General features: G+C 37.9%; 58 protein-coding genes (2 of these 58 cut by a window edge). 4 read left to right on the top strand and 54 right to left on the bottom strand.

All coding sequences use genetic code 11. The features are described 5' to 3' along the window. The 49 genes from IEV09_RS09310 to flgB form a co-directional block, all read right to left on the bottom strand. Positions 1-33 carry the start of a hypothetical protein gene (locus tag IEV09_RS09310; protein ID WP_188368023.1) on the bottom strand. Its footprint begins 1,503 nt before the window's first position, so only the first 33 of its 1,536 coding nucleotides appear in the window; it begins with the start codon at positions 31-33; its stop codon lies off the left edge, out of view. Positions 34-66: 33 nt separating this feature from the next. After that, complete coding sequence (locus tag IEV09_RS12770; protein ID WP_229731693.1) at positions 67-672, bottom strand: SipW-dependent-type signal peptide-containing protein; 606 nt, start codon at positions 670-672, stop codon at positions 67-69. A gap of 309 nt (positions 673-981) precedes the next feature. Further along, a complete protein-coding gene (locus tag IEV09_RS09300; RefSeq protein WP_188368022.1) occupies positions 982-1,749 on the bottom strand; it encodes a C39 family peptidase in 768 nt (255 codons plus the stop codon). Positions 1,750-1,752: 3 nt separating this feature from the next. Beyond that, positions 1,753-2,535, bottom strand: a complete 783-nt coding sequence (locus IEV09_RS09295) for an OmpA family protein (RefSeq protein ID WP_188368021.1) — start codon at positions 2,533-2,535, stop codon at positions 1,753-1,755. 17 nt (positions 2,536-2,552) lie between these two features. Further along, positions 2,553-3,317: a flagellar motor stator protein MotA gene (gene motA, locus IEV09_RS09290; RefSeq protein ID WP_188368020.1), complete on the bottom strand. Its 765-nt coding sequence runs from the start codon at positions 3,315-3,317 to the stop codon at positions 2,553-2,555. 121 nt (positions 3,318-3,438) lie between these two features. Next, positions 3,439-3,810 (bottom strand): flagellar export chaperone FliS, encoded by a 372-nt coding sequence (gene fliS / locus IEV09_RS09285; RefSeq protein ID WP_229731692.1) that lies wholly within the window; start codon positions 3,808-3,810, stop codon positions 3,439-3,441. A gap of 17 nt (positions 3,811-3,827) precedes the next feature. Then, positions 3,828-4,127 carry a hypothetical protein gene (locus tag IEV09_RS09280; protein ID WP_188368018.1) on the bottom strand — a complete coding sequence of 100 codons (300 nt, stop codon included), beginning with the start codon at positions 4,125-4,127 and terminating at the stop codon, positions 3,828-3,830. Further along, positions 4,127-5,542 (bottom strand): flagellar filament capping protein FliD, encoded by a 1,416-nt coding sequence (fliD, locus tag IEV09_RS09275; protein ID WP_188368017.1) that lies wholly within the window; start codon positions 5,540-5,542, stop codon positions 4,127-4,129. The genes IEV09_RS09280 and fliD overlap by 1 nt, the downstream gene beginning before the upstream one ends. Before the next feature lie 175 nt (positions 5,543-5,717). Then, entirely contained in the window at positions 5,718-6,749 is a 1,032-nt protein-coding gene (locus tag IEV09_RS09270) for a flagellin N-terminal helical domain-containing protein (protein WP_188368016.1), read from the bottom strand. Between the two features lie 157 nt (positions 6,750-6,906). Then, on the bottom strand, positions 6,907-8,286 hold the full coding sequence (locus tag IEV09_RS09265; RefSeq protein WP_188368015.1) for a coiled-coil domain-containing protein: 1,380 nt from the start codon (positions 8,284-8,286) through the stop codon (positions 6,907-6,909). A 404-nt stretch (positions 8,287-8,690) separates the two neighbouring features. Next, on the bottom strand, positions 8,691-9,605 hold the full coding sequence (gene flgL, locus IEV09_RS09260; RefSeq protein WP_188368014.1) for a flagellar hook-associated protein FlgL: 915 nt from the start codon (positions 9,603-9,605) through the stop codon (positions 8,691-8,693). A gap of 5 nt (positions 9,606-9,610) precedes the next feature. Beyond that, positions 9,611-11,065 (bottom strand): flagellar hook-associated protein FlgK, encoded by a 1,455-nt coding sequence (flgK, locus tag IEV09_RS09255; protein ID WP_188368013.1) that lies wholly within the window; start codon positions 11,063-11,065, stop codon positions 9,611-9,613. A 9-nt stretch (positions 11,066-11,074) separates the two neighbouring features. Then, the gene (locus tag IEV09_RS09250) at positions 11,075-11,437 is read right to left on the bottom strand and encodes a hypothetical protein (protein WP_188368012.1); all 363 of its coding nucleotides are present in this window, start codon (positions 11,435-11,437) and stop codon (positions 11,075-11,077) included. Positions 11,438-11,439: 2 nt separating this feature from the next. After that, the gene (flgM, locus tag IEV09_RS09245; RefSeq protein ID WP_188368011.1) at positions 11,440-11,715 is read right to left on the bottom strand and encodes a flagellar biosynthesis anti-sigma factor FlgM; all 276 of its coding nucleotides are present in this window, start codon (positions 11,713-11,715) and stop codon (positions 11,440-11,442) included. Positions 11,716-11,806: 91 nt separating this feature from the next. Next, positions 11,807-12,892: a flagellar motor switch phosphatase FliY gene (gene fliY, locus IEV09_RS09240; RefSeq protein WP_188368010.1), complete on the bottom strand. Its 1,086-nt coding sequence runs from the start codon at positions 12,890-12,892 to the stop codon at positions 11,807-11,809. Continuing rightward, positions 12,889-13,899 (bottom strand): flagellar motor switch protein FliM, encoded by a 1,011-nt coding sequence (fliM, locus tag IEV09_RS09235; protein ID WP_188368009.1) that lies wholly within the window; start codon positions 13,897-13,899, stop codon positions 12,889-12,891. The genes fliY and fliM overlap by 4 nt, the downstream gene beginning before the upstream one ends. A 14-nt stretch (positions 13,900-13,913) precedes the next feature. Beyond that, positions 13,914-14,309 (bottom strand): chemotaxis protein CheW, encoded by a 396-nt coding sequence (locus IEV09_RS09230; RefSeq protein ID WP_188368008.1) that lies wholly within the window; start codon positions 14,307-14,309, stop codon positions 13,914-13,916. Between the two features lie 19 nt (positions 14,310-14,328). Next, positions 14,329-14,691: a response regulator gene (locus tag IEV09_RS09225; protein WP_188368007.1), complete on the bottom strand. Its 363-nt coding sequence runs from the start codon at positions 14,689-14,691 to the stop codon at positions 14,329-14,331. 16 nt (positions 14,692-14,707) lie between these two features. Beyond that, a complete protein-coding gene (locus tag IEV09_RS09220; protein ID WP_188368006.1) occupies positions 14,708-15,295 on the bottom strand; it encodes a chemotaxis protein CheC in 588 nt (195 codons plus the stop codon). Then, complete coding sequence (locus IEV09_RS09215) at positions 15,295-17,316, bottom strand: chemotaxis protein CheA (RefSeq protein WP_188368005.1); 2,022 nt, start codon at positions 17,314-17,316, stop codon at positions 15,295-15,297. The genes IEV09_RS09220 and IEV09_RS09215 overlap by 1 nt, the downstream gene beginning before the upstream one ends. Positions 17,317-17,338: 22 nt before the next feature. Then, entirely contained in the window at positions 17,339-18,109 is a 771-nt protein-coding gene (locus IEV09_RS09210; RefSeq protein WP_188368004.1) for a CheR family methyltransferase, read from the bottom strand. 5 nt (positions 18,110-18,114) lie between these two features. Continuing rightward, entirely contained in the window at positions 18,115-19,122 is a 1,008-nt protein-coding gene (locus IEV09_RS09205) for a protein-glutamate methylesterase/protein-glutamine glutaminase (protein ID WP_188368038.1), read from the bottom strand. A gap of 12 nt (positions 19,123-19,134) precedes the next feature. Beyond that, positions 19,135-19,635 (bottom strand): chemotaxis protein CheD, encoded by a 501-nt coding sequence (locus IEV09_RS09200; protein WP_188368003.1) that lies wholly within the window; start codon positions 19,633-19,635, stop codon positions 19,135-19,137. Positions 19,636-19,637: 2 nt separating this feature from the next. After that, positions 19,638-20,108: a chemotaxis protein CheW gene (locus IEV09_RS09195; RefSeq protein ID WP_188368002.1), complete on the bottom strand. Its 471-nt coding sequence runs from the start codon at positions 20,106-20,108 to the stop codon at positions 19,638-19,640. A gap of 24 nt (positions 20,109-20,132) precedes the next feature. Then, a complete protein-coding gene (locus tag IEV09_RS09190) occupies positions 20,133-21,422 on the bottom strand; it encodes a methyl-accepting chemotaxis protein (RefSeq protein WP_188368001.1) in 1,290 nt (429 codons plus the stop codon). Positions 21,423-21,533: 111 nt separating this feature from the next. Beyond that, the gene (locus IEV09_RS09185; RefSeq protein WP_188368000.1) at positions 21,534-22,244 is read right to left on the bottom strand and encodes a cell division ATP-binding protein FtsE; all 711 of its coding nucleotides are present in this window, start codon (positions 22,242-22,244) and stop codon (positions 21,534-21,536) included. A gap of 13 nt (positions 22,245-22,257) precedes the next feature. Then, complete coding sequence (locus tag IEV09_RS12820) at positions 22,258-23,025, bottom strand: flagellar hook-basal body protein (protein ID WP_188367999.1); 768 nt, start codon at positions 23,023-23,025, stop codon at positions 22,258-22,260. Between the two features lie 11 nt (positions 23,026-23,036). Beyond that, complete coding sequence (locus tag IEV09_RS09175) at positions 23,037-23,744, bottom strand: flagellar hook-basal body protein (RefSeq protein ID WP_188367998.1); 708 nt, start codon at positions 23,742-23,744, stop codon at positions 23,037-23,039. After that, on the bottom strand, positions 23,741-24,451 hold the full coding sequence (locus IEV09_RS09170) for a sigma-70 family RNA polymerase sigma factor (RefSeq protein WP_188367997.1): 711 nt from the start codon (positions 24,449-24,451) through the stop codon (positions 23,741-23,743). The genes IEV09_RS09175 and IEV09_RS09170 overlap by 4 nt, the downstream gene beginning before the upstream one ends. Positions 24,452-24,473: 22 nt before the next feature. After that, positions 24,474-26,552, bottom strand: coding sequence for a flagellar biosynthesis protein FlhA (flhA, locus tag IEV09_RS09165; protein WP_188367996.1), 2,079 nt, complete (start codon positions 26,550-26,552; stop codon positions 24,474-24,476). 25 nt (positions 26,553-26,577) lie between these two features. Then, positions 26,578-27,645, bottom strand: coding sequence for a flagellar biosynthesis protein FlhB (gene flhB / locus IEV09_RS09160; RefSeq protein ID WP_188367995.1), 1,068 nt, complete (start codon positions 27,643-27,645; stop codon positions 26,578-26,580). 13 nt (positions 27,646-27,658) lie between these two features. Beyond that, positions 27,659-28,411, bottom strand: coding sequence for a flagellar biosynthetic protein FliR (gene fliR, locus IEV09_RS09155; protein ID WP_188367994.1), 753 nt, complete (start codon positions 28,409-28,411; stop codon positions 27,659-27,661). A gap of 10 nt (positions 28,412-28,421) precedes the next feature. Further along, complete coding sequence (fliQ, locus tag IEV09_RS09150; protein ID WP_188367993.1) at positions 28,422-28,685, bottom strand: flagellar biosynthesis protein FliQ; 264 nt, start codon at positions 28,683-28,685, stop codon at positions 28,422-28,424. A gap of 18 nt (positions 28,686-28,703) precedes the next feature. Further along, on the bottom strand, positions 28,704-29,477 hold the full coding sequence (gene fliP, locus IEV09_RS09145) for a flagellar type III secretion system pore protein FliP (protein WP_188367992.1): 774 nt from the start codon (positions 29,475-29,477) through the stop codon (positions 28,704-28,706). Beyond that, complete coding sequence (locus tag IEV09_RS09140; protein WP_188367991.1) at positions 29,458-29,841, bottom strand: flagellar biosynthetic protein FliO; 384 nt, start codon at positions 29,839-29,841, stop codon at positions 29,458-29,460. The genes fliP and IEV09_RS09140 overlap by 20 nt, the downstream gene beginning before the upstream one ends. 20 nt (positions 29,842-29,861) lie before the next feature. Beyond that, the gene (locus IEV09_RS09135) at positions 29,862-30,419 is read right to left on the bottom strand and encodes a flagellar basal body-associated FliL family protein (protein ID WP_188367990.1); all 558 of its coding nucleotides are present in this window, start codon (positions 30,417-30,419) and stop codon (positions 29,862-29,864) included. A gap of 16 nt (positions 30,420-30,435) precedes the next feature. Further along, positions 30,436-30,645, bottom strand: a complete 210-nt coding sequence (locus IEV09_RS09130; RefSeq protein ID WP_188367989.1) for a flagellar FlbD family protein — start codon at positions 30,643-30,645, stop codon at positions 30,436-30,438. A 35-nt stretch (positions 30,646-30,680) separates the two neighbouring features. Beyond that, complete coding sequence (locus IEV09_RS09125) at positions 30,681-31,574, bottom strand: flagellar hook-basal body complex protein (RefSeq protein WP_188367988.1); 894 nt, start codon at positions 31,572-31,574, stop codon at positions 30,681-30,683. 81 nt (positions 31,575-31,655) lie between these two features. Then, positions 31,656-32,042 carry a TIGR02530 family flagellar biosynthesis protein gene (locus IEV09_RS09120; protein WP_229731690.1) on the bottom strand — a complete coding sequence of 129 codons (387 nt, stop codon included), beginning with the start codon at positions 32,040-32,042 and terminating at the stop codon, positions 31,656-31,658. Then, entirely contained in the window at positions 32,032-32,583 is a 552-nt protein-coding gene (locus tag IEV09_RS09115; protein WP_188367987.1) for a hypothetical protein, read from the bottom strand. The genes IEV09_RS09120 and IEV09_RS09115 overlap by 11 nt, the downstream gene beginning before the upstream one ends. Positions 32,584-32,596: 13 nt before the next feature. Then, positions 32,597-33,811: a flagellar hook-length control protein FliK gene (locus IEV09_RS09110; protein WP_188367986.1), complete on the bottom strand. Its 1,215-nt coding sequence runs from the start codon at positions 33,809-33,811 to the stop codon at positions 32,597-32,599. A 34-nt stretch (positions 33,812-33,845) separates the two neighbouring features. Continuing rightward, the gene (fliJ, locus tag IEV09_RS09105) at positions 33,846-34,268 is read right to left on the bottom strand and encodes a flagellar export protein FliJ (RefSeq protein WP_188367985.1); all 423 of its coding nucleotides are present in this window, start codon (positions 34,266-34,268) and stop codon (positions 33,846-33,848) included. Between the two features lie 21 nt (positions 34,269-34,289). Further along, on the bottom strand, positions 34,290-35,624 hold the full coding sequence (gene fliI, locus IEV09_RS09100) for a flagellar protein export ATPase FliI (protein ID WP_188367984.1): 1,335 nt from the start codon (positions 35,622-35,624) through the stop codon (positions 34,290-34,292). Next, positions 35,614-36,471, bottom strand: a complete 858-nt coding sequence (locus tag IEV09_RS09095; protein ID WP_188367983.1) for a hypothetical protein — start codon at positions 36,469-36,471, stop codon at positions 35,614-35,616. Before IEV09_RS09095 ends, fliI begins: the two co-directional genes overlap by 11 nt. Further along, positions 36,455-37,462, bottom strand: coding sequence for a flagellar motor switch protein FliG (gene fliG / locus IEV09_RS09090; RefSeq protein WP_188368036.1), 1,008 nt, complete (start codon positions 37,460-37,462; stop codon positions 36,455-36,457). The genes IEV09_RS09095 and fliG overlap by 17 nt, the downstream gene beginning before the upstream one ends. 27 nt (positions 37,463-37,489) lie before the next feature. After that, positions 37,490-39,109, bottom strand: a complete 1,620-nt coding sequence (fliF, locus tag IEV09_RS09085) for a flagellar basal-body MS-ring/collar protein FliF (protein WP_188367982.1) — start codon at positions 39,107-39,109, stop codon at positions 37,490-37,492. Between the two features lie 21 nt (positions 39,110-39,130). After that, positions 39,131-39,454: a flagellar hook-basal body complex protein FliE gene (gene fliE / locus IEV09_RS09080; RefSeq protein ID WP_188367981.1), complete on the bottom strand. Its 324-nt coding sequence runs from the start codon at positions 39,452-39,454 to the stop codon at positions 39,131-39,133. A 22-nt stretch (positions 39,455-39,476) separates the two neighbouring features. Beyond that, a complete protein-coding gene (flgC, locus tag IEV09_RS09075; protein ID WP_188367980.1) occupies positions 39,477-39,911 on the bottom strand; it encodes a flagellar basal body rod protein FlgC in 435 nt (144 codons plus the stop codon). Positions 39,912-39,944: 33 nt separating this feature from the next. After that, positions 39,945-40,322 (bottom strand): flagellar basal body rod protein FlgB, encoded by a 378-nt coding sequence (gene flgB, locus IEV09_RS09070; protein ID WP_188368035.1) that lies wholly within the window; start codon positions 40,320-40,322, stop codon positions 39,945-39,947. Positions 40,323-41,044: 722 nt separating this feature from the next. On the opposite strand from flgB, the gene IEV09_RS09065 reads away from it, so the two are divergent. The 4 genes from IEV09_RS09065 (at position 41,045) to IEV09_RS09050 (ending at position 50,001) form a co-directional block, all read left to right on the top strand. Beyond that, on the top strand, positions 41,045-43,096 hold the full coding sequence (locus IEV09_RS09065; RefSeq protein ID WP_188367979.1) for a methyl-accepting chemotaxis protein: 2,052 nt from the start codon (positions 41,045-41,047) through the stop codon (positions 43,094-43,096). A gap of 136 nt (positions 43,097-43,232) precedes the next feature. Next, complete coding sequence (locus IEV09_RS09060; protein ID WP_188367978.1) at positions 43,233-45,302, top strand: methyl-accepting chemotaxis protein; 2,070 nt, start codon at positions 43,233-43,235, stop codon at positions 45,300-45,302. Positions 45,303-45,509: 207 nt separating this feature from the next. Beyond that, positions 45,510-47,603: a methyl-accepting chemotaxis protein gene (locus IEV09_RS09055; protein ID WP_194395501.1), complete on the top strand. Its 2,094-nt coding sequence runs from the start codon at positions 45,510-45,512 to the stop codon at positions 47,601-47,603. Positions 47,604-47,910: 307 nt separating this feature from the next. Beyond that, positions 47,911-50,001: a methyl-accepting chemotaxis protein gene (locus IEV09_RS09050; protein ID WP_188367977.1), complete on the top strand. Its 2,091-nt coding sequence runs from the start codon at positions 47,911-47,913 to the stop codon at positions 49,999-50,001. 108 nt (positions 50,002-50,109) lie between these two features. On the opposite strand, the gene IEV09_RS09045 is transcribed toward IEV09_RS09050, so the two are convergent. From IEV09_RS09045 to IEV09_RS09025, 5 genes are all read right to left on the bottom strand, one after another. After that, a complete protein-coding gene (locus tag IEV09_RS09045; protein WP_188367976.1) occupies positions 50,110-52,071 on the bottom strand; it encodes a heavy metal translocating P-type ATPase in 1,962 nt (653 codons plus the stop codon). Positions 52,072-52,177: 106 nt separating this feature from the next. Beyond that, complete coding sequence (locus tag IEV09_RS09040) at positions 52,178-54,025, bottom strand: heavy metal translocating P-type ATPase (protein ID WP_188367975.1); 1,848 nt, start codon at positions 54,023-54,025, stop codon at positions 52,178-52,180. Between the two features lie 166 nt (positions 54,026-54,191). Further along, entirely contained in the window at positions 54,192-56,081 is a 1,890-nt protein-coding gene (locus tag IEV09_RS09035; RefSeq protein ID WP_188367974.1) for a DUF4153 domain-containing protein, read from the bottom strand. A gap of 101 nt (positions 56,082-56,182) precedes the next feature. Continuing rightward, entirely contained in the window at positions 56,183-57,244 is a 1,062-nt protein-coding gene (locus IEV09_RS09030; protein ID WP_188367973.1) for an FUSC family protein, read from the bottom strand. Between the two features lie 125 nt (positions 57,245-57,369). After that, positions 57,370-57,671 carry the 3' end of an aldo/keto reductase gene (locus tag IEV09_RS09025; protein ID WP_188367972.1) on the bottom strand. 547 nt of this gene lie beyond the right edge of the window, so only the last 302 of its 849 coding nucleotides appear in the window; the start codon falls outside the window, past its right edge — the gene reads right to left on this strand; it ends in the stop codon at positions 57,370-57,372.

Raw genomic sequence — 57,671 nt, 5'->3', positions numbered from 1 at the left:
AATTAGCGACACATAGCCTCGGTAACCTTTCATTTTAGTGATTCTCCTTGCATGTGTTTTGAATGATTATGGTTGTGCTGCTACACCTTTTTGACTAACTGTGAAAGTTACCGCATTTTCTAGACCCGTTAAATCGATGGTTGTATTTTGTCGACCATCTTTCAACGTATTTTCTTTATCTAGTCTTGGTACTGTCACCATTAATTTCACTGTAAATGTGTCCATGTCCTTAACTTCAATTGCTTTGCTCGGATCAACGACTTTACCATCCACTAATATTTTATAATCAAGGTCTTTTACCAAAGTGTTATCAGTAAACTGATTTACTTTCATGAGACCATCTAAGGTTCCTGTATATTTCACCTCTACTGTTTTTTCAAAAGCATCTCCTGGTTGAACATTTTGAAAATCAAATTCTCCAACGCCAGTAGTGATGATTTTATCATTTCCATTTTGTTTATATACCCATTCACCTTTAGCAATTTCACCAAAACTCACTGTCCCTGTCGTCAATTTAATATTCCCATCAACCGATGTGCTGTCTGTGAAATAAGCGTAAGTTCCGTATGTTGCCATTCCAATAAATAATAGTGCCAGCAATAAGATTGAGTAGCGACGATTCCCTTGGTGTTTCTTTTCATTTTTTTGATTATCAATGTTTTCCAATAACATGTATAATCCTCCCTTGTTTTTCATTCTGTAGAATATTATTTTATAGCATTGTCTTTTATAAAAAAATAACAGAAGAACTTTTATCCATCTGATTAAACAATTCACAAAAATAAAAAATATTTTTACGAAAGCTATTAAATTTACTCCCAGCCAACCGATAATACCATTTTTCACGGTAAAAACAAATGATTTTTTTATTTTTTAAACTTTTTCATCAAATTCACATGTATATTCGATTTTTTTGTATTGTTTGAACAATTGGTACATTACTGAACAAAAAAACGATGCATATGTCCTATGACAGCATCGTTAGTCTAAATATATGAATTGTTTTTTTGTTTGGTCAAACAAGTCATTTAATTTTTCAGTTTTTATTTTTAGTTCTTTATTTTGTAGCGGATCATTATAATAGATGTATTCTTCATCCATCCCAGTTAAGACGACGGCATGATATTTATCTGTCACCATGATGGGTTCTTTCTTTGTCCCCCATTTTTGCCAGTCACTCTCAGAAAGTTGTGTCATATTCTTCGTCACGTTTAACCAAATCGGCTTCGCATCTTGTAATACTGTTAATAATTTGGCAAATGAACGATCCTCACCGGTTACGACTTCAAATTCATCGCCAACAATCGCTTTAGCTAGCGTTGCAATTGGTTCAACGGCCACACCTAATGTTGGCTCTTCTCCGATTATATCTCCGACAAATGCTTGGTGGGGATTGCTCGTTTTAGCGTACGATGCCATCGGTAATTGAACTGCTAATTGATTTTTATCAACTTCAAAACCATAGTACGACAACAACATCGCTAAACTGGTGACACTTGAACCATTGCGCAGACGTGGCTCAGCCAGCTGATTGTAAAGTGGTACGTCTAAACGAATGGTCTTCACAAAATCAGCTGCTCCTTGCTTCGTCGTAACCTCATCCATCCAAAGCGCATCTTCTTCACTTTGACTTTGACTGGTGTCTACGACTTCTTCTGGTTTTGTGGTTGATCTAAAGTACGTCAAGTAAATCGTCAATAAAAAAATGAGTGCGAGCGCTAAATTAATTAACCCCTTTTTTTTCATCATCGTTTACTGGTACACTTTCTTAATAATAATTTCCACGCGACGGTTTTTAGCGCGCCCTTTGACGGTTTGGTTCGTCGTTTGTGGTTTTGTATCACCATACGCTTGAATGGAGATTTTATCGCGTTCGATAACTTTTTCTTCGATTAAATAATCCATGACTGAAATCGCCCTTGCAGCACTCAACTCCCAGTTTGATTTATAAGGTGGATTAATTGCTACCGTATCAGTATGACCGGCAATCACTACTTCTTGACTCATTTTCTTTAAATGCTCGGCTAAGGAATCCAGTGATTTCTTAGCCTCTGCACTCATCTGGGCATCTCCTGGTAAGAATAAAATATTACTGTCCAAGTTAATATGCAGACCATCCGAACGCAATGAAACGTTGGTATCTCCACTTAGTTCTAAACCTTTTAATTCTTCTTTTAACTTTTGTGACACTTCCAACATTTGTTTGTCTTCCATTTTTTGTGCCAATTTGACTTCTTTTTCTTCTTCTTTGGCTTTGGTTGTTGCTTCCGGTGATTCCTCGTCTTCTTCTAGGGCTCCTGCACCACTACCGTGTTGACCAAAATCAATCACTGATCCAACAATCGAATCCCCACCTGGAGCCGAACCTGAAAAGATGATGCCAAATTGATCACGAAACTCACTAAATTTACTTTCATCGACTTTAGCCATGGCGAACATCACGATGAATAAAGCTAAAACGAGGGTTAACATATCGGCATAAGGTAAGAGCCAACCTTCATCAATGTGTTCTTCTTGTCTTTTTTTTCGTTTCATTTTTTACTTGCTCCTTCTTATGATGACTGCTCACGTTGATCCGGTTCAATTAAACTATATAATTTTTGTTCAATTGTTTTTGGTGATTGACCGGCTTGAATTGCCATGATTCCTTCAATCGTAATAGACATCACTAGAATTTCTTGTTGTGATTTGATTTTTAGACGGGTACTAAATGGTAAGAACAAAACGTAACCAAAGAAAATCCCGTATAACGTCGCAACGAATGCTGCTGAAATCATATGTCCCAACGCATCGACGTCGTTTAAGTTACCTAAGGCTCCAATTAAACCAATAACGGCTCCTAATACACCGAGTGTTGGTGAAGTCGTACCAGCTGTTTGTAACATCGCTGCTCCTACGTGGTGACGGTCTTCCGTTCCAGCAATTTCATTTTCTAATGTTTCTTTGATTTGCTCTGGATCCACACCGTCAACAACCATCTCTAAGCCCATTTTTAAATAGGGGTCTTCCAATGATTGAACACTACTTTCTAATGCAAGCAAGCCATCACGGCGCGCTAAGTTTGAAAGTTCAACGATGGTTTTAATGGTTTTTGATGCATCGTATGTCTTATTTTGAAAAACAATCCCAAAGATTTTCGGTAGACGCTTAATGTCTTTTTGTGGGTATGAGTTGATAAGAGCTGCCACCATCCCAACGAAAATAATGATAATCGCAGCCGGGTTAATTAAAACTGCAACGTTTGCTCCTTTTACAATCATTCCAACGACAACGGAAAAGAAGCCTAATACGATTCCGATAATTAAAAATATATCCATAACGACAAATTCCTCCTAAAATTTGAACGATGCGTATCTGCTAAAGATCGCTTCGAAAATGAAGGAGCTTTGACGCAGTCGTCATCGCTCCTTCTTTACCTACCTGTTACTTCTACTATGCTTATTGTTGCTCAGTCAATTCTTTCCATGTTTCTAACAGTTCCGTCAACATTTTTTGAACATCTTGCAAGACTTGAATGTCTTGATCAACGTTGCCAATCACTAACTGGTTATACATGAAATCATACAATTGAATCAATTGATCGGGAATCTCACTCTCAATTTCTGAATTAATTGAATAACGTAATTCAGATACAATATCTTGAGCCTTAATAAAGTATTCTCCTGCTTTAACGACTTGTTTCATTTCTAACGCTAAGACACCTAAGCGAATATTTTTAATGCCCGCTTCCATTAACATCTCGATTAATTTATTCGGTGAGGCACTCATGACTTGGTTCTTTAAGTATTGATCTGGTTTTTTTTGATACATTTTCATTTCCTCACTTCTTAGTAATAAAATTCAAAGCCGGAAGATTGATTAAATCGGACGTAATCGCGCACTTTTTGATTCGTTTGATTCATTCGACTCGCCTCACGTTGCACTTTACTTTTTTCTTGCTTAAAGAACGTTACAAGCTTTTGATATTCTTGAATCACGATACTTGCATCCGCGACTTCTTCAGCGACTAAATCTCTTTTTTGTAATTCCGCTAACAAATCGGCTGTTTCAACTAGCAATACTTCCGCACTTTCAAACTGTCCATCCCAACCAAGCAACATCGTTTTCAACTTCGTAACTAAATTCATTATTGCCCACCGTTAAATGAAGCAACTTGACTAGCTAACCATGACATTTGACTTTCTGCTTCCATCATTGCTTGGTCTAAACGACTAAACATATCCACATAACGGGCTTTCTTTTGTTCTAAGACTTCATCAAAACGCGTAATTTGTTTGTTTAAATCTTTGATAGCTAATTCATAAGAATCAAATTTTGAAGCAATAACGCCTTTTTCACCGGTTTTATCGACTAAATATTTATCGGTAATTTCTTTTAATTGCATCGTGTAGCCAGATTCTTTTGGCTTTGTTTCACCGGCAACTTTTTCGCCTTTATAGAAGAAATCTTTTAATGCGTTTGGATCTTTCTTTAACATCTCATCGAATTTCTTCTCGTCAAAACTTAGCGTCCCTTGACGGTCAGAAATCGACAAGCCTAATTCCGTCGCTTTGACGTCGGAACCTAGCGTATGTGGAGGTGCAATTAAATTACGTAATTCTGTTTGCAGACGAACCAATGAACTATCACCTGATAATGCACCGGTTTTATTGTCTTTAGCTGAGGGATCACCGACACTCGCGCTCTCATTAATAAAGGTCATCAAACTATTGTATTGTGAGACAAATTCTTTGACACTTGATTTAAGTTTATCGGTATCATTTTTCAAACTTAAATGAACTGTTTCTTTGCTCGTTTCTTTTAGTTCTAGCGTAATGCCATCAATGACATCATCAATATTGTTACTTTGACGCTTCATTTCGATGCCATTTAACGTAAATTCGGCATCAACACCGACTGTTTTCGTCGACTCTGCTCCTAAACCAACTGCTTCAGCCATGTCACCGCCAATTTCAAAGTCACGGTTACCCGTTTTGCTATCAGTTAAAACAAGACGGTTATCCATGATCACTGCGTTAATGCCTGACTCTTTAGAAGTTTTATTTATTTTATTTACGACATCTTTTAAGTTATCACCTGAATCAATGTTAATCGTAAAGCTCTTAGGATTGCCATCTGCATCGAGGTCAGCGGTCTTAAGTGTCAACTCCCCTGACGAACCTAGAGATTCTGTTGTGCTATCCATTTTCTTACCGACTTGATTCGTAGCTGTTGCTAAACGTTCGACCGTTAATTGATACTTACCTTCTAAAGCATCGGCCGTTCCTTTAATTGTTGCGATCTTGTCATTTGAACTTGTCACAATTTTTGTTTGGAAAGCTTCTGGTTTTTGTAAGCTTTCAATTTTACTTAAAAAGTTATTTAAACGAGTCTTAACATCACTCCATGCTGTCTTTTGCGCTTTAATCTCTTCGACACGATTTTCGGCACGTGTTTTGGGAATCGCATCCCCTTTTAATAAATCTTCAATTTGCTCGGCACCAATTCCTGAAAATTGTCCTAATAAACCACTAATACCTGATGAACTCGTAATATTTGCCATGCTCTGTCTTCCCCCATCTATTTTATTTATTAAAAAACTCGATTTTCTACACAAGTTTACTATCGGTCAAAAAACAAGTAATTTAAAGAGAAAAAACAAAAAGAAACGAACCCTTCGAAAAGAAAGGTTCGTCTCTGATAGAATGCTTTTTATGAAACTGTGTGTGTTAATTAAATTAACCTTGTAATAAACCTAACACGCTGTTTGGCATAGCGTTTGCTTGAGATAACATTGAAGTAGCAGCTTGAGAAAGGATGTTACTCTTAGTGAATTCCATCATTTCTTCCGCCATGTCAACGTCACGGATACGTGAGTTTGCTTCAGTTAAGTTCTCTTGAGTTGTTGTTAAGTTTTTGATTGTGTGGCCTAAACGGTTTTGAGCCGCACCTAAGTTTGAACGTTGGTCAGAAACTTTAGAAATCGCTGCATCAATATTTTTCAATGCATCAGAAGAAGCTGTACGTCCAGCTGTTTCAATCGTTGTTTGTGCTGTAGAAACTGCTGTTTTACCAGTGTCTAATGCTGTAACTGCACCTTCATACGCTGTTTTTGCCGCTGCATAACCTGCATCAGAACTTCCTAAAGCATCTAAATCATCTTTTGCAGTTTTTACTGCTGTTTCAAGCCCAGGCATTGCAGCCGTTGCAGTTTTTAACGCTGTGAAGTTTGCTTCAGTGTCATCTGCTAATTTAGCAGTGTTAACATCTAAAGTTTTTGAATCCATTTTACCAATTGTTACGTCCATTGTTTGGCCACCATTTGCGCCAATTTGGAAAGTGAATTTTTGATTGTCTTTGTTAAGTAATGTTTTTGTATTGAACTCTGTTGTATCAGCAATACGTGAAATTTCAGTTGATAGTTCACCGAATTCTTTGTTCAACGCTTCACGGTCATCTTGGCTTAATGTTCCGTTTGCTCCTTGAGTTGCTAAGTCACGCATACGGCCTAAGATCGCGTGTGTTTCATTTAAAGCACCTTCTGCTGTTTGGATTAAAGAAATACCATCTTGAGCGTTACGAGTTGCTTGTTTCAAACCACCGATTTGTGATTTCATTTTTTCAGAGATTGATAGTCCAGCAGCGTCATCCCCTGCTTTGTTGATACGCATTCCTGAAGATAATTTTGCTAATGATCCACTTTTAGAAGCGTTTGCGTTTGTTAAACGTCCGTATGTGTTCATTGCTGATACGTTAGTATTGATTCTCATGTTGTGTTGCCTCCTGATATTTTTTTTAAGGTTATCCTTACCCTCTTCTTATCGGCTGAAGTTTTACTTGATTGAATACCAACAGTAATTTTTTTCTTCGATAAAAATTAGCTTCCCTAACCCTCTACTCATTTATATCGTCTGTTCGGACATGATGTTAAGTCTTTTTTTGATCTTTTTTTGATAAAATTTGCTCTACGTGGCTCGCTTGAGCATTTGACTGACTTAAAAAGACCGCTGATTGTGATTGATTAAATTCATTTTGAATCTTTTGAATCCGTTTTTGGTTCTCTGGACTCTGTTTTTTTAAATCAGTTTTTAGCGTGCGTAGTCTTTCTGTCAGATCTTGGCGATATTGGTTCTCGATTGATTGTGCAAGGCTACGTTCGTTTGATAACTGACGTAATTGTTGTTTGAAAAATAGACGTAGATTATCATATGCTGCTTGATAGCGTTTTTGATATTCTTCTGTTAGTGATTCGATTTGTTGTTGCTTTCGTAAAATTTGTTCCTTTGCTACGAACGACGCTGTCAATTGCTCACCTAATCGTTGCTCAATTTCTTCAATCATCTCGCGCGTGACGAGCCGCGTTTCTTCTAAGGCTTGTCGACGCTCTTGGCTGTTTTGTTGCTCAATTTCAATTTGATTTCGTTCTTGTTCCAGTAATTTTTCTCTCAAGAGATACGATTGATACTCATGTTGCTTGCGTTTTAGTGGATGGATACGTTGCATTTGTTCTAAAAACGTTCGAAGCGATTCTTGCTCTTCTTGCTTTTCACGTAAACGATCGGTCCACTTGGTCATTATTTGGACTTCACTCATCTGTTGCTTGATAAGTAGCTCTAATTGTTTTTCAAGATTGCGTAAATGACTTTCACTTGCTTGTCTTTGATGCTCCTGTTGCTGTTGCTGCGTTTTCAGCTTGATTTGTTGCTGTTCTAATTCCTTTACACGCGATTCCTCTGTTTGCGTATCTGGAAAAACTACTGCATCTAACTTAGCAACAATGACAAGTAGTCGTCGTTGAAAGGGGAAAAAGTTTTCTCCCTTCTTAATTTGCCAAGTTTGAGCGGTTTGTTGAATCGCAAAAGGCAAACGTTCAAACAAGGCTTGCTGTTGTTGCTCTAGCTGTTGTAATTCATTATTTAATAAACCTCGTAATTGATTAAATAAAATCGGTAATTCTTGTCGCACACTGGATTTTTTCAACTCATCAATCGTTAATAAATAAATCAACGATTCTGCATTTTCTTCTAACAGCAACAAACCTTTACCCATTAGCTGACAAAAAAGTACCACAATTTGTAGTTCACTTAACTCCTTCGTTTCTCGTCGCTCTTTCAAAGCAACTTGTTGCTGTTCATTGATCGCGACTTGATCTTTTTCTTTCTTTTTGGGTTGTTGCACAACCTCTTTTTCTTGCCGTTTCAAATCGACTTTTTGATCGAGCGGTGTCTGTGGTGTTTGCGTAATATTCGTCGCAATCGTCGTCATCTGTGGCTCAATCGGCGGAATCCTCGGACTCTCAGCTACCATACCCTCACTCCTTCATCACTACTATTCCCTCTTAAAAGTTAACTCCCTTTTATCCAACACTATGAAACAATCGGTTAACAACCCTATCTTTTTAACTGATCTGTTCGCCTACGAAACTCTTTTCTCTAATGAATTCCTCTTTATCAACCATTTGCTACTTTTTGCTGTACGCTTCGCTACGAGAATACCTTGGCTTTAATGAGTCATTGGAAAGCTTCGAAACATTCTCACAGTTCCGATTTTTTGTAAGGTCGCGCGAATTTCCTCTACCTGCAGCCTATTCAGCTAACCATATAGAAGCCATCTAACTGCCAAATATACCGATTTTTTTCAATTTTATACTCTAATTAATATTTAAAAAAGCAAGAAAAGGCTCACGCCCTTTCTTGCCCTTTAATTGTTAATTATCTTACGTAGTCTAAAATCGTTGTTTGCATAATTTTGGTTCCCATTGCCATCGTCGTTTGATAGCCTAACATTTGGTTTTGGTATTCCATGTATTTCTCTGCAATATCAACATCTTGACGATCGGATAATGATTGCGTTAATGAGATTTTTTCTGTTTCATTTCGTGCACCAGCTGATTTCAAACGGTTCGCTACCGCACCGATATGCGTCCGGTTATCAACGAAATTACTACTAAATTTATCTAAGCGCTCCATCAATTCACCTGACAATGCTTCTTTGTCGCCGTCTTCGCCAGCATTTAAAGCCGTCATGACATCATTAAAGAAAGTACTTAAATCTTCCCCATCGGCTTCCATCATCTTGCTACCATCGGTAACTAAATCAATCGTCACACCATCAGAGATTTCACGAGGTAGATTATGACCCGTTCCATTATATTTAATGCCGGTGACTTCGCCATTGGTTTCAATGACTTCAAACGGGATTTTATCCGTCGCTTGACCTGCAAAGACATAACGTCCATCAAAGTTGGTGTTTAACGAATCAACCAGCGAACGCATCTCTTGTTGAATCTCATTTTTATTCGCATTGATTTCGTCTTTTCCAGCGGTTGCTGTACCAGATGCTTGGATCAATGTTCGAATACGAGCCATCGATTCACCTACACTCGATAGCGCACCATCTTGGGTATCACTCCAAGAAATACTATCTTTAATTTCTTGCGCGTAAGTCGCATTTTGTCCTAAAGCAACATTTAAGTTCATAATTTTTGAGACGAGTAGTGGATTGTCAGAAGATTGACTAACTTCTTTTAAACTTGCTAATTGGTTCAGTGTTTTTTGAACTTTAACCGCATTACGGTTTAAGTTTTTGATAAAATCGTTATAAGTTACATTACTAGAAACACGCATTTTGATTAAACTCCTGTTCGATTAATTAATGTATCGAGCATTTCAGAAACGGTTTGAATAATTCGAGCGTTGGCTTGGAATGCTTGTGAAAAACGCATAACATCCGAAACTTCCTCGTTAATATTGACACCTGAAATCGATTCATTTTTATATTCTAATTGATTTAACACCGTTAATTGTGAGCTGGCTGTATTGTCTGCTTGTTGCTTAGAAATCCCGTTCTTCGTCACGATACTATTGTAACGCTCGGCAAATGTTAAACCATCCGCATCTTTTTTGGTAAACAAGCCACCGATTTCGGTTGCAAGTGAACCATCACCAGCTTCCGGATTTGCACCTTTTCCAACGACTAATTTATTGGGATTGTCGCGTAGGGTTTGATTGACACTAATTTTCCCATCAGCATCGAAGGTGAAGAAATCTTCGCCCGATTCCGCACGGTAAGCCCCATTAATTGTATCGGCTACGCTTTTCACGAAGGTTTGGAATTCATCTAAGCGTGCTTTGACTTCTTTATTAGCTTCTTGGTAGCCACCAATTTGCCCTTCTTCCACATCAACTTCTGTCACAGTGGCAGGGTTGGTTGATGTATCAGCTAAAACAATTGTGCCTAATGGTAAATCCCCATCGATCGTTACTTTGTTCTGAGCATTTCCACCTAAAGAAATCGTATTACTTGGATCATTTTCACCAGTAACCACACTGATTTCTTTACGTCCACCGTCTAATGATAAAATTTCCGTGCCGGTTGTTTTGTTCCCAATTTTTAGGGAAGACACACGGCCATACATATCCGTCGTTGAAGAAATATCCGCTAAACCAGATAAGTCTTTTAATAACGAGTCACGGCGATCAAGTAAATCGTTTGGTGTCCCACCTTGACTGGCTAAATCATAAATTTGACCGTTTAAAATTTCTAATTCTTTGACTTTTTCGTTAAAATCAAGCGCATTTTTCTCAATATTATCAATCATTTCACCTTGTAGCTCACCAATTTGCTTGCCTGTTTGGTTGACCATGTCAGTAAAACTATTACTGTTTTCAACGACTAATGTTTTTGATGTCCCTAACTCTGGGTTACTACCTAATTTTGCCCAAGAATCATGCATGACAGACATTTGTTTGATCATTCCTGTTTCAGAAGGTTCATTCATGTATTGCTCTAATTGTCCCAGTGCATGCGACTTTTGTTCGTAGAAACGAAACTTCGAATACGCGCCTTGTGTTTGTGTACGGATGAAACTATCAGTAATTCGCTCAACGCCAGCCGTACGGACACCTGTTCCAAGTGTACCGACTCCTGCCATCAAATACGGTTGTTCTGTCTGCATACGAACACGTTGACGTGAGTAACCATCCGTATTCATATTAGAAATGTTATGCCCACTCGTTTGTAGTGCATTTTGGTTTGCATTCATTCCACGAGTTGCTGTACCTAATGTTCCAAATAATCCAGTCATGTTCTTCTCCTAAAATTTTGTATTAATCATCGTTGTCGGTCGTTGCGCGCTCTGTACTTGTGTTTTGGAATAGGTCGTATGTGTCGATGTTTGCATCGTTTTTTTAACGGCATCCATTAACACTGTTTGATAACTAATCGCTTGTTGAGTCAACAATAAGTTTTCTTCTTGTTGAAATTGAATGCTTTGAATCAATTCCTTCATGCGTGGCGTCACATCGCCTTCATAGTTATTTAAAACATCCACATAGCTTTCTTTTTGCGTGACCAACTCTTCTAATTTTTCAGCTTGGTTCTTAATAAGAACCTTTTTTTCTTTTTTTAATAAATTGAAGAAACGCTGCAATTGCGTTTCGAATTTTGCTTCGTTCATGTTTATTCGCCTTTCATATGTTGCCACATGCTATCGGTAATCTCTTTCGCAGATACCTTGTACGTCCCATCTTGAATCGCTTTTTTAATGGATGCAATCTTTTCAGCATTGCCTTGATCGACTGTTTGATTGTTGCGAATTTTTTGAGCGGCGTCCGATAATTTTACCGGTTGTTCGAATGAACTCTTTTGGTTGTCTTGAATCGTTGCCTGATCGGCAGCTTTCTTTTGGTTATAAAGTTCTTTGTTATATTCACCGTAACTTCTTTCGATTTTCATAAAAATTCCTCCTCTACTTGTTGCTCTTAGTCCTATTATCGGTTAAAAGCCAAAAAAAGTTAAACAAATTGTTTAACTTTTCAGGATTTTTTTAATGAAGATTGTTTAAGCGTTGTTTTTGTGACAAGATATTCGTAATACGAACACCAAAACTTTCATTAATAACAACGACTTCACCAGTTGCAATCAATTTCCCGTTCAATAAAATCTCAAGCGGTTCTTCGGTTAATTTATCGAGTTCAATTACAGATCCGGTATTCAGTGCTAAGATTTCTTTAATTGATTTACGACTCTTACCTAAGATCACACTTAGATCAAGTGGTACGTCTAAAATCAAGTCAAGGTTGTCCCCTTCAACAGATGAACTGTTGCCAGTTAATGGTTGGAACGCTGCTTGGCTAACTGCCACACTTGGTTTTGGTGGTTCAGGCATTTGTGTCGCAATCGGAGTCGGTGCGCTTGCTGTCATGCTTGGTTGCACAACAACTGGTTCAGGACGGACATTTTCTGCCTCATCATTTAACATTGCTTGTGAAATATCTAAAACCACTTCGTCAGTGAAGACTTGCATGATTTCACTTTCAATCACACCTTCCACGTTTAATGAAAATGAAATACTATAAATATCATCATCTTCTTTTAAACCACCGTAGTTCATCTCGTTACCATACTCCCACAAGTTAACATTCGGGGGTAAGATATCGATTAAACGATTAAACATCATTGCCATTGAAGTTGAAGCTGAACCAATCATTTGATTCATCGCTTCCGCTACCGCACTTAATTCTAACTCTGTAAAGGTCTCGGCAGCTGTTGATCCGTCGCCACCCATCATCAAGTCCGCAATAATCATTGCATCGTTGACTTCTAGTAACATTAAGTTTGTTCCACTAATTCCTGCTTTGTAGCTAACTGTTGCTGCTACTTTTGGTGCCACTAATCCATCAACAATATCTTTAAACTTTAATTTCGTCACACGAGGGGTAGTGATTGTTACTCGATGATTCAAAATTTCAGATAGTGTCGTTGCTGCTTGCGACATCGAGATATTCCCAACTTCGCCAATAATATCTAGTTTTACTCGTTCTGTAATGCCGTTACTTGAAGCAGGAGCTGCTGTCTCTCCTGGTCCTGTTAACATTGCATCAATTTCTTGTTGTGATAAACTCCCGCTCATTCGTCTTCTTCTCCTTCTAATTTGTCAATTAACTCTACCGCTAGTTGTCCATCTTTACGACCTGGTCGAACGCGATAGAAAGGTTTTCCTTCAATGTATGTCACCAATGGTTCAGTAATTTTTCGATCCAACTTGATTACATCCCCTGGCGCCAAGTGTAGGAAGTCAGATAGATTCATTTGCGCATTTCCTAAAAGGACTTCTAACTCTAATTGAACACTATTCATGCTCTTTTGCAGTTCGTCGGTATCTTGTGAATTGACTGTTTTATTCGTATCAAACCAGTTTCTAAAACTCAATTTATCAATAATGCCTTCAAAGAAAACATACGGGATACACAAGTTAATAAAAGTGGTTGTTTCTAGAATTTTTACCGTAAAGGTGGCTAGGATCACTGGTTCATTGGGTGACATATTTTGCATCAACTGAGGATTCGTGTCTAAACCATCAACCACGGTATTTAATTCGGCAATATCTTTCCACACATGCTCATAAACTTCGGTTAAACTTTGAACGACTGATTCTAAAATCGATAATTCAATATCTGTAAATGATTTCTTTTCTGAGAAATCTTCTTCAGCCTTTTGCATCTGGCTAATTTCTAAGCCACCACACAATAGTTCCACGAGAAGCATACATAGTTGTGGATTCATTTCCAGCATTTGAATGCCGTTTAATGGTTGTGAGCGAAACATTCCAAGTAATGTAAATTTCGGAATCGAATGAATAAATTCATCGTAACTAATTTGCTCAATGGCCGCTAACTGTAACTGGACATTTGTTCTTAGTGAAGTCGAAAGGACCCCACTACCCATTTTTGAAAAATCTTCAAAAATCATATGTAACGTATTGACGTATTCTTTCGACAATTTGGTTGGCCGGCGGAAATCATAGTCCTTTACTTTGGATAACTCATTTCCCTCTTCAACGACCTCTTTATCAAGCTCGCCACTCGTCATGGCACTCAAGAGGCGATCGATTTCTTGTTGCGATAATACTTGCTCCACAATGGTACCTCCACTTACTCAAAAATCAGATGGTTCACATCAATCACATTGGCGACTTTATCAGAAAATGAGACAATTCCTGAGTAATAATCAAATTCGCTGTCTTCTTTTAACTGCAGATCGGCTGGTTGGACGTCGATAACTTCCACAACTTCTTCAATCAACAAACCTTTCTTTTCTTCCCCATTCTTCATGATAAAGATATTGCGGGGATCGGTGGGTTTGTCTAATTCAATTAACTCAGCTAGATTAACAACTGTTAAAATAGTACCGCGTAAATTAATCAAGCCTTCGACCCAACTAGGAGCAAGCGGCACTTTTGTGATATGAATTGTATCAATGATTTCTTCGACCGTATCGGCTGAAATCAAGTATGACTGTTCATTCATCTTAAAAAGAATCATTTGCATGTTTGTCTGGCTCCTTTTTTTATACTAAAACTTTATCAACGGCTTTAATTACACGATCAGTATCGAAAGGTTTTACGATGAAATCAAGTGCACCTGCACGAATTGCATCCATTACCATTCCTTGTTGACCCATCGCACTACACATTACGATTTTAGCTGCAGGATCAAATTCTTTAATCATTTTTAGTGCTTCTAAGCCATCAACTTCTGGCATCGTAATATCCATTGTTACTAAATCAGGTTGTGTTGCTTGGTATTTTTCGAAAGCTTCTTTCCCATTTTCGGCCTCGGCTATAACCGTGTAACCATTTTTTTCTAGAATATCCTTTAATTTCATACGCATGAAGACCGCATCATCGACGATCAAGATTTTTTTTGACATTTTTATTGTTCCCCTTTCAAATTCCCAAAGCTGTTAATATTTTTTGAATAACGCCCATTTCTGGGATGAAAAATAATGAAGCGTCTAAACGCTCTTTATCATAGAAAAATTCGTTTCGGATGACGAGTACTTGGTCATCGTATTGGTCAAGCGCCATATAAATGCTGCTAATAACCGCTCCGAAGTAATCGTATTGCATCATCGGTAACGACGAAATGAGTTGTTTTTCTAGCAACTTCCCAATTGCATTTAAAAAGGAGTTTGAAAGAATATTTGTCATTTCCATGACGGCAGAATTCGTCACTTCAACACTTGATTGTTGCGACCCTACCATGTATTCCGTCATGCGTTCTGCTGTCTCTTGTGACAATACAAAAAGGAACATTCCTCCAATATCACCAACAATTTGACTCGATACCGCGTAGACCTCTTCTGAATCTTGCATGACTTGTTCATACATTTCTTCATAGCTTAAAATTTCAACTTCAGGTACACGCATATCGATGCGACGATTGACTAGTAAAGAAATACTGGTTGCTGCATTGCCACCACCGATATTAATAATTTCTTTGAGTCCATCAATTTCTAACGCTGTATACTCCATTATAGACTCCTTTGATCGCTACAAATCGCATTAACGTCTAGAATTAGTGCAATTGAGCCATCGCCTAAAATGGTTGCCCCTTGATATTTACGTGTTTGTTGCAACATACTATCGATTTTTTTGATTACGACTTCTTGTTGCCCAATTAAATGATCTGCTAAAATCGCATAATCCTTTTGATCAATATTGACAATAATACCATAATATTTGTCCATGTTCTTGTCATTAATTGCAAGCATTTCATTGGTTCGTAAGACAGGAATCATATTTCCTTGGAATTCATAGACTTCTTGATTCAATGTTTTAACAATCTCTTCTTCTTTTATGCGCACGACACGTTCCACGACATCTAATGGCACGGCGAATGTATCATCTGCGACTTGTACCATTAAAGCGTCAATAATCGATAACGTCAGCGGTAAACGAATCGTAAAGATTGTGCCTACATCCACGGTACTTTTTAATTCAATCGTCCCACCTAGTGAAAGGATTTTCGATTGTACCGCGTCCATTCCTACGCCTCGACCAGATACATTGGTCACTTCTTTAGCAGTTGAAAATCCTGGATGGAAAATCAAGCGTTGAATCTCTTCATCACTTAAGTGACTCGTACTAATGCCTTTTTTCTCAGCACTTGCTTTGAGGATTTCTGGGTTTAATCCTTTACCGTCATCTTCAATAGTAATAATGACTTGGTTACCTTCTTGGAATGCGGTTAAACGAATCGTTCCTTTGGCTTCTTTACCTATCTTGATACGATTGGCCGGTTGCTCAATTCCATGATCGATTGAGTTTCTTAGTAAGTGAACAAGTGGGTCACTCAATTCAGAGACGACTGTTTTGTCTAGTTCCGTTTCTTCCCCTGTAATAATTAAGTCAATCTCTTTACCCAATTCATTGGATAAGTCACGGACCATTCTTGGGAAACGACTAAAAACAACATTGACTTGTTGCATACGGATTTTCAATACTAAATCTTGTAACTCAGACGTTAGACGAGAAACTTGTTCTAACGAATCTTTAATTTCGTTGATATTCTCACGGTTGCTGACATCTTCCAATTGGTTACGGTAAACAACGAGTTCTGACACTAAATTTAAGAACAGATCCAGACGTGATAAATCGACACGAATCGATTGGTTGTTTTGGTTGTTACTATATTGTGGTGTCTTTGTCACTTTTTCATTTGTTTCAGCGACAAGTGCTTCGACTGCAATTTCTTCTAGTGTCTGTACTTTTTTAAGGTGCTTTGTTTGATCGAAAGGTTCCACCAAGATACGATCAATCTCACTGTTGCTCTCAATATTTGCTTGCACGTCTTCGATTGCGTTCTTTGTTAAATAAATCAAATGAAAGTCCGTTTCAAAAGCGCCTTCTTCAAGGATCTCTGCTGCGGGTTCCGTATGCAAGATATCTCCTTCTTGCTCCAATTTCTCCATAATTAAGAAAACTCGCGGACCTTTTAACATGGAGTCTGCATCTAAACGAATACCAATACTATAGGCATTATGTGCCCCTTCAATTGCTTGTTCAATCACAAATAAATCCGATTCTTCTAACGATTCAAAGGTATTATTCAATTCCTCGCTTGTACGGCTTTCCTCGTCTGCAACCGTTTCTTGCGTCGTTGCGGCTGTTTGGCCTTCTACCGTTTCTAATTCTGCTAGTAAATCGGCAATTTGTTCACGGCGTAACTCTTTGTCTTCTCGTAAATCTTCGACTAACGTTGACAAACGATCGAGACAACTAAAAATCAATGAAACATAATCACTTGTGATTTGAATCGCGCCACTCTTGAATTCTTCTAAAATGTTTTCCATTTTATGCGTTAATTCAGTCATGACATCGTACCCCATCGTTGCGGCCATCCCTTTTAATGTATGGGCGGAACGAAAGATTTCATTTAATAAATCTAAATTACTCGGGTCATTTTCTAGGGCAAGGACGTTATCGTTTAACTGTTGTAAATGATCATCACTTTCCTCAAAAAAGAGGGTCCGATAAATATTATTATCATCCATTTGTTTCTACTCCTTTCCTTGTTTATCCGATTTTTTGATAAATAAATGAATCAATTTTTTCTAAGCCAAAGCGTTCAGAAAAGTTAATGGTTTCCGTTGCGCCGGTAAATAAGATACCACCTGGTTCTAATACGTCGCTAAATTTCTGATAAACCGCATCGCGTGCCTCGTTTTTGAAATAAATCGTTACGTTACGACAAACAATCACATCACATTTCTTCTCATACGGATCAACGAGCAAGTCATGTTTTTTGAATTGAATGCGTTGCTTTAGGTGCGCTTGTGCTTGGTAATCATCATTTACTACCGTAAAATGTTTCTTTAATTCATCTGATGGAATATTTTTGACTTCACTTGCTTTATACAGACCTGAACGACCACGTACTAAACAATTCTGGTCAATATCCGTTGCGACAATTTGCGCTTGACGAATGTTATGGTTATTTAAAATCATTGATAACGTATACGGTTCCGAACCAATCGAGCACGCGGCACTCCAAATCTTTAGTGCTTTGCCTTCTTGGCTTTTGCGAATAATTTGTTTTTCAAAAGCTTCAAATAAGTCTTTGTTACGATAGAATTCCGTTACATTAATCGTGATATGCGAAAGAAATTCTTGCTTTGCTTGTGGATTGGTTTCTAACAGTTTGGCATAGGCCTCTAGTGTACTGACACCCGCTGTTTGCATAATGTTGCCAATCCGACGTTGCATTTGGCGCTCTTTATAGGCTTCTAATTGAATGCCTAACTTTTGTTCCACCCATTGATTAAAAAACTCAAAATTTAATGTCATTTTTCTCACCTAACCATCTGTTTTAGTTTGTCACCAATCACATCTAAATCTAAGACTTCTTGTACAACACCCGATTCAATCGCATGCTTTGGCATACCGAAGACAACCGAGGTTTCTTTACTCTGCGCAATATTATAACCACCGTACTGTGCGACTTGTTTCATGCCTGCCGCACCGTCTTTCCCCATACCGGTTAAAATCAATGCGACAAGTCCACTGCCATAGACTTTAGCTGCTGAGCGGAATAAGTGATCGACAGCCGGTCTTGTCCCATGAACTTTCGCGTCTTGGTTTAATGCGATTCGACCGTCAGCAATTGTCATATGATAATCACCTGGACACAGGTAGACTTTATTCATAATTAATTCCCCATCGACCGCCTCTTTCACTTCAACCTTTGATTCGTCGTTCATCCGTTGGGCAAATGAGGTTGTAAAACCTTTAGGCATATGTTGCACAATAAAGATTGGTACTTTTAATGGCGTATCCAGTTCTTGGATAATATGAATTAACGACTTTGGTCCACCAGTCGAAGCGCCAATTACGACACCACGAACTTTGGTAGGAAATTGAATTTTTTGTGGATTTTTTAAGGGCGTCACTGGTTCACGTGTCGCAACCATTCGTTGCTTCTTTGGTGCCACGTTTTTAATTTTTCCGTAAAAATCACGAATCCATTCATTTTGAATCTCTTTGATATTTGTTGGTTTCTCCACAAAATCGGCTGCTCCTAAGTTTAATGCTTCGATTGTAACTTCTTTATTCGTCAAAGCACTCAACATAATGACTGGAACATCATACTTTTCTTTAATGATTTTTAATGTTTCTAAACCATTTAAAATCGGCATCTCAACGTCTAACAACACAACGTCTGGTTGCTCATCTTCTAATAGGGCCAATGCTTGTTTGCCGTTTCTTGCCACATTTGAAACTTTCACGTTCGGCATTTTTTCTAATAAATCGGTCACTACTTTACGCATAAACGCGGAATCATCGACAACGAAAATTTCGATTGTTACCCCTCCTTAAATATAAACCGTATCATGATTGACTGTTCGAACCATTGTCGAAAAGTCAGCCAGATCAACGAGCATCGTGCGGCCTTTGTTTCCACCGACATGCTTTGCAACGATATCAATTGATAACTCTTCTAGGATTTTTTCGACTGCTTCAATATTACGCTCGCCAATTCCTTGTCCGGGTTGATTTTTACCAAAATCAAACATACTCGCACCACCGACAATTTTGGCTTTCAATTGTGGGCGGCGGGTTGTTTGTTTTTTGATTTCTTCAACCATTTCAGGGATGGCTAAATCCGCAAATTTCGCCACTTTTATTTCTTGACGTCCTGCAAAGAAACGACTGTCCGGTAACATAATGTGACTCAAACCACCAATTTTTGAGCGTTCATCATAAATAATCGTTCCAATACAAGAACCTAACCCCACCGTAATCAGTTTGTTCGGTGCTTGTGCTGTTTTGTAATCAGAAATACCAACGCGTACCTCTTGTGTTTGTAAGGACATCTTTAGTCTTCCTTCAATTCAATCAGTTCTTCCAAATCAACTAATGCCGGTGTCTCTTGTTGATTATCAAACAAGAATGCCATTGATAATTGCATCACTATGCGCTCGTCTAATTTTAAGAATTGCTCGATGTATCCTTGTTTTAAAGCTGCGCGAACGAGTTCTTCTTCGTAACGACTTGTTTCCATATATGAAATATCAACAATATCTTCTACGTAAAGACCTAGCGACTGACCTTCCCACTGACATAAAATCACTTTAGTTGTTTCGGTTTTGGTGGTGTATTCATGAAATAATTTTTTGCGCACATCGACAATTGGAATCATCTTCTCTTGATATTCATGTACACCTAAAATAAAATCAGAGACTTCCGGTAATAAAATAAATTGACTTGCTTCAATAATACGATCAACGTTTTGAACTAAAATTGCAAAAAATTGACCATGACTTTTAAAGACGACATACTGCTCCATCATTTTTCTTCCTTTCTTAACTGCTTAGAGTTTGAAATTTTCCACTTGGAATTTTAGAATCATCGCAATAGTTTCCATTTCTTGCGTATTTTGTTCAAAAGAATCAATCAACAATAAGAAGTTTTCTAAATTGGCATAAACTTCTTGTGTACTACCTGACGCTTCTGTAATCGTCGCTGAAATATTGTTAACTGCTGTTTGTACAATTTCTTTTTTCTCGATAATTTGGCTCAAGTGCGTTTCAGTTGTTTGTAAACCGCGAACGAACAAATTAACGATTTCTGACACTTTTTCAGATGAGGCAATGGCATCATTGACTGTCTGACTACGCGCTTTGCCATCTTCAAAAGAACGAGTAATTTCTTTGGCGATATCACCTGATTTAAAACGAATGGAATCAATCATCGAGCGAATATTGTTAGCTGATTGGTTACTTTGCTCAGCTAAATTCCGAACTTCTTCTGCGACGATTGCAAAACCACGACCTGCTTCTCCTGCACGCGCTGCTTCGATTGAGGCATTTAGCGCAAGTAAGTTGGTTTGTTCTGCAATATCATTAATGAGTTGAACGATTTTTCCAATGTCTTGAATGTCATCATTCATTTGATTCACTTCTTGTACTAAGTTCGCTTGACTGGCACTTTCAGATTCCGAACTTTCAAAGACTTGTGTCATTAAACGCCCATTGGCTAAGTTTCTGTCATGCGATTCTTTTGCATAGCCATTCATTTGATTAATTTCGTCATTCAAATAACGGATTTCTTCGGCTAATTCATTTGTGATACGTGCCGTGTATTCAGCTTCTTCTGCTTCTTTTGAACTGGACTGAGCAATCGTCTGCATCGATCCTTGGATATTCCCCATCGCAGATTTTGCTTGGCGTGAAGTGTTGGTTAATTGATTGACCATATCACCCATACGTCCGCTCTCTTCTTTCATACCTACGATCACGGCTTTAAACATATTCGTTAACGCATCTAAGTCTTCTGCTAAACGCATCGATTCTTGATCGTTTGACTTGACACGATTTGAAAATTCCGCTTGGAAATTTCCTTGACGAACTTTTTCTAACTCCGTTAAAATCTCTGTCATTTCTTTTTTATTCGCTGATCCTCGTCTGAATACAAGGATAAATAAAACATGTAATCCGATAATTATGAGTGAGAAAATTTGAAACTTTTTTGTCACTTCCGCATTGGCTAGTGGTTGAATGACAAACAAATACCCGCCCAAAACAGCTAGTATCGTTAAAATGACTGGCCATAATGACAGAATGTGAAAATTTCCTGATAATTTCTTTTGTTTCGCTTGCATACGCATATCCCTTCTATCTTCATAATATTGGCTACTTTTTTAAGAAATAATAAAAAAGATAGTCTTATTATCTTTATCGGAATAGCAAAGGATTTCTTTAAGCGCTAGAAGCTACCAAACGTAAACATCTTTTGGATCGGCGTAACGTGAGTAGCCGCCATTGGCATCATCACGAATTAACTGACCGTCTTTTAGCTCCAATACTCGGTAGCGAATCGAGTTAACCATCGTACTATCATGGGTTGCAAGTAAAATCGTCGTGCCTGACTGATGAATTCTTAAAAAAAGTTTCATCATATCGACTGAAGCATTGCCATCAAGATTGGCTGTTGGTTCATCCGCTAGTAAGATCGATGGCTGATTGACTAAACTACGTGCAATCGCAATTTTTTTACGTTGCCCAATCGATAATTCACTTGGCAAGCTTTTTTCAAAACCGCTCATTTGAACAAGTGCTAAGACGCCTTCAATTTTTGTGCGAATTTCTTTGTCTGGTGTTTCAACGGCTTTTAAGGCTAAGGCAATGTTTTGGTACACGCTTATTTGTGGAATGAGGAAATCGTCTTGCGAGACGATTCCCAATTCACGACGGAGCAGATATAGATGACGAGAAGGTATCAAATCAACGCGGTATTGATTTAATTGAATCAAGCCGCTTGTTGTTTGAATTTCCTTTGATAATGCTTTGAACAAGGTACTTTTTCCTGATCCACTTGGACCGACACAATACACAAACTCTCCTTGTTTGATTTCAAAAGAAACATTTCTTAGCGCTTCTCGCCCATTGCGATATTTTTTATTGAGTTGTTCTACTTTAATCATATCTTGCCTCGCCTTAATCAGTCATACGATTAGTAATACTCAGTAACTCATCGGTTGACTGTAAGACACGGGTATTTAAAGAGTAGGCGCGTTGTGTCACCATCAAATCGGTCATTGATTGGGCGATATTCACATTCGATTGTTCCAGTGAGCCTTGACGAACGGTAAAGCCTTCGTTGACTAGTTGCGCTTGTCCACCTTCAATCAGTTGGAATTGGCCATTGCCACTTGCTTCCAATTGATTAAGGTTTTCTGGTTGATAAACGTTAATTTTACCAACGAGTGTTTGGCGACGGTCTGCTGTCGTAATCGATACATTACCTAATTGATCAATGCCAACGGTTCCTTTGGGCCAAGCGTTTTCCGGTAAGTAGCGCGCCATATCGACTGCTTGACCTTGACTGTTAACTACACGTCCCGTTTCATCGAGTCCAAAGTTTCCGTTACGCGTCAAAGTGAGTTGGTTGTTTTCATCACGTAAACCAAAGAATCCTTGTCCTGCCAATGCGACGTCCCATTCATTACCTGTACTTACAAACGCTCCTTGCTCAAAATGGATTTGCTCCAATTCGGCTTCGACGCCACGGTAAATACTTGATTGTGCTGCGGCGTCAATCGGTGCTTGGCTATTAAGAATCGGATTGTGTAAAAGCTCTTTGAATTGCATCGTTTGTTCTTTGTAACCCACTGTGTTCACATTCGCAATATTATGCGAAGTCGCATTTAATTTTTTTTGTAAGCCATTAATTCCTGAACGGCTAATATTTAATAGATGATTCATTCATTGCCCTCCTATACACGCCCGATTTCATTTGTTGCTTTTTGTAATGTTTGGTTAACCGTACTCAATACTTTTTGATTGGCTTCATATTCACGGGCCGTTTGCATCAATTCAACCATTTCATCAGCTACTGTAACATTCGATGTTTCTAAATAACCTTGGTTGACTTGTGCATTCGCAACGACTGTACCCGCAACTTGACTCGTAAAGTAACCATTACCAGCAATTTGCAAACGTTGCGGCTCATTGAATGCCGTGATTTTAAAGTTTGGTCGCGTATCGTTCGCTGCAACGCCTTGATTGTTTGCTCCTAAAACAAGGTAACCTTCTTGCGTAACTAATTCGTTTTGTGCATTGACGCCAAAATGCCCATTACGTGTATAGCCTTCTTGACCATTTGGCATACGAACACTAAAGTAACCCTCTGATTTCACTGCGAAATCCGTCGTCCGTGTCGTTTGCTCCAAAGCGCCTCGTGACGTATCTAAAGCTGATCCTGCAATCTCATTACCGAAAGTAAAGCCACCGATTGGATTTCGGCGATTAACTTCTGGGCCACCTTGATGGTTCATCATATCGACTTCTTCAAGCGTTTGTTGGAATAAACGCTGACTTTGAAAACCCGTTGTTTGGCTATTGGCCATGTTGCTACTCGTATTTTCTTGACGCTTTTGTAATATTTGGAAATTTTTGGTTAACGTATCAATTGAACGAATCACTGTAATTCCTCCTCAATGCTCAGTTTTAATTTACTAATAATTTTTCCGTGAATTTGTGAGACACGCGCAATTGAAATCCCTAGAATTTCAGCAATTTCTTTTAAGGTCATTTCTTCTTTATAATATAAATCTAAGATGATTTGCTCTCTTTCCGCTAGTTGCGTCACACTTTTTTCAAGTGCTTTTTTGCGTTCATCCTCTAAAAGTGTCTCTTCGACATTCGGGATGCTTTGATCTTGGATGGTATCTTCAACGGTCATACCATCATCGTTTTGATTGAACAACGTTGCTTCTAGTGAGACACTCGCTAAATAATTCAAACTATCATAAATCTCATTTAGTTGTGCTCGTGTGATAGCTAACTTCTGACAAATATCGGTATCCGTCACGTCACCTTTTTGCTCTTGTTCGAGTTCTCGCTTCGCTTCATAGTATTCATTCAACTGAGTCATGCGATAGCGTGATATTTTCCCATGTTTACGCACTTCATCAAAAATGGATCCTCTGACACGAATGGCTGCATAACTTTCAAAGGGGACTTTTTTCGAGGCATCAAACTTCTTTAGGGCGTCCATCAAACCAATTACACCGATATTGAATAAATCCTCTTTTTCATAATCGGTATTCTTAATAGTAATACGATTAACAACACGATCAACCACAGGCAAATATTTCAATATTTCCTCTTCAAAACTCAATTCATACATCAAAAGCATCCTTTCTTACGCACTATATTTCTACACTACCAACAGACTCAATCATCATTTCGTTTGGCACTTCATTCAAGGACAAGACCGCAATATCAGGGAAATTAAAGGAAATTAATTTTCTTAACGCTAAACGAATTTTAGGTGACGCTAGGATTACATGTGGAATACCATCCGCGATTAGTTGTTGATGAATTTGTCCCAGTGATTCTAATAGCAAGTTGACAGTATCTGGTTTTAAAACCGGATACGAGCCTGTTGCCGTCTTTTGAATACTTTGAGCAATCAGTTCCTCGACTTTTGGATGAATCACGATGACTTTTAATTGTTGCTCTGCATCCATGTATTTCGTCGCTATGGTTCGTTTCAACGATTGACGAACATATTCGGTCAACATTTCTGTATCTTTTGTGACTAATCCGTAATCCGCTAATGTCTCTAAAATTGTCGCTAAGTCGTTAATTGGAATTTGTTCATCTAACAAGTTTTGTAAGACTTTTTGAACTTCTCCTAAACGCAAAATTTCAGGAATCAATTCATCAATCACGACGTTGTATTGCTCTTTAATGCCTTCTAATAATTTTTGAACTTCTTGACGTCCTAACAGTTCAGGTGCATGTTCGTAAATAATTTCTTTTAAATGAGTGGCGATGACCGTTAGTGGCTCAATAACTGTAAATCCTTGTAAATCAGCCATGTCACGGTCCTTTTCATCAATCCACATCGCTTCTAAATTAAAGGCCGGTTCACGAGTCATAATCCCTTCAAAAGGAAACGGCTCATCATTCGGACTAATAATCATAAATTTATTTGGATAAATATCCCCTTTACCGACTTCATTTCCACGAATTTTAATCGAATAGTCATTCGGTTCTAAATAGAGGTTGTCGCGAATTCGGACAGGACTAACCAAAATCCCGAGCTCTTGAGCACTTTGTTTCCGAATCGCCACAATACGGTTCATTAAACTATTATCCGTTGTGCCATCGATCATCTGAATCAACCCATAACCAATTTCAATTGAGATTGGTTCTACTTGGAAGGATGCGACCGAATCGTCTTCTTCTTGTTGCTCTTTTTTCAACTGTAATGCTAGGCGTTGTTCCTCTTTCTTACGTTCCTTTTTAACTTTTTCTTCTTGTTGCTTAATCGCAAAACTCGCAACAAATAAAGCCACACCTAATAAAGCAAACGGTAAGAAAGGAAAACCAGGAACAATCGATAATGCGAATAAAATGACGCCCATGATACGGAAGAGTTGTGGATTACGCATAATATCTTCCGAAATATCTTTACCAAACGTACTATCATTATCTGAACGAGTCACCATGATACCTGAGGCAACGGAAATGAGTAACGAAGGAATCGAGCTAACTAAACCATCACCAATCGATAATTTACCAAAGGTCATGAAGGCTTCGCCCATCGTCATTTGACCACCCATTGAAAAAATCAGTGATCCGCCGATTAAGTTAATAACAGTAATTAATATTCCAGCAATCGCATCACCTTTAACGAACTTACTTGCACCATCCATCGAACCAAAGAAGTCCGCTTCACGCTGCAAGTCTTTTCGACGTTTACGTGCTTCACCTTCGTCGATTAGACCAGAGTTTAAATCAGAATCAATCGCCATTTGCTTTCCAGGCATCGCATCTAAAGTAAAACGAGCGGATACTTCAGATACACGTCCCGCACCATTGGTTACAACGATTAATTGGACAATTGTGATAATTACAAATAAAATAATTCCGACAATATAGTTATTACCGGCTACCACGTTGGCGAAGGCATCGATGACTTTACCACCGTTTCCTTGTGTCAAAATTAAACGAGTTGACGATAAGTTCAAACCAAGACGAAACATCGTTGTTAATAATAAGACTGTCGGAAAGGTTGAGAATTCTAGGACATTTTTGGTCGATAAAGTAATTAGTAAAATGTTCATCCCAACCGTTAAATTGACAATAATTAACAAGTCTAAAAACGTGGCTGGTAATGGAATTAAAATCAAACCAATAATTCCTACTACTAAAAAGGACACGATCACTTCTGACCAGCCAACTGTTTTTAACGATTTTTTTGTCGCTGTTTGATTCATTTTCGTTTTCTCCTCTTTCTAGTAGTTAAATTTTATATTTTTTCTGTTCTTCTAATTGATAGACAAGCGCAATAATTTCTGCAATCGACTCATACATTTCAACCGGGACAAAATCCCCTGCTTCAACAAGTGGGTAGAGCGCTCTGGCGACTGGTCGATTCTCAATCATCGGAATATTGAGTTTACTTGCTTCTTCTTTCATTTTTTGTGCAATTTCATCGGTTCCTTTAGCTAGAACTTTAGGAACTTCCTCCCCTTTTGCCTCGTAACGAATCGCAATCGCATAATGCGTCGGGTTCGTAATTACGACCGTCGCGTCTTTGACGTTTGCTACCGCATTACGCATCGCCTCACGGTGTCTGGCTTTACGTTGGGCTTTAATTTGCGGGTCCCCTTCCATTTGTTTATGTTCCTCTTTAATTTCATGCTTCGACATTTTTAATTTTTTCGTGTGATTGTAGCGTTGATATAAGTAATCCACAATACTAATCACAAACATAAAAATAGCAATTTGTTGCATCAGCGTCTTAGTGAAATGCAGTAAGAAACCCAAAAGCTGTTGTGTTCCAACTTGATTTAGTTTCATAATATCTGGTAACGCATCGATAAATTGTTGGTAACACAGATAAAAGACGATTAAAAATTTGAGGATTGTTTTTATACTATTAACAAGTGATTGCATACCGAATAAATTTTTAAAGCCAGAAATTGGATTTAATTTTTTAAAATTAGGTTTAATAACTTTCGTTGAAAATAGCAATCCAACTTGAACTAAGTTTCCTAGCAAACCAACTGTGACACTCACTAAGAAAAATGGAAAGAGGAGTAGGGCAAAAACAAACAATACTTGAAGGGTTAACTTAGGTAAATCATTAAAGATGGTTTCATATTGATACAAACGTTCAAGTGAATGCGTCATAAAAGGAATGAGTTGACGGACTAGATATTCCCACAATGGAATAAAAACAATGGCAAAAGCGAACAAGGACAGAGCCGGTACAAGATCGGCACTTTTAGGGATATCGCCTTTTTCTCGGCTATCCTTGAGTCGCTTGGGGGTGGGCTTTTCAGTTTTTCCATCTTTATCCGACATTTCCTCACCTCATTTATGAAATAGATTTAATAAACTCCATCATATACTGCAACGATTTTGGTACGATTTTCGTTAAATATTCCAACGTGTTTGGAACTAAAAGTAAAAAGATTATAAAACTAAACCCAGATTTCATCGGCATCCCCATCATTAAGACGTTGATTTGAGGAATTGTCCGTGACAAAATACCGAGCAAAACATCAATCACCATGGCTGAAATCACTAAAGGTGCTGCCAAGTGCAGCGCCATTTCAAAAGTTAGCGCAAAGAGCTTAATCACACCTTCAACAGTCACACCTGGAATACTGGCCGCTCCAATTGGTACGAGTTGGAACGAATCAACAACTCCTTTAATGAGGTAATGATGCAGATTGGTTAAAAAAATGACCATTAACGTCAACCAATAATAAAGCTTACCGTATTGCGAAGACATGATTTGAAACGTTGGATCATAGGCTTGTGCCATCGAGAATCCAACTTGGAAGTCCACAAGCTGTCCGGCAATTTCGACGCCAGTAAAAACCAACTGACTTAAAAATCCCATTGCTAGTCCAAATAATACTTCTTTCCAAACAACAAGCCCAAATACAAAGAGGTTGTCGATTGGTTCAAAACTTGGGACTAACGGTACGGTTACAATCATTAACGCCGCAGAAAGAATGATCTTCGAAAAATTCGGTATGCCTTTTTGTGAAAAGACGGGTGAGATGATCATAAAGGCTGTGATTCGTATAAAAACAAAGATACCTACTTGTACAAGTTCCATTTTCTACGCCTCACATTGTTGCAATTATTTTAAAAATAGACTTTGTAAAATTAATTAAAAGATTTAACATGAAATTTCCAGTTAGTAAAATCGTTAAGAAAATTGCAATCAATTTCGGTACAAAGCTCAATGTTTGTTCTTGGATTTGAGTTGTGGCTTGAAAAATACTAATAATTAAGCCGACGATTAAAGCGACTAAGACCGCGGGCCCAGCAACGAGTAAGATTCTTAAAAACGCATCCCGCATCACTTGGGCAACAAGTTCAATTGACATTTCTTTCCCTCTACTTTCTTATTGGAAACTTCTAACAAGTGATTCGACGACTAAATACCAGCCGTCAACTAGAACGAATAACAGTAACTTAAATGGTAAGGCAATCATTACCGGGGACAACATGAACATTCCCATCGACATCAAAATACTGGCGACGACCATATCAATGATCAAAAAAGGAATAAATAACAAGAAACCAATACTAAAGGCGGTTCGTAATTCGCTAATAATAAACGCCGGTGTCATAATTGTAAGTGGCACTTCTTTATATGAAGGGTACTTCCCTTTTTCATCAGCAATATCTAAGAATAGTTCTAAATCTTTTTTGCGCGTTTGTTGATACATAAATTCTTTGATTCGTACTTCTGAGCGCTCAAAAACAACTTCTTGTGAAATTTCTTGTGCTTGGTACGGTTTAATTGCTTGATCGTAAATATCTGTATAAACAGGTCGCATCACAAAAAAAGTCAGAAACAGCGCCAAACCAAGTAGCACTTGGTTTGGTGGGTTTTGCTGTGTTCCTAGAGAATTTCGGACGAACGATAGAACCATAATTGTCCGGGTAAAAGATGTCATCATGACTAAAATAATTGGAATGACCGATAACAAGGTAATTAAAATAAAATTATTGACGACGGCATTGTCTCCATTGCCATTTGTCATGAAATCACCAATCGTTTTGGTTATTTCATCTGTTGTTACAGCAAAGGCCGTTACTGGGGTCAAGAAATAAATTAAGCCTGCAAGCAAACCTAGCCCCAACCAAAGGCGTCTATTCTTTAAAATTTCCATGCTTTTGATCCTCTTTCTTTTTCGTTAACTGAGCCACGCTTTTTTTAACTAAATTCGCAAAAGCTTCCGGTACGATTGGTTCCACTGGTGATTTCAAGGTTGCTTCGTAAGCTGCGACTTCTTCTGCAGTTAAAATTTTGATAATCTGATTTTGATTTTCAGACAAACTCATAATATAATGTTGGTCAAGAATTTTAACAATCGCAATCGAAGACGACTTACTGACACCTAATCGTTGAATGACTTCAATCACTTCTGAGGATTGATTCGTGTAACGGTTTAAATACTTGAGGGTCCAATTAATCGCATAAATAATCACGATTAAAAAAATAATCATTTTAAGCACTGAAAAAAATAGTTCCATTAGTTGTTTTGGCCTCCTATTTATTGAATAACGAAATCAGTAATGTAAACTTCGCCGACAATCCCTTTACCATAAGCGTTGTTAATCACTTCTCTTAACTCTAATTTCAAGCTAGCGATGCTTTCTGGTGTGTCTAAAATATCGCCACTTGTTTTTTGGCGTAACGTGTTAACAACACTGTCACGTACCACAGCTACGTTTTGCGTTAATTCTAAACTGTCTTTTTCATTACTCGTTAGTAATGACATCGTAATGCGCATGTATTCAGCTTTTTTATTGTCACCTTTTGCTAAATTGACTAAGAATTCTTCCATTGGAACAATAACTTGTTCTTCACCAATTTTTCCGTGAGTTGTTGCTGGAGGCGCTTCAGAACCTACAACGACAAGCGGTGCAATAAATTTATTTGTTACGATCGTTCCTGCAATACTACCAACGACAACCAATACGGCAATCACTGGAATAATGATCGCTAAACTTAATGGTTTTCTTTCAGCAGAGTCTTTCACCTTTGTTGCATCTGTCGCTTCGGCATTTTTATCTTTTGCTTTTGCTTTTATTTTTTCTTTTTTTGCCACGAGTAACGCTCCTTTTTTACTGATTTTTATTGATTTGAGGGACTTGACGGTAGATCGTTTGACGATAACTAATAATCCGGTGAACGACCACTTCTGGTGCTTCTTTCACGACAATTGTCTTGCTATCAATTAGTGTAATCGTTGTATCTGGCGTCTCTTCAATCCGATAAATTAAATCGGGGTTAATATAAAAATTTTTTCCGTGTAAAGTTGTAACAGCAATCATTTGATTCACCTCAAAGACTTTTTAGTTGAACCTGATTAACGTTTTAGGTTGATTAATTCTTGTAGCATCTCATCAGAAGTTGTGATCGAACGAGAGTTGGCTTGATAAGCACGTGTTGCGATAATCATTTCAGTAAATTCATTCGATAAATCGACGTTTGACATCTCTAATGCACCTGAACGTAATAATCCTGAACCATTTTCACCACTACTACCGATAATTGGTTCGCCGGTATTTGATCCTGATTGATAATTATTTCCACCCGCTTTTTCTAAGCCGTCCGCGTTATTAAATGTTGCCACACCGACACGACCTAATACGAATGTTTTATCTCCGTAACGTGCTAGTACAAGTCCGTTCGCATCAATTGCCATTGACTTATACTCTTCTCCTGCGCCACCTGGTAATTCTTCTGGTACGCTTAATGTTTCTAAGTTGCCATCATTTACTGGAATCGTCCCTAAATCAAAATCTTCCGTATACTCAACTGGTGGATTGGCTACAGCACCCATAACTTTCATCCCGCCATTATTGGTAATACTACCTTCTGAATCACGAACAAATGCACCATCACGCGTGTAATAGTTGATTGCATCGCCATCATTACCAGGACCACGTAAAACAAAGTAACCTGGACCACTGATGTAGAAGTCTAATTCGCGACCAGTTGTTTGCGGCGCTCCAACTGAGTGAATCGTATCAATTGATCCGATTTGTGAACCTAAACCAACTTGTTGAGCGTTTTTTCCACCAAGTCCGTTACCGGCAGCACTCGCATTCGTTGTTGTTTGGCTCATGATATCTTCAAAAACCACACGACTTGATTTGAAACCAACCGTGTTTACGTTGGCAATGTTATTTGAAATAACGTCCATTTTTACTTGTAAATTCTTCATTCCACTTACACCTGAATATAACGATCTTAACATTTAATTTTCCTCCTAATATTTAAGCATTTTCATCTGTCATTCCGAAAATGCAACGGCTTCTTTTACAAGTCCGGCCGTTTGTTATCTAATAAATTTGGCACTATCAATATTGGTAATCGTATGTAACTCTTCCATATCCATCGCGGTAATAATTGTTCGATTTTGGATATTGGCAATCAGACCAATGTCTTTATAGATTAGCAATGATTCTTTACTACCTTTTTCAGCTAATTCAGTCATCGCTTCATCTAATTGTTGGTAATCTGCTGGTTCTAAATGTAAATCTCTAGCAAGTAGTCGCTTTTGAGCATGGTGTGAAACATGTAATTTTTGAGTCTTTTGTTGTTGTAGTAGTTGTTGGAAATTTTGTTGTTCTTGTTTAAGCTCATGTACGCTTTTTGCGGCTGGCCTCACCGATGATGGATGGGTGGTCAGTCGATTAATGTTTGAAACCATCTTATGATTCATTACCAGACTCTGGCGTCTCGTCAACTCCTGGATCATCTGGTCGGACAATCGGATGCTCTGGTGTTACCGGATCTTCTGGCGTCACTGGTGGTTTGGTCGATACGCCATCACGATCACCAACCTCTTGAACGGCACTCAAGTAGTACTCAATTCCTGCAACAACAACAGTTGCGTAACCATCGACAAATCGAACTTTCTCGACTTTTCCATAAATCTTTTCTTCACCATCAGCAATTGTTACCTCACGACCAATCATTTCAAATGCTTGTTGTTGCTGATTCATCTGGATTGATGTTGTTAAGTTATCACCGATTTCCGTCATTTGTTGTAAAGAAGTAAATTGAATGAACTGGTTCACATAATCGGTTCCAGCATTGCCACCACCACCTGAGTCACCACCCATTACAGTCGGATTACTCATCGAAGCAGCTAAGATTTTTAAAAAGTCATCCATTGAAATATCCGAGGGATTGCTCTTTTCACGATGCTGTTCCACACCACGTGTATTCACTTGGGGATCATTATTAATTAAATTTGGCATTGTATACTCCTTTCTAGGCTAAAATATCGATACTTCCTTTTTCAATCGTTGTCTGCTTTTCAGCTGCGATTTCTGAGAATGTTTTGCCTTTATTTATTTGTTGTCCAAAAGTTTGCTGGCGACGCTCTTGTTGGAAACTTTGTTGGAAATTGGATTGATCCGATAGACTGGCTTGATTCAAGTCACTGCTTGCAACGGAAGCGGTTTCGGTCACTTTTCCTTGCATGACTTCTTGGAATTCTTGTTTATGCATAATTTGTTCTAAGCGTGGTTTTACGGTTTCTAAAAGTTGTCTCGTTTGGCTATTTTGAACGACAAATTCTAGTTGAACTTTATTGTTCGTGACTTGAATCGTTACTTCGACTTTACCTAATCGTTCCGGTAAGAGTTCAACCGTTAACTTTTGAGTCGATCCTTGATTCATGGTCGTGATTTTCTGAACAAGTGGCTGCTCTAATTTTTGAGCGACCTGAGTTAATGCCTTCTCAGTCGTTGCTGGTAAAGTCTGAGTCGTTTCTCTTGGTAACAAGCTACTTGGGATCTCAATTACAGTGGGTGTCACTGCGCTCGTTTTTGATAGTCCTTCAACTGATGATTGAGTAACAATCGTTGTTTCAACTGTCATCTTAGTTGCCATTTCTTGCTCCTCAATGTTCGTTGAAGTGATTATTGTTTCAGTTTCACTCACTGGATTAGAGGACATGAGCGAATCTGCTCCTAATGTTTGAGCTGTTAACTCACTCTTCATAAGTATCCCGTCACCTGATGTTGGCTCGATAGTCGACACTTGCTCTTCACCGGTTTCAACTATCGGTGATGTCATAGTCACGTCGCCCCCATTTGTACTTCTTAGTGGCATCGGGTTAAAAAACGAAGCGATTGCTTGTTGTTCTATCGTTGTGCTTGTGGATACATGACTTGGATCTAACACTTCGATTTGTTCGCTTTCTTGCGGATCAAGTTCCTCTAAGTCTTCAAGTTCTTCAGGTGTTTCAATGACTTCAGTATTTTCATTTTCAACGAGTAGTTGATTTTCTTCCAGGTCACCTACTTCAGGTAATTCTAGACTTTCTTCAATCGTGGGGTCTGTTTCAACCTGTTCTTGTTGCGTAAAGCCAGCTAACAATGATTGAAATTCAGTGTTTTTTGACTCTGCAGTCATTTTTTTGGAAGTGCTATCCAACGTTTTGTCACTGGCAATGAGATTCATTGTATCTATTGCTTTCATTTTCTTCACCTCCTTAAACCTGATTAGGATTTGTTTAACCCATCATCAAACTACGATTGCTCATTTCATCGAGTTGTTTTTGTTCATATAGCTTGAGCTCTAATTCATAAGCTTCTTTTTGTTTTTCCTCTAGTTTTTCTAAAATTTTCCGATCTTTTTGAGCGTTAATGTATTGATTTAGCATCACTTTGACTTGCTCTTTTAAATTCCAAACTTGGTTTTGCGCTTGGAGTGTTTGGCGATCAAGTTCAATTAAATACCAATAACGAACTTGCATCCGACTCACACCTTGAGCAGGTACCTCCATTAACATTTCTTTTTCTTGCTTCAAAAGTTCAAGATTTTCTTCTGCTTCAAACAAAGCTTGTTGGGCTTGTCCATAGTTGTTCTTGGCTTCATCTTCTACTGTCCAACGTACATCTAATACTTTTTCTAAACTAAAACGAAAGGGATTCATCTACTCTTCTCCTTCTTTTACTCAGCGATTCGTTGCTGTGTCTGAAAATAATTGATTCAATGCCATTGTTGTCACATCAAATGTTGAAAACTCATCCACGTTTTGACGTAAGAAGTAATTAATCGGATGATGCAGTGAAATCGCATAATCAATCACAGCGTTACTACCAGACTTATACGCACCTATATCAATTAAATCTTTTGATTCTTGATAAATAGCTAAATTCTCTTTTAACTCGCCAGCATACTTATGTTGTTCTGGACTAACAATCGCCTTCATCAAACGACTAAGACTGTTTTGAATATCAATCGCAGGATAATGATTTTGAGCGGCAATTTTACGAGAAAGGATAATATGACCATCTAAGATTCCACGCACCGCATCCGCAATTGGTTCATTCATATCATCGCCTTCAACTAAAACCGTATAAAAAGCGGTAATTGAACCTTTATTTGACATCCCACTGCGCTCTAGTAACTTCGGCAGTGTTGTAAAAACAGAGGGCGTGTAGCCTTTGGTTGTCGGTGGTTCTCCAATTGACAAACCAATTTCACGCTGAGCCATGGCAAAGCGCGTCACGGAATCCATCATTAAGACCACTTTTTTCCCTTTGTCACGATAATACTCAGCAATAGCCGTCGCCACATAGGCTCCTTTTAAACGAACAAGTGGTGGCGCATCGGATGTCGCACAAACAACAATCGAACGACGATAGCCTTCTTCACCTAATTCATTTTCAATAAATTCTTTAACTTCTCGTCCACGTTCACCAATTAAACCAATCACAATGACTTCCGCCTGTGAATACTTTGCAATCATCCCTAGCAAGGTCGATTTACCCACGCCACTTCCAGCAAAAATTCCTAACCGTTGTCCTTCACCAACAGTTAGTAAGCCATCAATGGCTCGAACCCCTGTTGGTAGGACCGTTGAAATATTTTCTCTTTCAAAAGGATCGGGAGAATCTTGCATGACTGGGTATTCTTCAAAATCACTCATATCTAAATTGTGTCCCATCGGACGACCAAGGCCATCAAAGGTATGCCCTAACATTTGATCATCGACTCGAATCGTTAAGGTTTTGCCTGTCCCTTTAACTAAACAGCCAGGACCAATCCCTTCTAATTCATCCAAAGGCATTAATAATACTGTTTTTTTGACGAATCCAACGACCTCTGCTAATGTCTTTTTCTCACTATTTTGAATGGAGATTTCACAGATTTCACCTACGAATAAATCTAGACCTTCAACTTTTACAATTAAGCCTACAACTTCACTGACTTTTCCATAAAGTGAATAAAAACGTTGCTGTTGTGCAACTTTAATAAAATTGGTTAGCGGTAACTCAAAGTTCATGATTTGCCTCATCCTTTTTTAGTTGTTCTAAAAATTGTTGCAGCTCTTCTTCTAAATTAAATGTTAGTAACATTTCATCCGATTCAACTTCGACTTGATAAGGCGTATAATTTTGTTCCTTCAAGATGGCATAACGGAAATTCGGAATCTCGGCTTTTCGTCTGATCATCTCTTCATTTATAACAGTGAAATGTTCAGGATGGGTTCGAATAATTAATAATTGATCTGGTTCTTCAATCGCTAACCACATCGGTTCCAGTACAGATAGAATCGTCGTTTCATCCAGCTCAAATTGTTTTTGAATCAACATCTGTGCCATCTCTACACTTGTTTGCGTCCACTCATTCTTTTTATCAAGGACGTACTGTTGGCTTTCTTCTAACAAGTTTTCAACATTCGATCGTGCAATTGCAACGATTGACTGCCCTTCTTGCTTAGCTTGCTCCATGCCTTCATTAAATCCGGTCGCATAACCTTCTTTTTCACCTTTGGCATAAGCTTCTTTATAAGCGGTTTCTTTTAATTTTTCACTTTCGCGTTGCGCTTCTTCTTGCATTTGTGCGACTTGTGCATGTGCTTCACTTAACATTTGTTCTTTTAACTGTGCGAGTTGTTCCATTTCAGCTTGCATGCGTGCTTCACGTTCTTTTTGCTCTTGTTTTAAACGCTCTTTTGCTTCTTTTTCTTGTAGAAATTGCCGTTTCTTCTCAAGACTCTCAAAGTCGGGCATTTCACCAACTGTTTTTGGGGTTACAGGTATGACTGGCACCTCAGTGATAATCGATGTCGCATTTTGTGCGCCATCTACTTGAATATCTTTAATGACACTCTTACTTAACCACTGCATCCTGTTCCCCTCTTCCAATATAAATCTCGCCCGTTTCATCTAAACGACGGATGACAGATACCACGTGTTGCTGTGCTTCCTCAATCGCAGACAAGCGTGTTGGTCCCATAAATTGAATTTCTTCTTTAATATTTTCAACTGCACGACTTGATAAATTCCCAAAGATAAACTGACGAATATCTTCCGTTGTACCCTTAAGTGCAAGCACTAACATGCTGTTTTCCACATCGCGCAAGACTTTTTGAACATCCAAACGGTCGAGGCCGATAATATCTTCAAAGGTGAAGAGACTTGCTTTAATTTCATTAGATAATTCTGGTTGACGACTTTCTAAGTCAGTTAAGATGTTCTTCTCTGTACTGCGTCCAACCGAGTTCAGGATATCAACAAGTGTATTCACACCACCCACATTTTCCGTATCACTTTCAACTGAATTCGAGAAGCGATTTTCGATAACTGTTTCGATTTTAGCGATCACAGCTGGAGAGGTACTTGAAATCGTACCAATCCTTTCAGCAATCTCAACTTGTAAGTTACCAGGAAACTGCGCCAAAATATTGGCAGCTTTTTCTGGTTGCATATAACATAAAATTAAAGCCACAATTTGTGGATGCTCATTTAATAACACGTTGGTCAATTGTTGTGTGTCTGCTTTTCTAGCAACATTAAATGGACGCTCTCTTAGTTGAATCTGAGTTAAGACATCAAGGACTTCCTTTGCTCGTTGTGGTCCTAATGCTTGATGCAATAGATCTTTAGCATAATCAATCCCACCGTCTAAAACGTAACGACGTGCTGTCGATGTTGCAACAAATTCTTCTAACACTTGATCGCGTTGTTCTGGACTAACGAAATCAATGTTAGCAATTTCATAACTAACTTGTTTGATCACACTTTCAGGGAGTAACTTCATAATTTTTGAAGATGTTTCTGAACCTAAGGAAATTAATAAAATGGCGGCTTTTTTTATTCCTTCAATTGATGTATCCAATGTATCCAAATTTTTTTCACTCCCCGTTTATTTAATGTCTTTTAACCATGACTTGATAAGTTCTGCTGCAACTTCTGGGTTATCACCAGCGTATTGTTTTGCTTGTCGATCTTTTTGATCTTGTACTTTAATTTTTTCTTCTTGCGCTGCTTCTTCCAGAGCTTGCTTGAATTCTTCTTCTGTTTCAAGCGTTTCGTCATCACCGTAGAAGTCAGCCACAACTGGAACTGTTTCTTCGAATTCATCTTGCAACGTATCACTATCAACGTCTGTTTCGTCTTCAACAATGAAACTTTCTTGTGCTTCATTTCTACGTTTTAATAGTACGTAAACAAGGGCACTAATTAATATAAGTGAAGTAACGGCTAATCCTACGACGAAATACATGAGTAATTTATCTAAAGTAATAGTCATTGGCGTGTTTCCTTTCTTCGGCTCTTCGCCAACGGCATTGTCTTGCCAGAAGTCCATGCCTTGAACGGCAATTTGATCGCCACGCGCTTCGTCAAATCCTACAGCAGAAGCAATCAATGCTTCTAGCTCTCTTCGGATATTTTCTGGAATATCGGCACTGACAACAACTGAGCTAGTCATGCGACGAATCGTTCCTGGTGCACTAATAACCGTCGTTGTTTCAGTGTCTAGTTCATTATTAATACTACGACTGTAGCTGCTTGAACGCTCTTCTTCGCCACCTGTGACATTTGAAACGTTATCATTAACTTGTCCCGTTTGCGCACGTTCGATATCATCGCCACTACCTGTCGCCTCAATATTTTCACTGCGAACTTCAGGATTGGCATACTTTGTAGTTGTGCTTTCTTTGGAGTCAAAATCGAGGTCCACGTTAATTGAAACCTTCGCCTTCCCAACACCATAAATTGGTTCTAATAAATTCGCTACTTTCTTTTCTAATGTTTCTTCGTAGTTACGTTTTAACAACATGAATTTATCATTTACATTACCAATTAAATCATTTTCGTCTTCAGCTTGAACTAAAATCCGACCATTTTGGTCAACGATTTGAACATTTTCAGCTTTCAAATTTTCAACGGCACCAACGGTTAAAGCAACAATTCCCCGAACCGATGCTTCATCTAAGTTTGTTTTGACCGTCAAAGCAATCGACGCTGTTGCTTCTTTTTGATTCTCTGAAAACAAATCGTCATCAGGTGTCGATAAGATGACTTGGGCTTTTTGAACCCCTTCCAAAGAGCTAATTGCTCGTTGCAGTTCACCTGTTAATGCTCGTTGATACATAATTTTACGGTCTTCATCAGTAGTCATGATGCTTGCACCGTCAAATAATTCAAAACCACTTGAACTATCCGGTAACTTATCATCAACCGCTAATTCTATACGGTATTCATCAATTGAATCTTTCGCAATTAACACAGTCGTTCCATTGTCTGTTAATTGGTATGGTATTTTCTTTTCTTTTAAGTCCTGCGTAATCACTCCTGCATCGACTGAATTTAAATCAGTAAATAGGACACCATACTCGACTTTAGTTGCAAGGTAAAAGAGAAATCCACCTATAAAAACGGCACTTATTGCAAATAAAATAATCGACTTTTTTACGAGTGAGCTCAGTTCTTGCCATTTATATTTCAGTTGTTCTATTCCATCTTTTAGCTTGGCAACCATCACTTTTAATTCCCCTCATCTTTAAAATTGCATATTCTTTACATCGTTATAAGCTTCTAAACATTTGTTACGAATTTGTGTTGCGGTTTGAAGCATCAATTGTGCTTCAGTCATATGAATCATTACTTGAGCTAAGTCAGTTTCTCCACCAGTGATGACATTTTTCGTATCTTGATCCATCACCGTTACTTTGTCTTCTAATTTCGAAAACGCATCTCCCATATAATCACTGAATGTTAAACCTCGCTCATCGGTCTGTACCGGTGTAGCGACTGGACTCATTCCTGTTTCTTGTAAATTATTGCGATAATCTAATAGTTGATTCGTGTAATTTATCCCGTTCATGCCGTCGTTCCTCCATTATTGATTAGTCTTTGGAAATTTCTAATGCCTTACGCAAAATTAATTTGTTTGCTTCTAACGATGATGCATTCGCTTCATATGTACGTAACGCCTCTATCATCGCTACCATTTCATCGGCTGTATTGACATTCGATAGTGCGATATAGCCATCTTCATCCGCATTTGGATTCGTTGGATCGTAACTTAAATTTTCGGTCTGATCTTCACGGATCTGATTTACCTTAACACCAAAACTCATTTTTTCTGTTTTAAGACCTTGTTGTGTTGCTTGAACATTTTTCAAACTTTCAGAAAAATCAATTGTTTTGCGACGATAAGCTTCGCCGTTTTCTGTCTGATGTGTATTAACATTCGCAATATTGGTAGAAATTGTATCTAACTTTAATCTTTCTAGTGCTAAACCACTTGCATTAATATTCAATCCAGTAAAAATACTCATTTATTGTTCTCTCCTTCACAAGTCTGCTCTGTTCTAATGGGTTGTTACGTAATTTAACATTTTCAAACGTCCATTCATTTGAGCCGTTAACGCTTGGTAGTAGAGGCCGTTTGTTGCTTGATCGACCATCTCGATGTCTAAATCCACATTGTTACCATTTTCTTTAAGACTTGTCTGGTTATTCGATGTAATACGGGGTTCTAAGTTTTGGTCAGGCCTTCCTAGGTGTTTGGGATGAGTAGTTATTAGTTTAAATTGTTTTTTATCCATTGCTTCCTTTAAGTTGGTTTCGAATTCAATGCGTTTACCTTTATAATTATCGGTATTGACATTCGCAATGTTCGTCGAAATTAAATTCGCTCTCGTTGAAGAAACGTTCAGTGCTGTTTTTAATAAGTCGTAAGTTTTGATGCTATTCCCTCCTATACTCTCTTCTCTTATTAATAGTTTTTTTATTATTACAAATTGCTCCTTGTTTAGAACTATTATAAAAAGTTCGCCTTTTACAAATACTGACCCAGTATAATAAACTTTTAATTAATATACAACTCTAAAAATATAAAAAAACTCATTTTCTCTATCGCATCGCATGTTTATTTGAAGTTTCTAATCAACTCTCACCCTAAATTCATAAACTGGAAAATAAGCGCTTTTTTCTCTGTGTTTTTTCATTTTATTCTCTTTTTTTCTACTCACACCTTATTAACATCGTTGTTTATACAAAAAAATTAATAGCTCTCATGAAAATCTTATGATTCTTTTCATGATTTTTCACTAAAAAAAAGCATATAAAGACGAACATTCCATTTTTTACGCCTCTTTTTTTTCTTCATTATAAGATTTTTATCATAATTAAATATTTCACATACTTCTATATTGATCGACACTTGATTTTTACTTCTTTTATTCTAAAGGTTCTAATGAATGTTTATTTTTAACTTTTTAGTAACTTACTATTTAAACTTGTTTGTTTTTATCCGATAAAAGTCACGGAAAGTATTTTTGTAGGGGATCTTTTTAACATTTCCAGAAAAAGGACAAGAAAGGAGAGCTTATTCCCTTGGGAAGGAAGAGTTCTATAGTAGGAAACTTGTCCAACAGTTACTAATTCTAAATGATAAGGAAGAGGACAAATGAAAAAAAGACAAAAAAGTATCGCGATATATCTTGGGTTGCTCCTAACAATGGTCGCTCTATTACCTGTATTGGCCATGGTGATTAGTTCACTCACAGTTTCAAACAATCTATTAGTGGAGCGAAATAAAGTTTCGCAAAAAAGTGCTTCTCAAACGATTCTTGAAGTAAAAGAATCGGTTTATGAGACAGCTGAAAATAAATTAAATGAGTTACTAGCTTTACCACTGTTTGCTGAAAAATTCCAGATAGATCAAATGGAAAACAGTATGGCTCTAGCAATTGCTGGGGATTCATCGATTGCAGATATCATTTTTACAACAGATAAAGGCGCATTCGCAACAGTTGGTGATGCACCCGTCGATTTTGATCCGACCTCACGTCCTTGGTATACCGAAGCGATGGCGAGTAAAGGGACATTAATCCGTACCTCCCCTTACTTAGACATCAACACAAACCAATACGTCACAACGATTGCAAAAGCTTTTCAAAACGCTGCTGGTGAGTGGGGAGTCATCAGTGCCGACCTTTCATATGAGAATGTCGACGACGTTGTTCAAAACCTCTCTGTTGGTCGTACAGGCCAAATTTTTCTCGTTTCAAACGAAGGACTTATCATTAGTGCCAATGATGAATCCTTAATTGGTGAATCCTTTGCGGAATTGCCAAATTTCAGTGATATGAGTAATAGCAAGGAACGCATGGGTGAATATTCTGATCAAAGTCAGAACGGTGCTTACTTATTTTTCGATAAAGGAGAAATACCAACCGAATCCTTCGTCATGATTAGTATGGCTGAAAGCGAGTTTGCTCAAGAAAATCGCGCACTGTTCTTATCGGCTTTGGCGATTTTAGTCATTATTTTAATTTTCATTGTTTTGATTAACTACATCGTCATTGCTCTCGTTCGTCAAATCCTTCAAGTATTAGGTGGCCGTTTGGAAGACATCGGACACGGGAATTTGCGGATGATTTCACGTTTAACAGCTGAAGATACCGGTCGTTTCACTGTCCGTTCTTGGGCACAACGTTTCGTTTATGCCGATGAAAACGGGAATGAGATCCATCGTCTGATTGCACTTTATAACCAGATGATTGCAGATATCGGTTCTGTCATCACGCGTGTTATGACAGAAAGTGTCCACGTAGCAACGATGGCTGATTCCCTGCTTGAGTTATCTGATCAAACGAAATCTGCCACAGAAGAAATTACCGAAACAATTACTGGAATTGCTGACGTTACGAGCGCTGAAGCGCAGGAAACAGAAGCAAGTGTCTATCAAGTTCAACAACTATCAACGATTATTAATCAATTAATGAATAATGTTTCCGTTATGAATAGTCAATCACAAGAATCGCTACAAATGAACCAGGAAAGTATGCAATTCATGGAAGAAGTTGATAACAACTGGCAACAAGAATTGGCTCAAATGAATGGCTTAGTGGTCAATATGAACGGAATGAATACAAGTATTCAAGATATTGGTAAAATAATCCAAGTCATCAATGATATTTCTTATCAAACAAACTTGTTAGCTTTAAATGCTTCGATTGAGGCTGCACGTGCAGGTGAATTCGGTAAAGGTTTCGCCGTCGTTGCGACAGAAATTCGTCAATTGGCAGAACAAAGTAAGAAATCTACTTTAGAAATCGAAAGCATTGTTTCAATGATTCAAAATCAATCCACAGAAATGGTTGCTAAAACTACGCTCTCACTTGAAGGTGGAGAAAAACAATCTGAATTGATTCAAGATGCGATTACAGCGTCAAATAATGTCCTTCAACGAAACACCACCTTTATTAATAGCATTGAAGACATTCAATCGGCAACAACAGAAATTGTTACGATTCAAGATACCGTTCGTGAAAATCTCGAAAGTATCTCCGCTTCAACGGAAGAAAATGCTGCAGGAACACAAGAAGTGTCGGCCAACTCAGAAGAAGTCTTAGCAACAATGGAAGAATTCACGGGTCATGTACGAGAACTACATGAACTAGCTGATGGCTTGAAAAAACTTGTCGCGCATTTTAACGTATCAAATAACCCATAAAACAAAAATATAAAACTATTTTGACACTTAATTACGAAATAAACGTCCAAATAGTTTTTTGTAGGGTTGAATGCATTTAAAATTTGGCCGATAAATTTCGTGGTCAGTTTTTACAGACACACGAAAGGATGATATTTTGAAAATTACTACCCCCACTCAAATCAATAAAAAAGAGAAGAGCATCTCTGTTTTTATTGCACTTATTTTAGCATCACTTGCTCTACTCCCTATTTTGGCAATGACATTCAGTTCGATTACCGTTTCAAGAAATTTATTAATTGAACGAAACAAAGCTGCCCAAGTCAGTGCCGGAGAAGCCTTGATTGGTATGAAAGAAGAAATCTTCGATGCAACAGAAGACAAAATCGATGAATTAATCCAACTTGAAACTTTCCAAAATAATTCAAGTAACAAGTCAATGAAGGATACATTGATTGCTGCAGCAACTGGAGATACGAATGTTTTAGACATTATTTATATGACTGAATCTGGGAAAAGTGTCTCTGCCTTTGACTCAGATATTCGTGATAAAGAGTTGCTTAGCAATTGGTCGATTCCTGTTTTTAATGACAAAGACTCCTTTTTCCGTGCTCGCGCCGTTTTAAGTAGTGATGGTACAAACTACTTTGCGACAGCTGCTAAAGCTTTTCAAAAGAAAGATGGCTCATGGGGTGCGATTGCAATCGATATCTCTTACAAAAATGTCGATAATTTAATTGAAAACTTAAGTGTTGGTCGTACGGGTAGTTTATGGCTCGTGTCTGATGACGGCCGTGTCATTAGTGCCGATGATTCTGCAGCTGTTGGTTCGGATTTATCCACTTTTGATGATTTCAAAAAAATTGTCGAATCTTCTGAACGCACCGGTTTTATCCAAGCAGTTGATACACCGGATACCGATCAAATTTATTTTGATAAGGGTCCTGGCGCAAGTTCTTCTTGGGCATTTATTAACTTGAAATCCGATGAATATGCACTTGAAACAAAATCGTTGGTCTATTCGTCCTTCGCTGTTGTTATCGTAATGTCGATTCTTGTGATATTAACGATTGGCTTTATTGTCATACTCGTTAAACAAATCGTTACGATTTTTATCGCTCGATTCGATCAAGCGAGCCAAGGTGCATTAAATACAATTGGTCATCCGAACACACAAAACGATAAACGTTTCTCAGTCACTAGCTTCGCTCGAAGAATGGTTTATCCTGATGCTTTTGGAAACGAAATTCAACGCCTAGTAGACAAATACAACGAAATGATTCTAGCAGTTAGCCAGATGATTCGAAACGTTCATTCTGAGAGTCAGACCGTTTCAACGATGGCTGATTCCCTAGTCGAGTTATCAAAACAGGCAAATATTGCGACTGATGATGCCGCTAATATGATTGCTGGTATCGCTGAAGCAACTAGTTCGCAAGCCATTGAAACAGAAAACAGCGTTCACCAAGTCCAACAATTATCAAATGTTGTCTCTGAACTTACAAGTAATTTGGAATCGATGGATCAACACACCAAAGAATCGACTGTCATTAATACCGAAAACAAACAAATTATGAATGACGTTGATGCCAACTGGAAATCTGAACTCGCTCACCTTTCTTCACTAGTAAACAACATGGGTGATATGAATAACAGTATCCAAAACATTAACAAGATTATTAATGTCATCAATGACATTTCAAATCAAACCAATTTACTTGCGTTGAATGCTTCGATTGAAGCCGCTCGTGCTGGTGAGTTTGGTCGAGGTTTTGCGGTTGTTGCTTCTGAGATTCGTCAATTAGCAGAACAAAGTAAAAATTCAACCGAAGAAATCGAATCAATCATTCAAGATCTTCAAGTCAAATCACAAGAAATGGTTGATGAGACGTCGTCTTCTCTAGCAGGCGGCGAAAAACAATCGATTTTAATCCATCAAGCGATTGCTTCTTCTGATGATGTCTTTGATAAGAATAATGAAATTGTCAATGAAATGACAAAAATTCAACAATCGACCGAACAAATCGTTGCCATTCAACGATCTGTGCTAGAAAATCTCGAAACGATTGCTGCCTCGACTGAAGAAAATGCAGCAGGTACACAAGAAGTTTCAGCAAATACTGAGGAAGTTTTAGCTACAATGGAGGAAGTAACAGGTCACATGAACCAATTACACCACATTTCAAACACACTCAACCAATTAGTTGAACAATTTGATTTAGACTAAAAATAATAATTGAATACTGTCCCCCCTAGTAGGAATTCTTCTCGTTACTACTAGGGGGGATTTTTTGTCTATTTTTATCTGAATACAACTTGCTTCTTTAAGTTCTTTGTTTCTAATCCGATAGTCTACTATATCAAGTGATTACATTTTTTTCACTTTACGCTTCAAAAAATATCAAAGTGTCTATCAGAAAGGAAAAGCTACATTATGAAGAAGGTTCAAACAAAAACAAGAACAAAAAGTATTGGAACCGCCGTTGCCCTAACTTTAATGCTGATTGCATTGCTCCCTATCTTGGCTATGTTTTTTACATCTCTGAGAACTTCAACGAGCTTACTAAAAGATCGGAATCACGAAAGTCAACGAAGCAGCGCTCTTTCCATTTTAAATGCCAAAGAAGATATCTTCATGCAAACGTATGGAAGTATTGAAAAGATGATTCAAATGCCGATTTTCACTAAGAAATTTGATCATAAAAAAATTAGTGAGGTTTTGCCTTATCTCGGTGTTGATTCATCCAATATGACACAAATCACTTTTGCAACCGAAGATGGAAAATTTAGTTCATTAACTCCTCAAACCAGTGGGTTTGATCCAAGGACTCGCCCTTGGTATCAACTGGCAATGGAAAATAAAGGGACAACGATTCGCACCGAACCTTTTGAATCCGCTGATGGTACTGGCTACATTAACACGGTTACCCGTGCTTTTGTCAATGATGAAGGCGAATGGGGTGTGTTAGGAGTGAATATTTCCTACAATAGTGTCAATGATTTGTTAACAACTCTGACCGTCGGAAATACTGGACGCATCTATCTTGTTTCTGATACTGGAATTGTTATTGGTTCTTCTCAAGCCGAAACGATTGGTGATAATGTCACCGATGCAAAATATTTCCAAGATATTAAATCATCGAAAGATTCAACCGGTTTCCTAGAGTATGGTGAATCAGATGGCGATACTGGTGGTGCCGCTGATATTTACTTTGATAAAGGACCAAGTGATGGGAATACTTGGGCATTTATCCGAATTGATAAGAGTGAATATGATGATGAGACCCGTTCCCTGTTAATCAGTTCTGGTATTGTGCTACTAGTTATGCTTGGACTTGTTGCTGCGATTGCCTTTCTTGTTGTCTATCTTGTTCGAACGATGATTTTTGTCTTTATGAATCAATTTGACCAAATTGGTCAAGGAAAGTTAAATCTAATTACAGATGCTAGCTTATCTGACAATACGGAAAAATCAAATAAAGTCGGATTTTCTTTAAAACGTTTGGCTGAGCGTTTTGCACTTCCGCAAGCAGACGGTAATGAAATTCAACGTCTAGCAAATCAATACAATCAAATGATTCTCTCAATTCGTAAGATTATTCAACAAGTTCAAGGCGAAAGTAAACATGTGGCGACCATGTCTGATTCATTGTTTGATTTATCGAAACAAACAAACAGTGCTACAGAAGAAGTTGCTGAAACCATTAGTGGCATTGCTGCCGTGACGAGTTCACAAGCACAAGAAACAGAAGGTAGCGTAACGCAAGTTCAAAACTTATCCGATGTTATTTATGAATTGCAAACAAATGTCGTGACGATGAACGAACAATCACAAGAATCGATTACGATTAACCAACAAAGTATGGAAATTATGGATCAGGTCAATATTAACTGGAATAGCGAGTTAACCCACATGGGTGAACTGATGGATAATATGAGTGGTATGAACCATAATATTCAAAACATTAATAAGATTATTAACGTGATTAACGATATCTCTTATCAAACAAACTTACTTGCACTAAATGCCTCGATTGAAGCGGCGCGTGCAGGTGAATCTGGTAAAGGTTTTGCGGTTGTTGCGACAGAAATTCGCCAATTAGCTGAACAAAGTAAAAACTCAACGATTGAAATCGAAAGTATTATTGATAAAATTCAAGCACAATCCAATCAAATGGTACAACAAACGTCTCAATCCCTTTCTGGTGGTGAAAGACAATCACAACTCATTCAAGATGCGATTGTTTCCTCATTAGAAGTCTTCAATCGAAACAACACTTTAATTACAGGTGTTGAACAGATTCAAGAAGCAATGGAGCGCATGATTGGTATTCAACAAATTGTATCAGAGAACTTAGAAAACATTTCTGCTTCAACGGAAGAAAATGCTGCTGGTACACAAGAAGTTTCTGCCAATGCTGAAGAAGTACTTGCAACAATGGAAGAATTCATAGGACATGTCGATGAATTACGAACCATTTCAGTTGGCTTAAAGCAACTAACCGATCAATTTGAAATGACCAACTAATTTCATTGAAATCATTTATTAAAAGTAGACGATGGCTTTTGTCATTGTCTACTTTTTTGGATATTAACAATGTAGTAAATCCCCTTTATTAAATCAGCTGCCCATCGTATTTTTATTAAGGCTGTTTTTTCTCTTTTTAGAATCTGATGTACCGATAGCGTGTATTTTACTGCATAATGGCTTTCATTCGTTCAAATTTAAAAATAAACCGTTATTTTATTGCCATTCACTATTAAAACCGGATGATAGTAAACCGATTGAGATTAATGTATGTTTTATTTTTAGGTAATGCAGAAAGGATGACACCATGAACCATTTGTTGAAAAAATTACCCAAATTGAAGCGAAAAAATACACCGCGTGAAAAAAGTATTATGCCGATCATTATGACGATTTTAGTATTAAGTGCGCTCTTACCAATTCTCGCGATGCTCTTTTCTTCGATTCGAAGCTCTATGAATTTAATTGAAGAACGGAATAAAACTTCACAAGAAATTAGTACAAAGACTGTTTTACAAGTTCGGAATGAACTATTCAATGCAATTGATATACGAATCGATGATATGTTACAACTCGATTCTTTTAAAACAACTTTTAATAAACAAGAAGTGCAACGCGACATTCAAACCTCTGCAATTGGTGATATGAATATCAAGCAATTAGTTCTAGCCAATGAAAATGGTCAATATGCGACTTTTAACCCCGTTCCAGCTGATTACCACCCCTATTCACTGGACTGGTATGAAAAAGCGTTGGATTATGAGGGTAAATTTTATCGTACGGACCCTTACATTTCAGGTGAGAAAAATGAACAAATTATTACTGTTGCCAAAGCCTTTCGGAATCGCAATGCAGAGTGGAACGTTTTAGCCGTCGATGTTTCTTATAAAAATGTCGATAACGTCGTCCGCAATCTTAGCGTTGGTCGAACTGGGAATGTTTCTTTAATTTCAAATACAGGTGTCATCATTAGTGCCTCTGACCGCAGTCAAATTGGAGAAGATTTAAGTAAGGAAGTCTTCTTTCAGCAAATTGTTGACTCCCCAGAATTAACTGGCTTCATTTCACTCGGTAATTCCCATGCTTCTCTTTCTGGCTACTACTTCGATAAAGGAATGAATGGTAGCACGGATTGGGCGCTTGTTAGCCTAGGGAAAACGGAATATGATCGAGAAATCAAAAGCTTAGTTGTCTCTTCTGCCATCGTTTTAGTTGTCATGATGACTGTTACAATTTTTATTGCTATTGCAATGATTGTTTTCATTAGAGAAACTTTACTCATCTTAACCAAACGTTTTGAACAAATTAGCCAAGGACGACTAAAACATATTTTCCGTTTAGTTGATACGAATGAGAGTCGTTTTTCAATTAGTAGTTGGGCTAAACGTTCTGTCTATGGTGACCCACAAGGAAACGAAATTCAACGTTTAGTTGATAAATATAACCAGATGATTGATTCCGTTTGTGATTTAATTACTCGCGTTCAAAAAGAAAGTGATGGGATTTCAACCATGTCTCATTCTTTGTTAGAATTATCTCAACAAACAAACTTAGCCACTGAAGAAGCGGCTGAAATGATTACAGGCATCGCAAATGTTACAAGCATACAAGCGAAAGAAACCTCAAGTAGCGTAGAAAATATCCAGAACTTATCACTAATTATTGATACGCTCTTAAAAAATATCGCTTCGATGAATATTCAATCACAGGAATCTTTAGGGATGAACGAAGAAAACATGTCCATCATGGACCAGGTTAATATTAACTGGCAAAATGAACTCACTCATCTTGATACTTTAACAACGGATATGAATCAGATGAATACCAATATTCAAAATATTAACCAAATTATCCAAGTCATTAACGATATTTCTTACCAAACCAACTTACTAGCCTTAAATGCCTCAATCGAAGCGGCTCGGGCTGGTGAATATGGCCGTGGATTTTCGGTCGTGGCAACAGAAATTCGTCAATTAGCAGAAAAAAGTAAGGACTCTACCCAAAAAATTGAAGAAATTATTACGACGATTCAACGTCAATCACAACGAATGTTAGAGCAAACAACTGCTTCATTAACAGGTGGTGAAAAGCAATCACAACTAATTAGCCAAGCGATTGCTTCTTCAATAGAAGTCTTTAAACGAAACCATTCATTAGTTGAAGAGATTGAAGACGTACATCACGCAACCGAAGAAATTGTTTCAATTCAAAATCTTGCACTAGGTACATTGGAAACAATCGCTGCTTCAACACAAGAAAACGCAGCTGGAACACAAGAAGTCTCCGCCAATACCGAAGAAGTGCTCGCAATGATGGAAGAATTCCTTGGTCACGTCGATCGTCTGACTGAAATCTCAGTCCAACTCAAAAAACATACCAGCCAGTTTACACATGATTAAATAGAGGCCATCTCATGAGCACCTTATTACCGAATCATTACTCATGAAGAACAGCCCAATCTAAAAAGCACACTTTCAATCATTACAATTGAAAGTGTGCTTTTTAAGTTATTCTTGAATTGGTATTAATAACCTTAAGCCATTTAGTAATACGACAATCGTACTACCTTCATGTGCTAAGACACCAATTCCAATATCGATTTTACCTAAGAAATTTAAAGCAACTAGTAAAACCACTATAAACATTGAAAATGCGATGTTTTGCCAAACTACTTTATCGAGTTTTTTAGCTACTTGATGAGCTGTTTTAAAGCGGGTTAAGTCATTTTTCATAATAACAGCATCCGCTACATCGATTGCAACATCTGTTCCATCCCCCATTGCAAAACCGATATCTGATTTAACAAGTGCCGGGGCATCATTAATTCCGTCACCCATCATGACTGTTTTCCCATATTTCTGTTGCAATTCTTCAACAATTTTGTATTTATTTTCAGGTAAAACATTGCCTTTTACTTCATCAATTCCCAATAATTTTGCAACAGCTTCACCCGTCGTCTGCGCATCACCAGTAATCATCACCGTTTGAATCTTTTGACTATGTAAATAGTCAATAACTTGTTTAGCTGATTCTTGCGGCAAGTCCATCATTGCTAGGTACCCTACGACAACTTGCTCTTCACTAAAGAAGACAACATTTTTACCTTCCGCCATTAGCGTATTGGCTTTGTCTAATAAATCCATCGAAACATCTGAGAAGAAATCTTTTTTCCCAATCTGGTACTGCTTGTTTTCAAATGTGGCAACGAGTCCTTTACCAATTTCATTGTGAACTTCCATATCGATTGGGTTGACTTGAGCAAAATGATTCAATATTGCTTTTGCTAGTGGATGATTGGCGCTTTTTTCCATTGATACAATGATTTCAATCCAATGATCGGCTTTCTCTTGGTCCGTAAAATAAACGTCAGTTACAGAAGGATTCCCTTTTGTTAATGTACCGGTTTTATCAAAGGCTACGACTTGAATATCGGCTAAATTGGCTAAGTAGCTGCCACCTTTAAATAAGACGCCGCGTTTTGCTAAATTGGAAATACCAGATAATGTGGCTGGAATGGCACTTGCTGCTAACGCACACGGTGAAGCGGAGATCATTAAGACCATGCCTCGATAAAAACTCGTATACCAACCCCAGTTAAAAAGGAAAACACCTGCTAGAATGAATAACGGTACGAGAGCCAAGACACTATTCACATATAATGGTTCAATCTTTTTAATTTTAGTGGCAGTCGGCGATAGATTCCGTTGTGATTGGTCAACTAGTGCGAGTATTTTGGCAAAGACCGTATCTGACGAATCTTTCGTTACTTCCATCGTAAACGTTCCGTTTCCATTAATCGTACTACCAAAGATATCATCGCCCACTGTTTTCTCAAGTGGCATACTTTCACCATTAATCGTTGACTCATTGAGTAAGCTGCCACCAGAAACAATCACACCATCTGTGGGAATTTGATCCCCTGGCAAAATTTGTAGTTGATCCCCTATTTTTAAGGTTTCAACTGCGACTAAAGTGGTTTCTCCGTTGCTCTTTATTAGACGTGCTTCGGTCGGATTCATTTTTAGTAAAGAAGTAATTTCACGTTTACTACGATTCTCAGCATAATCTTCTAAGAAATGGGCACCTGCAAAAATCAAAATCAGCAGTGCTCCTTCATCAAAGTCACCAATAATCGCAGCTCCTATAGCGGCTAAAGTCATTAAAACATGAACGTTTGGCCAAAGTTTTTTCAAACGTAAACTATCAGTAATCGTTTCACCGATTCCTTCTAAAATCACATGATAGCCAGCTGTCATCATCGCGACAAACATTAATAAATTCGTTATTAGCGTTGTAGCGGGTAGAAATAAAGCGATTAAATAAAAAGCAAGTCCTATAAAATATAAAACAACAGGTAATTTTCCATGATTATGATTGTGTCCACAACTTGATGCGACTTGACCATGGTCATGCTCATGGTTGCAACTATGGTGTTTCTCTCCATGATGGTGTTTTGTTTTTACTGACATAGTAATCCCTCCAAAACGTACATATGAATATACGTTCATTTGCTAATTCTATTATAAGTGATTACTTATTCATTTGTCCAAGGTTATTTGCTCACTCTTTACTTTGTTAAGAGCCCTTTCCATCTTTAAGCAGTCGCAACCCATTTAATATCACTAGAATCGTGCTTCCCTCATGACCGATCACCGCTAAAGGAATCGTTAATTTTTGCATTAAATTCAAAATAATTAACGTTAAAATCACGGTAACACTAAAGATGATATTTTGTTTAATGATACGTTTCATTTTTTTCGAAAGGCGATGCATATAAACAAGTTTCGCCAAATTATTTTCCATGATTACTACGTCAGAAACTTCTATTGCAACATCTGTCCCTTCACCCATGCTAATCCCAATGGTTGCCGTTGCAAGTGCCGGCGCATCATTGACACCATCACCAACCATCGCATTTTTACCGTAAAGGTCTTTTTGATTTTTAACATGCGCCACTTTTTCAGCTGGTAACAACTCCGCAAAGTATTCGGATAGTTCTGCTTCTTTAGCAATCGTTTCTGCTGTGTAGGAATTATCACCTGTCAACATCACCGTATGAATGCCTTGTTGGTTAAAATATTGAATCGCCTCTTTGGCGTTTGTGTTTAAGGTATCGAGTAAGGCGATTCCGCCAACAAGTTCATGATTTTTTTCAACATAGATAACCGTTTTCCCTTGCTGTTTCCAAGTCAAAAATTCTGCAGGTTCAACCGTATTTCCGCGTTTTTTACCAATATAATACGTATCACCTTGATACAAACTTTGAATTCCCATCGCTGTAATTTCTTCGGTTTCAAGCGATTGACTGACAAATGTTTGATTCCAATGATTCACAATGCCTTTAGCTAAAGGGTGCGTACTTTTTTCTTCGAGACCTAAAACAAAGGGAATCATTTGAGCTTCATCAATCGACCAATACGTATCAGTAACAGTGAACTCGCCTTTGGTTAATGTCCCAGTTTTATCAAAAGAGAGACTCTTAATCTCTGCCAACTCTTCTAAATACGTTCCACCTTTAAATAACATTCCATGGCGCGCCCCATTACTAATCGCACTTAACAAAGCGGGTGTCGAACTTGCGACCAAAGCACATGGACTCGCGACAACAAGTAAGTTCACTCCTCGATAAATGCTTTCATTCCAAGTCCACGATAAACCAAAATGGAAAAACAAAATAGACAGTGGCACCGCTAAAACAATCAGTAATACATAGCGATTTTCAATACGTTGAATAAAACTTTCTGTCTTTGTTTGGCTATTTTGCGCTTCTTCAACAAGTGCGATAATTTTGGCAATCACAGTTTCTGAACGTTTACGATTGACTTGAATTTCTATCGCATCACCCAAGTTTAACGTCCCACCAAAGACTTCCTGACCTTTTGTCTTTAAGCGTGGTACACTCTCACCATTAATCACCGACTCATCCAGTTCGGAAGCTCCTTCTAAAATAATGCCATCAATTGGAATGTTTTCCCCTTTAAAAATCGCTACACGATCCCCTAAGATTAATTCACTTGTTTCAACTAAAAGGTATTCCCCTGATGCCAAAATTTTACGAGCCTTCTTGGGCTGTCTATCCAGTAGACGATTAATTTCACGTGCACTTCTATCGGTCGTATACTCTTCTAATAAATGACTTAAACTAAAAATAAAAATTAATAATGCCCCTTCGCGCCAATCACCAATTAGACCTGCACTGACTGCTGCCAAAATCATTAAAAGATCGACATTAAAATGCTTTTCAGCAAATAATTCCTTCAAACCATTCCATGCAATTTCAAGTCCTCCCGTTACAACTGAAAGAAGATAAAATAGCCAACTGTACGGCCACCCCATACCAAATTCTATCAGCAATCCCACGATTAAAAACAATATACAACTTGCAGTACTAATCAATTGCGTATTTTCTCTCATTTTATTCATACTATCTGTCCCCCTTCTACAATCATTTCCTACATCTAATCTAACCATATCACCAACCTCGCGGATAAGATATGACTTGAAAAAGAGAATCGTTTGCAATTAGAGTAAAGCAAAAACCATCGGAGTATTTTATCTCATCCGATGGTCTGTCTGTTATTTATTTTATTTAAGGTTTGACTTCACTAACATAAATTCCTTCAACTTCTGACCAATACGTTGTTTCATTCGTATTCTCATTGATCACTACTTCTATCGTGCTGAAAATGATTGTTCCTTTTATTTCTGAACTTTCGAAATTAAATTGAAGTTCTGGAACATCAATGGTCTCCCCACTTTGATTCATATCGACTGTAGCAGGATGGGTTTCTTGCAACTCGTCAAAGTAAGCCTGTAAGGTTTCTTCAATGATTACGCGATCATCCAACGTGACTTTCAAACTTGGTAAGCTACTTTGCGCATCTGTCTGCCATTCAATGATAAATTGACCTTGATTACTTTTCAAGATACCACGTTGGCTATTCGTTTCATTATCGTAATGAAGGGGTACTTGCCACTCAAAGTCCGCAATCGAAAAGGCTTGGTTTTCACGCGCTAAGCTCATACGTTTTACTTGTTTTCCTGGGGCCGGCGTTGGCGGTGTATCATCTTGTCTCGGATAAATCGGATCAAAGCCCATAACTTCTTTAAAGCTTTGATCATTATAAGCTGAAATCGTCAACCATTTTGGTATCTTATCGGAATCTTGTCGTGCCAGATACGTCGCAGAAACGGTAATTTTCTCTCGTTCGGAACGCGGCATTTTTGGATTCCCTGGAATAATTTTTTGGCCATCAAACATTTCCGCTTCGGTCAATAATTTTTCTAGGCGATTGCTTTGGAGTGTAACCGGTAAGCTCTGATAACCGACAATTGGTAAAACGGTAAATACCATACTAATCATCGTTAGTAACAAAACGACGGCATAACTTTTTTTGAATTTAAAGACGAGTAAGAGCATCGCTAAGACGGCCACTTTCCAAACAATCACGAAATAATATTCAGTTGTCTGCATGCCATACATTAACAATTGATTGATAATTGCCCAACCTTCAAATGCCAAAATAATCAGCGTGGCAATCGGATACACTTTTCTATAAAATTTCGCAAGGGCATTGTCCGCTTCTTGCACCATCATATGCAGCCAGATCCCAACAAGCGTATACGTAGTTGCGATACCTGAAAGACGCAAGAAATTTTCTCCGACTCCTTGGAAAATAATACGAACAGTCCAAAGTAATAAGACAATGGTTAACGCTAGCGTTATCGGCACTAAAATATAAGAAAATAGTAGTTTGATAAAACGTGGCTGTTGTTCTGCTTCTAGGCGTTTTTCATCTTCTTCCGCTTTGGAAAAATCGGGTAAAAAACCTAAGAATAACATGAAGGCAATAAAGCCAATCAGTGAGGTTAAGTGTTGATACACTTTAAAGCTCATCGCTGGATAAAGCAATCCTTGAATCGCTCCTGCTACGGCTGATGTCCCGGCAAGTAACACGAGCCCATAAATCCCAGATACTGCAATTGCTTTTTGAATCATAAAAATGGTCCGTGACACGTATTTATTGATCCATGGCTTGGCTGCAAATAAAATAAAAGCAAGAAAAATGACACTGATTAAAATCGCCATGCGCCCCTGTGCTAGATAGGTTAGTCCTGGATAACGATAATAACTATCCGGACTTAATTCATCTCGACCTAAAAAATATAAGAGAACAAAAACAATCACACCACTGACACCTGTCAAACCATTGGCTAGCCAATGATTCCTTGGCTGATTTTTTTGGCTCCGAACATACGTGATAGAGGCCAGTCCTAAAATCGCGATTAAAGCTGCGGACCATTGCAAGCTATCAAATAACAGTCGATTAAGGTTCTGCGTGCTTTCGACACTTTGAATACGGGTCATCGTTATCACCATAAATAAAAATGCGCCCACACTTGCCATAAAGAAACGAGTGACTGCCTGATAAGCGCCTTTAAATGTCGACTCAATGGATTCAACAAATGGATTTTTCATCTTAAAAAACCTCCTTTACTTCTAGCCTAATTATACCATACCCGGCAATTTTCTCGTTTTTCTAGTCCTTTCATCGTAAGAAAAAAGCAACGAATATAAAATCATTCGCTGCTTTTTGGAATCCTACGATTGGTCAAGTATTGGATGGTTTGATTCATAAATAACAAGTAGATTACGCCAAAAACCACCCCAAACAGATTAGTAAAAATACGTAAATGGGCTGCTTCTTCAATCCCATAGATTCCTTGTGCTAACAACAAGGCACCGAAGCAATTAATGATGGTTTGATTGCGGTATTTCGTTGACAAGCCTAAGAAAAACCCAGCAATCGGACCAATGAAAAACCAATAATTCGCTGGTAAAAATTTCATAACAAACAAAAATAATAGCGAGCCACAAACCGCACCAATCACTCTTGCAATTGAACGTTCTTTTAATTGGTCATGATTCCCGGCTAATAAAGACGAACAGGCAAAACCCGCCCACATAAAGCGCTCTAACGGATACACCGCCATCACAAAAAAGAATAAACTCATGCCAAAAGCAAGAAACAATAAAAAGCGGTTATTTTCATTGAACGTATTTTCCCCCAGCATGCGTGATTTAAACGTATGATTCTGATGTTTATCTTGATGTTTTTTATAATAAATCAACGCAAAAATAAGATACATTACGACCATCATAGTTAAACGTGTGCTAAAAACGCTTGATGGAGGAACCGTTCCTATTAAAAACATATACGAAAAACTATACAGACTAGGATTTCCGTATAAGCGATTGTAACTCGTGATAAAGAAAATCAAAATCAGTGCTAAAAAATGAATAATAAATGCGATAACTGGTTGGAATAAGCCGACAACCTGCGGCACGATTAGAAAAATTAAAAAGACAACCCCTAAGCCAACAATGCTTTCTTTCACGTTATAACCAAAATCAACGACTCGTAAACTCAGCAATAGACACAATAACACAACTGCGAGACTGCTTTGCTCCTGACCAAAAATCGTCGTACAGCCCACAATAAAGGCGATTGAAAAAAGGATCATTAAAAAAGAGCGTAAAAGTAAAACCATCAAATAGTAATTTTTCTTTTGAGCCTCTCCTTCTCTCATTTGATGTTTCAATTCATATGGTGACAATTGTAATGCTTGATACAAACTCATACATACTTCCTCTCCCCTGCAAAATACTATTGAAAAGTATACGCTTTATTTGAATTAACGGCAATAAAAAAAACTTGAACAAGTTTTTCCTTGTTCAAGTTTCTTCCTATATTAAATAGGTTGATTTAAAAACTTGCTTCATCGGGATTCAAAGCACTGCCTGCGACGCCTTGCAATTGATCGATTTGTTTCATTTCCTCTGCACTTAATTCAAAATCAAACAATAAGCTGTTCTCAAAAATTCGACTATCGGTAACTGATTTTGGTAATGGCAAGAAGCCTTTTTGTAAGCTCCAACGTAAAACGATTTGCGCGATGGATTTATTATGCGCATCAGCTAACACTTGTAATGCCTTAATTTCTAAAATATTTCCTGTTCCAAGCGGACTGTAAGCTTCACTTAACAGGCCATGTTTTTGGTTGAAGG

Source organism: Enterococcus alcedinis (assembly GCF_014635985.1).
Classification (GTDB): Bacteria; Bacillota; Bacilli; order Lactobacillales; family Enterococcaceae; genus Enterococcus_I; species Enterococcus_I alcedinis.
The sequence above is the reverse complement of the archived record's forward strand: the minus strand, read 5'-3'. Positions and strand labels throughout refer to the sequence as shown.

Coding starts and splice junctions, on each gene's coding strand:
- IEV09_RS12770 (WP_229731693.1), bottom strand. CDS start 672: ATGTTATTGGAAAACATTGATAATCAAAAAAATGAAAAGAAACACCAA.
- IEV09_RS09300 (WP_188368022.1), bottom strand. CDS start 1,749: ATGATGAAAAAAAAGGGGTTAATTAATTTAGCGCTCGCACTCATTTTT.
- IEV09_RS09295 (WP_188368021.1), bottom strand. CDS start 2,535: ATGAAACGAAAAAAAAGACAAGAAGAACACATTGATGAAGGTTGGCTC.
- motA (WP_188368020.1), bottom strand. CDS start 3,317: ATGGATATATTTTTAATTATCGGAATCGTATTAGGCTTCTTTTCCGTT.
- fliS (WP_229731692.1), bottom strand. CDS start 3,810: ATGTATCAAAAAAAACCAGATCAATACTTAAAGAACCAAGTCATGAGT.
- IEV09_RS09280 (WP_188368018.1), bottom strand. CDS start 4,127: ATGAATTTAGTTACGAAGTTGAAAACGATGTTGCTTGGTTGGGATGGA.
- fliD (WP_188368017.1), bottom strand. CDS start 5,542: ATGGCAAATATTACGAGTTCATCAGGTATTAGTGGTTTATTAGGACAA.
- IEV09_RS09270 (WP_188368016.1), bottom strand. CDS start 6,749: ATGAGAATCAATACTAACGTATCAGCAATGAACACATACGGACGTTTA.
- IEV09_RS09265 (WP_188368015.1), bottom strand. CDS start 8,286: ATGGTAGCTGAGAGTCCGAGGATTCCGCCGATTGAGCCACAGATGACG.
- flgL (WP_188368014.1), bottom strand. CDS start 9,605: ATGCGTGTTTCTAGTAATGTAACTTATAACGATTTTATCAAAAACTTA.
- flgK (WP_188368013.1), bottom strand. CDS start 11,065: ATGACTGGATTATTTGGAACATTAGGTACAGCAACTCGTGGAATGAAT.
- IEV09_RS09250 (WP_188368012.1), bottom strand. CDS start 11,437: ATGAACGAAGCAAAATTCGAAACGCAATTGCAGCGTTTCTTCAATTTA.
- flgM (WP_188368011.1), bottom strand. CDS start 11,715: ATGAAAATCGAAAGAAGTTACGGTGAATATAACAAAGAACTTTATAAC.
- fliY (WP_188368010.1), bottom strand. CDS start 12,892: ATGAGCGGGAGTTTATCACAACAAGAAATTGATGCAATGTTAACAGGA.
- IEV09_RS09230 (WP_188368008.1), bottom strand. CDS start 14,309: ATGCAAATGATTCTTTTTAAGATGAATGAACAGTCATACTTGATTTCA.
- IEV09_RS09225 (WP_188368007.1), bottom strand. CDS start 14,691: ATGTCAAAAAAAATCTTGATCGTCGATGATGCGGTCTTCATGCGTATG.
- IEV09_RS09220 (WP_188368006.1), bottom strand. CDS start 15,295: ATGGAGTATACAGCGTTAGAAATTGATGGACTCAAAGAAATTATTAAT.
- IEV09_RS09215 (WP_188368005.1), bottom strand. CDS start 17,316: ATGGATGATAATAATATTTATCGGACCCTCTTTTTTGAGGAAAGTGAT.
- IEV09_RS09210 (WP_188368004.1), bottom strand. CDS start 18,109: ATGACATTAAATTTTGAGTTTTTTAATCAATGGGTGGAACAAAAGTTA.
- IEV09_RS09200 (WP_188368003.1), bottom strand. CDS start 19,635: ATGTCCTTACAAACACAAGAGGTACGCGTTGGTATTTCTGATTACAAA.
- IEV09_RS09195 (WP_188368002.1), bottom strand. CDS start 20,108: ATGGAGCAGTATGTCGTCTTTAAAAGTCATGGTCAATTTTTTGCAATT.
- IEV09_RS09190 (WP_188368001.1), bottom strand. CDS start 21,422: ATGCAAGCGAAACAAAAGAAATTATCAGGAAATTTTCACATTCTGTCA.
- IEV09_RS09185 (WP_188368000.1), bottom strand. CDS start 22,244: ATGATTAAAGTAGAACAACTCAATAAAAAATATCGCAATGGGCGAGAA.
- IEV09_RS12820 (WP_188367999.1), bottom strand. CDS start 23,025: ATGAATCATCTATTAAATATTAGCCGTTCAGGAATTAATGGCTTACAA.
- IEV09_RS09170 (WP_188367997.1), bottom strand. CDS start 24,451: ATGTATGAATTGAGTTTTGAAGAGGAAATATTGAAATATTTGCCTGTG.
- flhA (WP_188367996.1), bottom strand. CDS start 26,552: ATGAATCAAACAGCGACAAAAAAATCGTTAAAAACAGTTGGCTGGTCA.
- flhB (WP_188367995.1), bottom strand. CDS start 27,645: ATGTCGGATAAAGATGGAAAAACTGAAAAGCCCACCCCCAAGCGACTC.
- fliR (WP_188367994.1), bottom strand. CDS start 28,411: ATGGAACTTGTACAAGTAGGTATCTTTGTTTTTATACGAATCACAGCC.
- fliQ (WP_188367993.1), bottom strand. CDS start 28,685: ATGTCAATTGAACTTGTTGCCCAAGTGATGCGGGATGCGTTTTTAAGA.
- fliP (WP_188367992.1), bottom strand. CDS start 29,477: ATGGAAATTTTAAAGAATAGACGCCTTTGGTTGGGGCTAGGTTTGCTT.
- IEV09_RS09140 (WP_188367991.1), bottom strand. CDS start 29,841: ATGGAACTATTTTTTTCAGTGCTTAAAATGATTATTTTTTTAATCGTG.
- IEV09_RS09130 (WP_188367989.1), bottom strand. CDS start 30,645: ATGATTGCTGTTACAACTTTACACGGAAAAAATTTTTATATTAACCCC.
- IEV09_RS09125 (WP_188367988.1), bottom strand. CDS start 31,574: ATGTTAAGATCGTTATATTCAGGTGTAAGTGGAATGAAGAATTTACAA.
- IEV09_RS09120 (WP_229731690.1), bottom strand. CDS start 32,042: ATGAATCATAAGATGGTTTCAAACATTAATCGACTGACCACCCATCCA.
- IEV09_RS09115 (WP_188367987.1), bottom strand. CDS start 32,583: ATGCCAAATTTAATTAATAATGATCCCCAAGTGAATACACGTGGTGTG.
- IEV09_RS09110 (WP_188367986.1), bottom strand. CDS start 33,811: ATGAAAGCAATAGATACAATGAATCTCATTGCCAGTGACAAAACGTTG.
- fliJ (WP_188367985.1), bottom strand. CDS start 34,268: ATGAATCCCTTTCGTTTTAGTTTAGAAAAAGTATTAGATGTACGTTGG.
- fliI (WP_188367984.1), bottom strand. CDS start 35,624: ATGAACTTTGAGTTACCGCTAACCAATTTTATTAAAGTTGCACAACAG.
- IEV09_RS09095 (WP_188367983.1), bottom strand. CDS start 36,471: ATGCAGTGGTTAAGTAAGAGTGTCATTAAAGATATTCAAGTAGATGGC.
- fliF (WP_188367982.1), bottom strand. CDS start 39,109: ATGGTTGCCAAGCTAAAAGATGGAATAGAACAACTGAAATATAAATGG.
- fliE (WP_188367981.1), bottom strand. CDS start 39,454: ATGAACGGGATAAATTACACGAATCAACTATTAGATTATCGCAATAAT.
- flgC (WP_188367980.1), bottom strand. CDS start 39,911: ATGAGTATTTTTACTGGATTGAATATTAATGCAAGTGGTTTAGCACTA.
- IEV09_RS09065 (WP_188367979.1), top strand. CDS start 41,045: ATGAAAAAAAGACAAAAAAGTATCGCGATATATCTTGGGTTGCTCCTA.
- IEV09_RS09055 (WP_194395501.1), top strand. CDS start 45,510: ATGAAGAAGGTTCAAACAAAAACAAGAACAAAAAGTATTGGAACCGCC.
- IEV09_RS09050 (WP_188367977.1), top strand. CDS start 47,911: ATGAACCATTTGTTGAAAAAATTACCCAAATTGAAGCGAAAAAATACA.
- IEV09_RS09045 (WP_188367976.1), bottom strand. CDS start 52,071: ATGTCAGTAAAAACAAAACACCATCATGGAGAGAAACACCATAGTTGC.
- IEV09_RS09040 (WP_188367975.1), bottom strand. CDS start 54,025: ATGAATAAAATGAGAGAAAATACGCAATTGATTAGTACTGCAAGTTGT.
- IEV09_RS09035 (WP_188367974.1), bottom strand. CDS start 56,081: ATGAAAAATCCATTTGTTGAATCCATTGAGTCGACATTTAAAGGCGCT.
- IEV09_RS09030 (WP_188367973.1), bottom strand. CDS start 57,244: ATGAGTTTGTATCAAGCATTACAATTGTCACCATATGAATTGAAACAT.